Origin of the sequence: Sphaerotilus hippei (assembly GCF_003201595.1) — a bacterium.
GTDB classification, from domain to species: Bacteria; Pseudomonadota; Gammaproteobacteria; order Burkholderiales; family Burkholderiaceae_C; genus Sphaerotilus; species Sphaerotilus hippei.
In genome coordinates, this window is record NZ_QJJS01000003.1 from 275,734 (window position 1) to 332,474 (window position 56,741).

At 69.8% G+C, this 56,741-nt stretch carries 49 protein-coding genes (2 of these 49 only partly in view); 29 read left to right on the forward strand and 20 right to left on the reverse strand.

The features are described 5' to 3' along the window. From C7444_RS04975 to C7444_RS04995, 5 genes are all read left to right on the forward strand, one after another. On the forward strand, window positions 1–765 hold the 3' portion of the coding sequence (locus tag C7444_RS04975) for an ABC transporter permease (RefSeq protein ID WP_110399722.1). The gene continues 195 nt to the left of window position 1, outside the view; 765 of the gene's 960 nt are visible here — the last part of the coding sequence; its start codon lies beyond the left edge, outside the window; it ends in the stop codon at window positions 763–765. Next, window positions 765–1,553, forward strand: coding sequence for an ATP-binding cassette domain-containing protein (locus C7444_RS04980; RefSeq protein ID WP_110399723.1), 789 nt, complete (start codon window positions 765–767; stop codon window positions 1,551–1,553). The genes C7444_RS04975 and C7444_RS04980 overlap by 1 nt, the downstream gene beginning before the upstream one ends. A 22-nt stretch (window positions 1,554–1,575) precedes the next feature. Next, the gene (locus C7444_RS04985; RefSeq protein ID WP_110399724.1) at window positions 1,576–2,046 is read left to right on the forward strand and encodes an RbsD/FucU family protein; all 471 of its coding nucleotides are present in this window, start codon (window positions 1,576–1,578) and stop codon (window positions 2,044–2,046) included. Between the two features lie 139 nt (window positions 2,047–2,185). Further along, complete coding sequence (locus tag C7444_RS04990; RefSeq protein WP_245909412.1) at window positions 2,186–3,361, forward strand: ROK family transcriptional regulator; 1,176 nt, start codon at window positions 2,186–2,188, stop codon at window positions 3,359–3,361. Window positions 3,362–3,467: 106 nt separating this feature from the next. Then, window positions 3,468–4,070, forward strand: a complete 603-nt coding sequence (locus C7444_RS04995) for a protein phosphatase CheZ (protein WP_110399726.1) — start codon at window positions 3,468–3,470, stop codon at window positions 4,068–4,070. Window positions 4,071–4,100: 30 nt separating this feature from the next. On the opposite strand, the gene C7444_RS05000 is transcribed toward C7444_RS04995, so the two are convergent. Continuing rightward, window positions 4,101–4,361, reverse strand: coding sequence for a GlsB/YeaQ/YmgE family stress response membrane protein (locus C7444_RS05000; protein WP_110399727.1), 261 nt, complete (start codon window positions 4,359–4,361; stop codon window positions 4,101–4,103). An 80-nt stretch (window positions 4,362–4,441) separates the two neighbouring features. Then, window positions 4,442–8,431 (reverse strand): ATP-dependent RNA helicase HrpA, encoded by a 3,990-nt coding sequence (gene hrpA, locus C7444_RS05005; RefSeq protein WP_375136903.1) that lies wholly within the window; start codon window positions 8,429–8,431, stop codon window positions 4,442–4,444. A 169-nt stretch (window positions 8,432–8,600) separates the two neighbouring features. Between hrpA and argA the strand changes: the two genes are divergently transcribed. The 7 genes from argA to moeA all read left to right on the forward strand — a co-directional run bounded on the left by argA (window position 8,601) and on the right by moeA (window position 14,770). Further along, window positions 8,601–9,941, forward strand: coding sequence for an amino-acid N-acetyltransferase (gene argA, locus C7444_RS05010; RefSeq protein ID WP_110399799.1), 1,341 nt, complete (start codon window positions 8,601–8,603; stop codon window positions 9,939–9,941). A 33-nt stretch (window positions 9,942–9,974) separates the two neighbouring features. Beyond that, the gene (locus tag C7444_RS05015) at window positions 9,975–10,247 is read left to right on the forward strand and encodes an oxidative damage protection protein (protein ID WP_110399729.1); all 273 of its coding nucleotides are present in this window, start codon (window positions 9,975–9,977) and stop codon (window positions 10,245–10,247) included. Window positions 10,248–10,388: 141 nt separating this feature from the next. Next, window positions 10,389–10,724 (forward strand): H-NS histone family protein, encoded by a 336-nt coding sequence (locus C7444_RS05020; protein ID WP_110399730.1) that lies wholly within the window; start codon window positions 10,389–10,391, stop codon window positions 10,722–10,724. Between the two features lie 281 nt (window positions 10,725–11,005). Further along, window positions 11,006–11,614, forward strand: coding sequence for a C40 family peptidase (locus C7444_RS05025; RefSeq protein WP_110399731.1), 609 nt, complete (start codon window positions 11,006–11,008; stop codon window positions 11,612–11,614). A gap of 60 nt (window positions 11,615–11,674) precedes the next feature. Further along, window positions 11,675–12,823 (forward strand): GTP 3',8-cyclase MoaA, encoded by a 1,149-nt coding sequence (gene moaA / locus C7444_RS05030; RefSeq protein WP_110399732.1) that lies wholly within the window; start codon window positions 11,675–11,677, stop codon window positions 12,821–12,823. After that, the gene (gene mobA / locus C7444_RS05035; protein WP_245909413.1) at window positions 12,816–13,436 is read left to right on the forward strand and encodes a molybdenum cofactor guanylyltransferase MobA; all 621 of its coding nucleotides are present in this window, start codon (window positions 12,816–12,818) and stop codon (window positions 13,434–13,436) included. The genes moaA and mobA overlap by 8 nt, the downstream gene beginning before the upstream one ends. A gap of 29 nt (window positions 13,437–13,465) precedes the next feature. After that, window positions 13,466–14,770, forward strand: a complete 1,305-nt coding sequence (gene moeA / locus C7444_RS05040) for a molybdopterin molybdotransferase MoeA (protein WP_110399801.1) — start codon at window positions 13,466–13,468, stop codon at window positions 14,768–14,770. A gap of 9 nt (window positions 14,771–14,779) precedes the next feature. On the opposite strand, the gene ispF is transcribed toward moeA, so the two are convergent. The 5 genes from ispF to C7444_RS05065 form a co-directional block, all read right to left on the reverse strand. Further along, a complete protein-coding gene (ispF, locus tag C7444_RS05045) occupies window positions 14,780–15,271 on the reverse strand; it encodes a 2-C-methyl-D-erythritol 2,4-cyclodiphosphate synthase (RefSeq protein ID WP_110399733.1) in 492 nt (163 codons plus the stop codon). After that, window positions 15,268–15,852, reverse strand: coding sequence for an NYN domain-containing protein (locus C7444_RS05050; protein ID WP_110399734.1), 585 nt, complete (start codon window positions 15,850–15,852; stop codon window positions 15,268–15,270). The genes ispF and C7444_RS05050 overlap by 4 nt, the downstream gene beginning before the upstream one ends. Before the next feature lie 157 nt (window positions 15,853–16,009). Then, complete coding sequence (ispD, locus tag C7444_RS05055; RefSeq protein WP_110399735.1) at window positions 16,010–16,717, reverse strand: 2-C-methyl-D-erythritol 4-phosphate cytidylyltransferase; 708 nt, start codon at window positions 16,715–16,717, stop codon at window positions 16,010–16,012. Window positions 16,718–16,764: 47 nt separating this feature from the next. Next, entirely contained in the window at window positions 16,765–17,625 is an 861-nt protein-coding gene (gene hisN / locus C7444_RS05060) for a histidinol-phosphatase (protein WP_110399736.1), read from the reverse strand. Window positions 17,626–17,702: 77 nt separating this feature from the next. Then, complete coding sequence (locus C7444_RS05065; protein WP_110399737.1) at window positions 17,703–18,743, reverse strand: helix-turn-helix domain-containing protein; 1,041 nt, start codon at window positions 18,741–18,743, stop codon at window positions 17,703–17,705. A gap of 454 nt (window positions 18,744–19,197) precedes the next feature. Here C7444_RS05065 and eat point away from each other — a divergent pair, with 454 nt between their 5' ends. From eat to eutC, 3 genes are read left to right on the forward strand one after another with little or no spacing between them, the layout of a single operon-like run. Further along, window positions 19,198–20,562 (forward strand): ethanolamine permease, encoded by a 1,365-nt coding sequence (gene eat, locus C7444_RS05070; protein WP_110399738.1) that lies wholly within the window; start codon window positions 19,198–19,200, stop codon window positions 20,560–20,562. 40 nt (window positions 20,563–20,602) lie between these two features. Then, window positions 20,603–21,997 carry an ethanolamine ammonia-lyase subunit EutB gene (locus C7444_RS05075; RefSeq protein WP_110399739.1) on the forward strand — a complete coding sequence of 465 codons (1,395 nt, stop codon included), beginning with the start codon at window positions 20,603–20,605 and terminating at the stop codon, window positions 21,995–21,997. 27 nt (window positions 21,998–22,024) lie between these two features. Further along, complete coding sequence (eutC, locus tag C7444_RS05080) at window positions 22,025–22,858, forward strand: ethanolamine ammonia-lyase subunit EutC (protein ID WP_110399740.1); 834 nt, start codon at window positions 22,025–22,027, stop codon at window positions 22,856–22,858. 88 nt (window positions 22,859–22,946) lie between these two features. On the opposite strand, the gene C7444_RS05085 is transcribed toward eutC, so the two are convergent. Then, window positions 22,947–25,043 carry an esterase-like activity of phytase family protein gene (locus tag C7444_RS05085; RefSeq protein WP_110399741.1) on the reverse strand — a complete coding sequence of 699 codons (2,097 nt, stop codon included), beginning with the start codon at window positions 25,041–25,043 and terminating at the stop codon, window positions 22,947–22,949. Between the two features lie 183 nt (window positions 25,044–25,226). Between C7444_RS05085 and C7444_RS20185 the strand changes: the two genes are divergently transcribed. The 9 genes from C7444_RS20185 (at window position 25,227) to serB (ending at window position 38,000) form a co-directional block, all read left to right on the forward strand. After that, the gene (locus C7444_RS20185) at window positions 25,227–25,403 is read left to right on the forward strand and encodes a hypothetical protein (protein ID WP_170130634.1); all 177 of its coding nucleotides are present in this window, start codon (window positions 25,227–25,229) and stop codon (window positions 25,401–25,403) included. Window positions 25,404–25,516: 113 nt separating this feature from the next. Continuing rightward, the gene (locus tag C7444_RS05090; RefSeq protein ID WP_110399742.1) at window positions 25,517–26,149 is read left to right on the forward strand and encodes an FABP family protein; all 633 of its coding nucleotides are present in this window, start codon (window positions 25,517–25,519) and stop codon (window positions 26,147–26,149) included. Between the two features lie 98 nt (window positions 26,150–26,247). Further along, window positions 26,248–29,730 carry a transcription-repair coupling factor gene (gene mfd / locus C7444_RS05095; protein ID WP_110399743.1) on the forward strand — a complete coding sequence of 1,161 codons (3,483 nt, stop codon included), beginning with the start codon at window positions 26,248–26,250 and terminating at the stop codon, window positions 29,728–29,730. A gap of 232 nt (window positions 29,731–29,962) precedes the next feature. Continuing rightward, a complete protein-coding gene (gene hsdR, locus C7444_RS05100) occupies window positions 29,963–32,449 on the forward strand; it encodes an EcoAI/FtnUII family type I restriction enzme subunit R (protein ID WP_110399744.1) in 2,487 nt (828 codons plus the stop codon). An 86-nt stretch (window positions 32,450–32,535) separates the two neighbouring features. After that, a complete protein-coding gene (locus C7444_RS05105; RefSeq protein WP_110399745.1) occupies window positions 32,536–34,011 on the forward strand; it encodes a type I restriction-modification system subunit M in 1,476 nt (491 codons plus the stop codon). Beyond that, complete coding sequence (locus tag C7444_RS05110) at window positions 34,008–34,820, forward strand: PDDEXK nuclease domain-containing protein (protein WP_110399802.1); 813 nt, start codon at window positions 34,008–34,010, stop codon at window positions 34,818–34,820. The genes C7444_RS05105 and C7444_RS05110 overlap by 4 nt, the downstream gene beginning before the upstream one ends. Then, window positions 34,817–36,505 (forward strand): restriction endonuclease subunit S, encoded by a 1,689-nt coding sequence (locus C7444_RS05115; protein ID WP_110399746.1) that lies wholly within the window; start codon window positions 34,817–34,819, stop codon window positions 36,503–36,505. The genes C7444_RS05110 and C7444_RS05115 overlap by 4 nt, the downstream gene beginning before the upstream one ends. Before the next feature lie 127 nt (window positions 36,506–36,632). Then, entirely contained in the window at window positions 36,633–37,127 is a 495-nt protein-coding gene (locus C7444_RS20855) for a DUF4405 domain-containing protein (RefSeq protein WP_211317480.1), read from the forward strand. Between the two features lie 159 nt (window positions 37,128–37,286). Further along, a complete protein-coding gene (serB, locus tag C7444_RS05125) occupies window positions 37,287–38,000 on the forward strand; it encodes a phosphoserine phosphatase SerB (RefSeq protein ID WP_375136904.1) in 714 nt (237 codons plus the stop codon). 24 nt (window positions 38,001–38,024) lie between these two features. On the opposite strand, the gene C7444_RS05130 is transcribed toward serB, so the two are convergent. Together C7444_RS05130 and rraA are read right to left on the reverse strand one after the other, a co-directional pair. Next, window positions 38,025–38,900 carry an HDOD domain-containing protein gene (locus C7444_RS05130; protein WP_170130635.1) on the reverse strand — a complete coding sequence of 292 codons (876 nt, stop codon included), beginning with the start codon at window positions 38,898–38,900 and terminating at the stop codon, window positions 38,025–38,027. Window positions 38,901–39,008: 108 nt separating this feature from the next. Beyond that, on the reverse strand, window positions 39,009–39,536 hold the full coding sequence (gene rraA, locus C7444_RS05135) for a ribonuclease E activity regulator RraA (protein ID WP_110399748.1): 528 nt from the start codon (window positions 39,534–39,536) through the stop codon (window positions 39,009–39,011). Window positions 39,537–39,674: 138 nt separating this feature from the next. On the opposite strand from rraA, the gene C7444_RS05140 reads away from it, so the two are divergent. The 4 genes from C7444_RS05140 to C7444_RS05155 all read left to right on the forward strand — a co-directional run bounded on the left by C7444_RS05140 (window position 39,675) and on the right by C7444_RS05155 (window position 43,899). Beyond that, a complete protein-coding gene (locus C7444_RS05140) occupies window positions 39,675–41,126 on the forward strand; it encodes a roadblock/LC7 domain-containing protein (protein ID WP_110399749.1) in 1,452 nt (483 codons plus the stop codon). 64 nt (window positions 41,127–41,190) lie between these two features. Beyond that, the gene (locus C7444_RS05145) at window positions 41,191–42,360 is read left to right on the forward strand and encodes a hypothetical protein (protein WP_146219352.1); all 1,170 of its coding nucleotides are present in this window, start codon (window positions 41,191–41,193) and stop codon (window positions 42,358–42,360) included. A 54-nt stretch (window positions 42,361–42,414) separates the two neighbouring features. Continuing rightward, entirely contained in the window at window positions 42,415–43,527 is a 1,113-nt protein-coding gene (nadA, locus tag C7444_RS05150; protein WP_110399751.1) for a quinolinate synthase NadA, read from the forward strand. A gap of 87 nt (window positions 43,528–43,614) precedes the next feature. Beyond that, window positions 43,615–43,899 (forward strand): late competence development ComFB family protein, encoded by a 285-nt coding sequence (locus C7444_RS05155; RefSeq protein WP_110399752.1) that lies wholly within the window; start codon window positions 43,615–43,617, stop codon window positions 43,897–43,899. Between the two features lie 25 nt (window positions 43,900–43,924). On the opposite strand, the gene nadB is transcribed toward C7444_RS05155, so the two are convergent. Further along, window positions 43,925–45,592 carry an L-aspartate oxidase gene (nadB, locus tag C7444_RS05160; RefSeq protein ID WP_110399753.1) on the reverse strand — a complete coding sequence of 556 codons (1,668 nt, stop codon included), beginning with the start codon at window positions 45,590–45,592 and terminating at the stop codon, window positions 43,925–43,927. Between the two features lie 149 nt (window positions 45,593–45,741). Here nadB and C7444_RS05165 point away from each other — a divergent pair, with 149 nt between their 5' ends. Then, the gene (locus C7444_RS05165; RefSeq protein WP_110399754.1) at window positions 45,742–47,025 is read left to right on the forward strand and encodes a hypothetical protein; all 1,284 of its coding nucleotides are present in this window, start codon (window positions 45,742–45,744) and stop codon (window positions 47,023–47,025) included. A 42-nt stretch (window positions 47,026–47,067) separates the two neighbouring features. Here C7444_RS05165 and clpB read toward each other — a convergent pair whose 3' ends face one another. The 9 genes from clpB to C7444_RS05210 form a co-directional block, all read right to left on the reverse strand. Then, the gene (clpB, locus tag C7444_RS05170; protein WP_110399755.1) at window positions 47,068–49,668 is read right to left on the reverse strand and encodes an ATP-dependent chaperone ClpB; all 2,601 of its coding nucleotides are present in this window, start codon (window positions 49,666–49,668) and stop codon (window positions 47,068–47,070) included. A gap of 116 nt (window positions 49,669–49,784) precedes the next feature. Then, complete coding sequence (gene crcB / locus C7444_RS05175; RefSeq protein ID WP_110399756.1) at window positions 49,785–50,174, reverse strand: fluoride efflux transporter CrcB; 390 nt, start codon at window positions 50,172–50,174, stop codon at window positions 49,785–49,787. Beyond that, window positions 50,171–50,659, reverse strand: coding sequence for a molybdenum cofactor biosynthesis protein MoaE (locus tag C7444_RS05180; protein ID WP_110399804.1), 489 nt, complete (start codon window positions 50,657–50,659; stop codon window positions 50,171–50,173). Before C7444_RS05180 ends, crcB begins: the two co-directional genes overlap by 4 nt. 12 nt (window positions 50,660–50,671) lie before the next feature. After that, the gene (locus C7444_RS05185; protein WP_211317485.1) at window positions 50,672–50,923 is read right to left on the reverse strand and encodes a MoaD/ThiS family protein; all 252 of its coding nucleotides are present in this window, start codon (window positions 50,921–50,923) and stop codon (window positions 50,672–50,674) included. A gap of 8 nt (window positions 50,924–50,931) precedes the next feature. Next, window positions 50,932–52,251, reverse strand: coding sequence for a molybdopterin molybdotransferase MoeA (locus tag C7444_RS05190; protein WP_245909414.1), 1,320 nt, complete (start codon window positions 52,249–52,251; stop codon window positions 50,932–50,934). Further along, window positions 52,223–52,783 (reverse strand): molybdopterin-guanine dinucleotide biosynthesis protein B, encoded by a 561-nt coding sequence (gene mobB / locus C7444_RS05195; protein WP_110399758.1) that lies wholly within the window; start codon window positions 52,781–52,783, stop codon window positions 52,223–52,225. The genes C7444_RS05190 and mobB overlap by 29 nt, the downstream gene beginning before the upstream one ends. 10 nt (window positions 52,784–52,793) lie before the next feature. Then, window positions 52,794–54,212, reverse strand: a complete 1,419-nt coding sequence (gene thrC / locus C7444_RS05200) for a threonine synthase (RefSeq protein WP_110399759.1) — start codon at window positions 54,210–54,212, stop codon at window positions 52,794–52,796. Continuing rightward, the gene (locus tag C7444_RS05205; RefSeq protein ID WP_110399760.1) at window positions 54,209–55,519 is read right to left on the reverse strand and encodes a homoserine dehydrogenase; all 1,311 of its coding nucleotides are present in this window, start codon (window positions 55,517–55,519) and stop codon (window positions 54,209–54,211) included. The genes thrC and C7444_RS05205 overlap by 4 nt, the downstream gene beginning before the upstream one ends. A 60-nt stretch (window positions 55,520–55,579) precedes the next feature. Continuing rightward, window positions 55,580–56,741: the 3' portion of a pyridoxal phosphate-dependent aminotransferase gene (locus tag C7444_RS05210; protein WP_110399761.1), read on the reverse strand. Its footprint extends 68 nt past the window's final position; the window shows 1,162 of its 1,230 coding nt (coding positions 69–1,230); its start codon lies off the right edge, out of view — the gene reads right to left on this strand; its stop codon occupies window positions 55,580–55,582.

The window sequence follows — 56,741 nt, forward strand, 5'->3', positions numbered from 1 at the left end:
ATCGACCTGTCCTGCGGCATGGTGATGGCGCTGGGCAGCATCGTGATGACCAAGGTCGCGGCCGACTTCGGCCTGCCGGCCCCGCTGGCCATCCTGCTGGGCATCGCCGTGACTGCCGCCTTCGGCCTGATCAACGGCCTGCTGGTCACGCGCATCAAGCTGCCGCCGTTCATCGTCACGCTGGGCACCTTCAACATCGCCTTCGCGATCACGCAGCTGTACTCCGGCGCCCAGACCGTCACCCAGGTGCCGGACCTGATGAGCTGGCTGGGCAACACCTTCCGCATCGGCAACACCGCCATCGCCTACGGCACCGTGCTGATGATCCTGCTCTACCTGGGCGTGTGGATCTGGCTGCGCGACACCGCCTCGGGCCGCCACGTCTACGCCGTGGGCAACAACCCCGAGGCGACCCGCCTGGTCGGCATCCCGACCGAACGTGTGCTGCTGGGCGTCTACGTGCTGGCCGGCGTGTTCTACGGCATCGCCTCGCTGCTGGCCGTGGCCCGCACCGGCGTGGGTGACCCGAACGCCGGACAGACCGAGAACCTCGACGCGATCACCGCGGTCGTGCTGGGTGGCACCAGCCTGTTCGGCGGCCGTGGCGTGATCCTGGGCTCGCTGGCCGGCGCGATCGTCGTGGGCGTGCTGCGCAACGGCCTGACGCTGATGGGCGTGTCGTCCGTCTACCAGGTGCTGATCACCGGCATCCTGGTGATCGTGGCAGTGACGGTTGATCAACTCTCGCGCAAGGGAGCCCGCTGATGGCTACGCAACAAATCGTGATGAAGGCCACCGGCCTGGTGAAACGCTACGGTCAGGTCACCGCGCTGGATGGCGCCGACTTCGAGCTGCGCGCCGGCGAGATCCTCGCCGTGATCGGTGACAACGGCGCGGGCAAGTCCAGCCTGATCAAGGCGCTGTCGGGCGCGACGATCCCCGACGAAGGCAGCATCGAGCTCGACGGCAAGCCGATCCGCTTCAAGAGCCCGATCGACGCCCGCCGCGTGGGCATCGAGACGGTCTACCAGGACCTGGCGGTGGCCCCGGCCATGTCGATCGCCGAGAACCTCTTCCTCGGCCGCGAACTGCGCCGCGAAGGTTTTGCCGGCAACGTGCTGCGCATGCTCGACAAGAAGAAGATGCTCGAGATCAGCATCGCCCGCATGAACGACCTGAAGGTGGGCATCCGCTCGATGACCCAAGCGGTCGAGACGCTGTCGGGCGGCCAGCGCCAGTGCGTGGCGGTGGCGCGTGCGGCGGCCTTCGCCGAACACGTGGTCATCCTCGACGAGCCGACCGCCGCGCTCGGCGTCAAGGAGGGCAACATGGTGCTCGAGCTGATCCGCCGGGTGCGCGACAAGGGCCTGCCGGTGATCCTGATCAGCCACAACATGCCGCACGTCTTCGAGATCGCCGACCGCATCCACGTCGCCCGCCTGGGCAAGCGGGCCGCGGTGCTGAACCCGAAGAAGATCTCGATGTCCGACACCGTCGCGGTGATGACCGGGGCGATGAGCCCCGACCAGATCCCGCGCGAGTGCCTCGCCTGAACGGCACACGGAAGGTACAGACATGCTCAAGGGCATCCCCCCCCTGCTGACGCCGGACCTGCTCAAGGTGCTGGCCGACATGGGCCACGGCGACGAGATCATCATCGCTGACGCCAACTTCACCGCCGCCAGCCTGGCGGTCGGCCCGCACGGCGAGCGCAAGCCGCTGATCCACCTGCCGGGGGCCAGCGTGCAGCAGGCCAGCGCCGCCGTGCTCGCCCTGCTGCCGCTGGACCGCGCGGTGGAGCAGCCGGTGGCCTACATGAAGGTCTGCGACACCCCCGACGGCTACCGCAGCCGCCAGCAGCGTGAGGTCATGGCCATGCTGGAACAGGACGGCCACGCCACGCCGGCCCAGTGCCTGGCGACCGAGCGCTTCGCGTTCTACGAACGGGTGCGCCACGCGTTCGCGATCGTGCTGACCGGGGAGCTGCAGCCCTATGGTAATTTCCTGTACAAGAAGGGTGTGATCGGGGAGCCCCTGGTCGCCTGAGGCCGGCCGGACCGGAGCTCGAACGCGCCCGGTCCCTCCCCCGTCCCTTTCCTGCCAGCGCCTTCACCACACCATGAGCACACGAGCCTCGGCCCCGGCCCAGCCCCAGCTGCGACCGAGAGGATCCAACCATGTGGGGATGCGCCAGTACAACGAGCGGGTCGTGCTGCAGGCGATCCGCCTGCACGGCGAATTGCCCAAGGCCGACCTCGCGCGGCTGACCCACCTGAGCACGCAGACGGTCTCGCTGATCGTCAACCGCCTGATCGAGGACGGGCTGCTGCTCAAGCTCGATCCGCTGCGCGGGCGCATCGGCCAGCCGTCGGTGCCCATCGCGCTCAATCCCGATGGAGCCTACTCGCTGGGCGTCAAGATCGGCCGGCGCGGCATGGACGTGCTGCTGATCGACTTCATCGGCACGGTGCGCGAGCGCTGGGCGATGGACTACGAGTTCCCCGATCCGGACACGCTGTTCGACGCGCTGCAGCAGATCCTGCGGGCCGCCGAGGCCCGCCTGGGTGACGGCGCCGGCCGGCTCAGCGGCATCGGCGTGGCCGCTCCGCTGTCGATCGGCGGCTGGCAGAGCCTGCTCGGCGTGCCGCCCGCGCAGGCCCGCGCCTGGCAGGAGGTCGACCTGTCGGCCCGCATCGCGCTGATGACCGACCTGCCGGTGCACCTGATCAAGGACACCGCGGCGGCCTGCGTGGCCGAACTGGTGGCCGGCCGCGGGCGCAGCATGAAGAGCTTCCTCTACCTCTTCGTCGACACCTTCATCGGCGGAGGCCTGGTGATCGACAGCCACCTCTATGCCGGCGCCCAGGGCAATGCCGGGGCCGTCGGCTCGATGCCCTTGAGCCTGGCCGGACCGGGCAACACGCCCGGACAGGTGCTCAGCGCCGCATCGCTGCTGGGTCTGCAGCGCCTCTACGAAGCCGCCGGCCTGGACGGCCTGGCCGCCACCGACGAGCGTGCCCTCGAGCCGCCATGGGCCGTCCACACCCGGGTCTGGCTGCGCCACGCCAGCCAGGCGATGGCGCTGTCGATCGTCAACGCCGCCTGCCTGCTCGACATCAGCGACGTGATCATCGACGGCGTGTTCACCCGGGACCTGCTGTCGCGCGTGATCGCCCACGTCGAGGAAGCGCTCGACTCGCACAGCTGGGAAGGCGTGCAGCGACCGAGCATCCGCGGGGGCACCATCGGCTCGGACGCCCGCGCGCTGGGCGGCGCGCTGCTGCCGCTCTACGCGAGCTTCGCGCCGGATCCGGAAGTCTTTCTCAAGACCGGCGCGGCGCCGACCCCCAACCCGGCCTGAATGGCGGCAATCGCCCTCAAGTTGTGGGCAGAAGCGCCGAAAGCACACGACAAGGACACCCGGATCCGAGACAGAATCCGCCTTCCAACCTTCATCTGATCGCCCCATGAACGCACGTGAGAATGGTCTGCAGCCCATCCATGACAAGCTGGAAGCCGTGGTGCATCAGTTGCACGACGCGCTGCAGAGCCTGGGCTACGACATCACCTTGCGCAAGATCGCGACCGAGATCCCCGATGCGAGGGACCGGCTGGCCTATGTGGGCCAGATGACCGACAAGGCCGCCAACCGGGTGCTGACCCTGGTCGATGCGGCCATGCCGTCGTGCGCGACCCTGGCCGAGGAAGGACAACAGCTGCAGCAGCGCATCGATGCGGCCCTCGCGGGCCCGGCACCGGACGCCGAGACGGCCGCGCTGCTGGCGGCCTGCAGCGGCCACCTCGAGCAGAGCTGCGGCTTCGCGCGCCAGCAGCGGGACACGCTGACCGACATCATGATGGCCCAGGACTTCCAGGACCTGTCGGGTCAGGTGATCGGCAAGGTCATCGGCATCATCAGCCGCACCGAAGAGCAGCTGGTGGAGCTGATGCGCGACACCGGCACCGACGTGCCGCAGGAGGCCAGCCAGGAACTGGCCGGCCCCCAGGTGCCCGACAAGGCGCTGCAGCAGGACGACGTGGACGACCTGCTGGCCTCCATGGGCTTCTGAGCCCGCGGCCGGCCGGCGGCCGCCGGGGGATCAGGTCGTGCCGGACGAGCCGCCCTTGAGCTTGCCCACCACGTAGAGCAGGATCGCCGCCCCGACCACGGAGGCGATGAAGCCCGCCGGCCGGCCCACGGCATACCAGCCCAGCTGCTGGCCGACCATGCCCGCCAGGAACGATCCGGCGATGCCGAGGACCGAGGTCAGGATGAAGCCCAGCGACTGCGTGCCCGGCAGGATCCAGCGGGCCACCAGCCCGACGACAAAACCCACCAGCACCATCCATACGAATTGCATTTCACATCCCTCCGTGATGACGCCGCCCCTGCGGCGATGTCACCATCCTAGGCGATCGATGTGAAATTTGTCACAAGCTGTCAACTGCTGAGCTGGCTCCAGACCTTGTCCAGCCGCTTGACGCTGACCGGCTGAGGCGTGCGCAGCTCCTGGGCGAACAGGCTGACCCGCAGCTCCTCGAGCAGCCAGCGGTACTCGTCGAGGCGGCTGTCGCCCGAGCCCTTCAGGTCCGCCAGCCGGCGGATGCAGCGCTGCTCCAGCGGGCGCAGTTCGGCCAGGCGCTGGCTGTCGCGGGCAGGATCGGCGCGCAGCTTGTCCAGCCGCAGCGTCACCGCCTTGAGGTAGCGCGGCAGGTGCTGCAGCTGCGCCCACGGCGTGAGCACCAGGAAGCGCCGGGGCATCAGGCGCTGCAGCTGGGCGCTGACGTCGTCGGCGACCTCCTTGGGCGGGCGGCTGTCCTTGAGCTTGCGCAGTGCCGCCGCATGCTCGGCCAGCACGATCGCCGCGGTCCGGGCCACCTCCTGGGCGATCAGGTTCAGGCGTGAGCGCCCCTGCTCGATGCGGGCCTTGAAGCCGGCCGCATCGACGGGCAGCGGATCCCCGAGGAAGGCCCGGTCCATCGCCACCTCGATGACCTGGTCACGCAGCTCGTCCTGCGTGCCCAGCGACATGTAGGAGACCGCCATCTTCTGCAGATCGGGGATGTTCTTCTCCAGGTACTTCAGCGGCTCGCGGATCTGCAGCGCGATCAGCCGCCGCAGGCCGGCACGATGCTTCGACGCGGCCGCCTCGGGCTCGTCGAAGACCTCGATCTCGACGTGGGCGCCCCGATCGATCAGTGCCGGAAAGCCGATCAGCGTCTGGCCGGCCTTGCGGATCTCCATCAGCTCGGGCAGCTCGCCGAAGGTCCAGTCGGTGTAGGCCAGCACGGCGACCGGCTCCACGGCCGGCGCCGGCGAGTCCTGTCGGGCCGGCCGGCCCGGCGTGCGGGCCGGCTCGCCGGCGGCCGGGGCGGGCGAGCCGGCCGCCGGCGGCGCCACCTTCAGCGCCGCCAGCGCCTGGAAGGCCGAACGGGCCTGCCCGCCCAGCTCCGCCTTCAGCGTGGCGAGGTTGCGCCCCATGCCCAGCTGGCGACCGTGCTCGTCGACGATGCGGAAATTCATGAACAGGTGCGCCGGCACCATGTCGAGCTTGAAGTCGTTGCGCTGCACCGCCAGCTGGGTGCGTTCGCGCACCGCCTTCAGCAGCGTCTCGAGCAGCGCGCCGCGGGCGAATTCGCTCAGCTCGGCGAACTCGGCCACGAACTCGGGCAGCGGCACCAGCCGCGAGCGCGGGCGCTGGTGCAGGCTCTTGACGAGGGCCAGCACCTTGGCCTCGAGCATGCCCGGCACCAGCCACTCGCAGCGCTCCTCGCTGACCTGGTTGAGCGCATAGATGGGCACCGTCACGGTGACGCCGTCCTTGGCATCGCCCGGATCGTGCAGATAGGTCGCGGCGCAGTCGATGCCCCCCAGGCGGATCGCCTTCGGAAAGGCCGCGCTGGTGATGCCGGCGGCCTCGTGGCGCATCAGCTCGTCGCGCGTGAGGTGCAGCAGCTTGGGCTGGGTGCGGCTTTCCTGCCGGTACCAGCGCTCGAAGCTGGCGCCGCTGACGACGTCGGCGGGCAGCTGCGCGTCGTAGTAGGCGTGGATCAGCTCGTCGTCGACCAGCACGTCCTGGCGGCGCGACTTGTGCTCCAGCTCCTCGACCTGGCGGATCATCTTCTGGTTGTGGGCGAGGAAAGGCAGCCTCGACTCCCACTCGCCGTTGACCAGCGCCTCGCGGATGAAGATCTCGCGCGCGGCCGGGGCGTCGACGTTGCCATAGTTCACGCGCCGGTTGCTGTAGATGACGATGCCGTAGAGCGTGGCGCGCTCCAGCGCGATGACCTCGGCGGCCTTCTTCTCCCAGTGCGGCTCGAGCAGCTGGACCTTCAGCAGGTGGCCGGCGATCGGCGGGATCCACTGCGGCTCGATCGCCGCCAGCCCGCGGCCGAACAGCCGGGTGGTGTCGACCAGCTCGGCCGCGACCAGCCAGCGCCCCGGCTTCTTGCTCAGGTGCGCACCCGGGTGGCGCCAGAACTTGATGCCGCGCGCCCCCAGGTACCACTCGTCGTCATCGGCCTTCAGGCCGATGTTGCCCAGCAGGCCGGCCAGCATCGACAGGTGGACCTGGTCGTAGGTGGCTGCCGAGCCGTTCAGGCGCCAGCCGTGCTCGGCCACCACGGTGTGCAGCTGGCTGTGGATGTCGCGCCACTCGCGCACGCGGCGCGGGCTGACGAAGCTCTCGCGCAGGCGCTGCTCCTGCTGGCGGTTGCTGAGCTTGTGGCTGTCGACCTTCTGGCCGGCCTGGGCCGCGGCGGCGTGGCCATGCTGGCCACGACCTTCCTCGATCCACTTCCACAGCTTCAGGTAGCCCATGAACTCCGAGCGCTCGTCGTCGAACTTCTTGTGCTTCTCGTCGGCGGCCTGCTGCGCCTCCATCGGCCGGTCGCGCACGTCCTGCACGCTCAGCGCGCTGGCGATGATCAGCACCTCGCTGAGCGCCTCGCGGTTGCGCGCCTCGAGGATCATGCGACCCACCCGCGGATCCAGCGGCAGCCGCGCCAGCTCCTGGCCGATCGGCGTGAGCTCGTTGAGCTCGTCGACCGCACCCAGCTCGCCCAGCAGCGCGTAACCGTCGGCGATCGCCTTGCGCGGCGGCGGCTCCAGGAAGGGGAAGTCCTCGACCAGCCCCAGGTGCAGCGACTTCATGCGCAGGATCACGCCGGCCAGCGACGAACGCAGGATTTCCGGGTCGGTGAAACGCGGACGGCCGAGGAAGTCCTTCTCGTCGTAGAGCCGGATGCAGATGCCGTTGGCGACCCGGCCGCAGCGCCCGGCGCGCTGGTTGGCAGCGGCCTGGCTGATCGGCTCGACCTGCAGCTGCTCGACCTTGTTGCGGTAGCTGTAGCGCTTGACGCGGGCGTGGCCGGTGTCGATGACGTAGCGGATGCCGGGCACCGTCAGCGAGGTTTCCGCGACGTTGGTGGCCAGCACGATGCGTTTGCCGCCACCGGTCTCGAAGACGCGGTCCTGCTCGGGCTGCGACAGCCGCGCGAACAGCGGCAGGATGTCGGCGTCGCGGTGCAGCGGCTGGTGGCTGAGGTGGCGGCGCAGGTGGTCGGCGGCCTCGCGGATCTCGCGCTCGCCGGGCAGGAAGACCAGGATGTCGCCCGAGCCGGCGCGCCACAGCTCGTCGACCGCATCGGCGATGGCGTCGTCCAGGCCGTATTCCCGGCTCTCCTCGAAGGGCTTCCAGCGCTGCTCGACCGGGAAGGTGCGACCGCTGACCAGGATCACCGGCGCGGGGCCCCGGGCCGAGGCGAAATGCTGGGCGAAACGGTCGGCATCGATGGTGGCCGAGGTGACGACGATCTTCAGGTCGGGGCGGCGCGGCAGGATCTGGCGCAGGTAGCCGAGCAGGAAATCGATGTTGAGGCTGCGCTCGTGGGCCTCGTCGATGATCAGCGTGTCGTAGGCCTTGAGCAGCGGATCGGACTGGGTTTCCGCCAGCAGGATGCCGTCGGTCATCAGCTTGACCGACGCCCCCGGCTGCAGCCGGTCCTGGAAGCGCACCTTGTAGCCGACCACCTCACCCAGTGGCGACTTCAGCTCCTCGGCGATGCGCTTGGCCACCGAACTGGCGGCGATGCGGCGCGGCTGCGTGTGGCCGATCAGGCCGCTGCCGCCCGCGCCCAGGCCACGCCCGAGCTCGAGCGCGATCTTGGGCAGCTGCGTGGTCTTGCCCGAGCCGGTCTCGCCGCAGACGATGACGACCTGGTGCTCGCGCAGCGCCTGCGCGATCTCCTCGCGCCGGGCGGACACCGGCAGGGACTCCGGATAGGTGATCGGCGGCACCGGCGTGGCCGGGCGGCACCGGGCCGGGCCGGGCCGCGGGCCGCGCTCGCGCGGGCGACGACGTGGTGCACCGGGGCCGTCGGTCGGGGCGTCCGCGGACGCAGGGATGGAGGTGGGGTCGGTCTGATTCACGGGAGGGGGATTATCTATGACGGTCGCACGATCGCCGCCCCCCGATCCGCCCGCGGTGGGGCACAATCGGCCGCGCCGTCAGCCGGTCACCGCCACCCGCGGGCATGCGTCTGATGTCACGAGTTCCCGTTTGATGACGGCACGCCGATCACCCGCCACCCGCATGTCGATGAACCTCGTATTTCCTCACACCTTCGTGCCGCTGTTCCGGGCCGTGGCGCCCCATATCCACGCCTACCACGGCAAGACTTTCGTGGTGGGCATGGCCGGCGAATTGATTGCCGCCGGCAAGCTCAATGCCTTCGCGCAGGACCTGGCGATCCTGCATGCCATGGGCATCAAACTGGTGCTGGTGCACGGGTTTCGCCCCCAGGTGAATGAACAGCTGCAGGCCAAGGGGCACCCCTCGCGGTTCAGCCACGGCAAGCGCATCACCGACGCGGTGGCGCTCGACTGCGCCCAGGAGGCCGCCGGGCAGTTGCGCTTCGAGATCGAGGCGGCATTTTCCCAGGGCCTGCCCAATACCCCGATGGCCAACGCCACCGTGCGGGTCGTGTCGGGCAATTTCCTGACCGCCCGCCCGGTCGGCATCGTCGACGGCGTCGATTTCATGCACAGCGGCGTGGTACGCAAGGTCGACGCGATCACGATACGGCGCGCGATCGACATCGGCGCCCTGGTGCTGCTGTCGCCCTTCGGTTTCTCGCCGACCGGCGAAGCCTTCAACCTGACGATGGAGGAGGTCGCGACCAGCACCGCCGTGGCCCTGCAGGCCGACAAGCTGCTGTTCATGACCGAGACCGCCGGCATCCGCGAGGACCTGCACGATCCGGAAAGCGCGATCGACACCGAACTCGCGCTGGCCGATGCCCGGCGCCTGCTCGCCGGCCTGCCCGATGCCACCCTGCCGACCGATCCGGCGTTTTATCTTCAATATTGCGTGAAGGCCTGTGAAGGCGGCGTCGAGCGTTCCCACATCCTGCCGTTCTCGGTCGACGGGGCGCTGCTGATGGAGGTATTCACCCACGACGGCATCGGCACGATGGTGGTGGACGAAAAACTCGAGAGCCTGCGCGAGGCCGGCCCGGACGACGTCGCCGGCATCGTGCAGCTGATCGAGCCCTTCGAGCGCGATGGCACGCTCGTCAAGCGCAGCCGCACCGAGATCGAGCGTGATGTCTCCTGCTACAGCATCATCGAGCACGACGGCGTGATCTTTGGCTGCGCCGCGCTCTATCCTTATCCCGAGGCGCGCACGGCCGAGATGGCCGCGCTCACCATCTCGCCGCAGGTGCAGAGCCAGGGCGACGGCGAACGCATCCTCAAGCACATCGAGCACCGGGCCAAGGGCATGGGCCTCGAGAGCATCTTCGTGCTCACGACCCGCACCATGCACTGGTTCATCAAGCGCGGTTTCCAGCAAGTCGACCCCAACTGGCTGCCGGACGCCCGCAAGCGCAAATACAACTGGGATCGCCGCTCGCTGGTGCTCGTCAAGCGCCTGAGCTGACCCCATACACCCACCCTGAAAACGGAGAGAAAGATGGCTCGTATCGTCCAATGTGTCCTGCTGAAGAAGGAAGCCGAAGGGCTCGACTTTTCGCCTTATCCCGGCGAACTGGGCAAGCGCATCTACGAAGGCGTCAGCAAGGAAGCCTGGCAGCAGTGGCTCAAGCACCAGACCATGCTGGTCAACGAAAACCGCCTGAATCTGGCCGATGCGCGCGCCCGCCAGTATCTGGCGCGCCAGATGGAACGTTTCTTCTTCGGCGAAGGGGTCGATCAGCCGGTCGGTTTCGTGCCCCCGGCCGCCTGACCGGCTGCCATTCGTGATTTGCTGCGCCGCCTCCTGGTGATCCGGCGCGGCAGACATGGATAACCCCATCGATGAGTGCTGGACAAATAGGACCACAGTTTCCTAGAATCCGTCCAACACAACACCGACGGAAAGAGCAGTATGGCAACGTATCAGGAACTGATGGCCCAGAAGGCCGCGCTGGATGAACAGACGGCGCAGCTGGAAAAGCAGATCGCGGAAACCCTGCGTGCCGAACGCACCGGCGTGATCAATCAGATCAAGACGCTGATGGCCGATCATGGCGTGACGCTGGCCGATCTGGGCGCCAAGGCCGGCAAGCCCGTCAAGGCACCGGCCGGCGATGTCACCCGCAAGGTCGCACCAAAATACCGTGACCCGAACACCGGCGAAACGTGGTCGGGCCGCGGCCTCAAGCCGAAGTGGCTGTCCGCCGCGCTGGAAACCGGCCGCACGCTCGACGAATTCGCAGTCTGATAACCGGACCGCACCGACCCGCAATGGACGTCGGAGTGACTTGATCTGCATCGAATCCCTCGCGAATCGACCGGATCACGGGTGTGGAATCATGGATTCCACACCCTTTTTTCTTGGACCGGCACTTTCTGTCATATGCCCAATACCGCAGCGCGGAGCAAGGTTGTCAACTTGACACATCAGCTCACGCCAGTAACCTCGCGGCCGTGATAGCCGTACCGCACCCCTCTTCGCTGTTCGCCTCGATCCGTCTGTTCCTGTCGCGAGCTTCCCTCATCGGCATGCTGGGCCTCACGCTCGGCGCTTGCGCCACCGCCGCCCCGGCCAACGACACGCTGGACCCGATCTCCCGCCTGCTGCAGGAGCGCAACCTCACCGCCGCCCCCACCGAAGAGTCCCGGACCACCAGCGACGCCTACCGGCGCATGCGGGACACGGCCTCCGACCTAGTGCTGTCGGCGATGAACTTCCTGGGCGTGCCCTACGTGCGCGGCGGCAACACCGAAGCCTCGGGCTTCGACTGCAGCGGCTTCACCCGGCATGTGTTCGAGAACAGCGTGGGCCTGCTGCTGCCGCGCCGCTCGGCCGAACAGGCCACCTCGGCCGGCCTGCTCGACGTCGGTCGCACCGAGCTGCGCCCCGGTGACCTGGTGTTCTTCAACACCATGCGCAGCGCCTTCTCGCACGTGGGCATCTACGTCGGCGACGACAAGTTCATCCACGCGCCGCGCACCGGCAGCAACGTGCGCATCGAGGACATGCGGCAGAGCTACTGGCAGCAGCGCTTCGACGGTGCGCGCCGCGTGCCGGGTCTGGCGCTGAAAGGCCAAGTCCGCCTGCCGGCCGACCTGCTGCCGTCGGCCGTGGCCTCGCCGCTACGCGCCGAATGAGTTGACGTGAGTTGATGTCACTGCGCGGACACGGTCCGCGCAGGCGCGACAATCGGTGCCATGTCCGAGCGCCACATCATCCCGATCCTTCCCCCGTCCGAGGGCATGCGGCCCGCGGGCCTGCCCATGCCAGCGGGCGCCGGCCCGGTCGACGGGCTCGGCGACGTCAGGGATCGCCTGCAGCGGCCGCTGCGTGACCTGCGCATCTCGGTGACCGACCGGTGCAACTTCCGCTGCAGCTACTGCATGCCGCGGGAGGTGTTCGGCCAGGACTACCCCTACCTGCCGCAGAGCGAGCTGCTGAGCTTCGAGGAGATCACCCGGGCGGCCCGGCTGTTCATCGGCCTGGGCGTGCGCAAGCTGCGCCTGACCGGCGGCGAGCCGCTGCTGCGGCGCCACCTGGACCGGCTGGTCTCGATGCTGGCGGACCTGCGCACGCCGGACGGCCAGCCGCTGGACCTGACGCTGACCACCAACGGCGCGCTGCTCGCGCGCACGGCCGCGCGCCTGAAGGCGGCCGGCCTGCAGCGCATCACGGTCAGCCTGGACGCGCTGGACGATGCCGTGTTCCGGCGCATGAACGACGCGGACTTCCCGGTCGCCGACGTGCTGGCCGGCATCCAGGCCGCGCTCGATGCCGGTCTGGAGCGGGTCAAGGTGAACATGGTGGTGCAGCGTGGCACCAACGACCACGAGGTGCTGCCGATGGCCCGCCACTTCCGTGAACGCTTCGGACCGCGGGTCTCGCTGCGCTTCATCGAATACATGGACGTGGGCGCGAGCAATGGCTGGCGCATGGACGAGGTCGTGCCGTCGGCCGAACTGCTGGCCCTGCTGCAGGGGCATTTCCCGATGGAGGCGGTGCGCGACGACGTGCCCGAGGGCGAGACCGCCCGGCGCTGGCGCTACCTCGACGGCCGGGGCGAGGTGGGTTTCATCTCCAGCGTCACCGAGGCCTTCTGCGGCGACTGCAACCGGGCCCGCCTGTCGACCGAAGGCCAGCTCTACCTCTGCCTGTTCGCCGGACAGGGCCACGACCTGCGCCAGCTGCTGCGCGCCGACCCGCCGCTGTCCGACGAGCACCTGCTCCAGGCCGTGGCCGCCGTCTGGCAGGGCCGCCAGGACCGTTATTCGCAGCGGCGCCATGAGCAGACCCCGGGCGGCTCGACCCCTCGCCGGCGGGTCGAGATGAGCTACATCGGTGGCTGATCCGGCGATCACCGGCCTGGTGCTGGCCGGCGGACTGGCCCGGCGCATGGGCGGCCTCGACAAGAGCCTGCAGCCGCTGCGGGGCCGCCCGCTGCTGGCCTGGGTGGTCGAGCGCCTGCAGCCCCAGGTGCACACCGTCGTGCTCAACAGCCACCGGCTGCCCGCCGGCGCCGGCGGCCTCGACCTGCCCGTGTGGCCCGACAGCCTGCCCGATCACCCCGGCCCGCTGGCGGGCCTGCTGACCGGCCTGCAGCGCATGGACACCGACTGGCTGCTCACCGTGCCCTGCGACGTGCCGCTGCTGCCGGCCGACCTGGCGTCACGGCTGATGCAGGCGGCCCGGCAGGCCGGGGCGGACGTGGCCATCGCCACGGCCCCGGACGCGCAGGGCTGGCGACGCCATCCGGTGTTCTGCCTGGCGCACCGGCGGGTGCTCGCCTCGCTGGCCGAGGCGCTGGAGCGCGGCGAGCGTCAGGTCGACCGCTGGGCCCTGCGGCAGCAGGCGGCCCAGGCGCGCTTTCCAGACGCGGGCGCCTTCCGCAACCTCAACACCCTGCAGGACCTGGCCACGCTGGAAGCAAGCCCGGACCTGAGCACCGGGACCCCATCGTGAGCGAGAACCGCCCCATCACCGACCCCGCCCTGCCCGACCTGGCCGCGCTGTTCGCCCGCCTGCCCGCCCACGACGAACAGGCCATGCCCGTCGAACGGGTGCAGGCTCTGCTGCACGAGGCGATCGCCCTGGCCGGCCCGGTGGCCGGTCCTTTCGAGACCGTGCCGCTGCACCAGGCACTGGACCGGGTGCTCGCCGTCACCGTGGACTCGCCGATCGACGTGCCGGCGCACGACAACGCCGCGATGGACGGACATGCGCTGGACGGCAGCGCCCTGCGCCCGGGCGAGCCGACCGAGCTGGACGTGGTCGGCCGGGCGCTGGCCGGCCAGCCCTTCCTCGGCAGCACGCCGGTGAGGGGCTGCGTGCGCATCATGACCGGCGCGGTGATGCCACCCGGCCTGGACACCGTCGTGCCGCAGGAGCTGTGCGAGACCCTGGCCGACGGCCGGGTGCGCATCCCGGCGGGGGCGGTGCGACGGGGCGACCATCGGCGTGCCCGCGGCGAGGACCTCGCCATCGGCCGCCCCGCCTTGCTGGCCGGGCGCCGGCTGAGGCCGGCCGACCTCGGCCTGCTGGCCTCGCTCGGCCTGACGAGCGTGGTGCTGCACCGGCGCCTGCGGGTCGCGTGCTTCTCCACCGGGGACGAGCTGCGGGCCGCGGGCGAGCCGCTGCCTCCGGGCTGCATCTACGACAGCAACCGCCAGAGCCTGCTGGCCAGCGTGCAGCGCCTGGGCATGGAGGCGATCGACCTGGGCATCGTGCCCGACCAGCCCGAGGCGCTGACCCGCGCCCTGCAGTCGGCCTGCCGGCAGGCCGACGTGGTGCTGACCAGCGGCGGCGTCAGCGCCGGGGATGCGGACCACACCCGCGACGTGATCGCCCGGCTGGGCCAGGCGGCCTACTGCAAGCTCGCGATGCGCCCGGGCCGCCCCTTCGCCTTCGGCGCCCTGGCCGGGGGCACGCCGGACCAGCCGCGCACGGTCTGGCTCTTCGGCCTGCCCGGCAATCCGGTGGCCAGCCTGGTGTCCTTCCACGTGCTGGTGCGTCAGGCGCTGGAGCGGCTCGCGGGCGCCGACGCACGCCCCCCGGTGGTGCTGACGGCCCGCAGCCTGGAGGCGATCCGTAAGCGAGCGGGCCGCAGCGAGTACCTGCGCGGGCGGCTCGAACGCGACCCGGACGGTGAACTGGCCGTGCGGCTGACCGGAGCGCAGGGCTCGGGCATCCTGCGCAGCCTCAGCGAGGCCGACGCGCTGGTCGTGCTGCCGCAGGCGCAGGGCCCGGTCGCGCCTGGCGACCGGGTCGAGGTCTGGCCCTTCGACGGCCTGATCTGAGCGCCCGGCTCAGTCGCGCATCAGCAGGCAGACCGCACGCGCCTCGATCGACTCGCCCCGGCCGACCGGGCCGAGCCGCTCGGCGGTCTTGGCCTTGACGTTGACCGCGTCGAGCGGCAGCTCCAGGGCCGCGGCGATGCGCTCGCACATGGCCGGGATGTGAGGGGCCATCTTCGGCGCCTGGGCGACGATGGTGGAGTCGATGTTGACGATGCTCCAGCCCGCCGCGCGCACCCGGCGGGCCGCCTCGGCCAGCAGCACCCGGGAGTCCGCGCCCTTGAACTCGACGGCGGTGTCGGGGAAATGGCGGCCGATGTCGCCCAGCCCCGCCGCACCGAACAGCGCGTCGGTGATGGCGTGCAGCAGCGCGTCGGCATCCGAGTGCCCCAGCAGCCCGTGGCTGTGGGCGATGGTCACGCCACCGAGCACCAGGGGCCGCCCGGTCACCAGGGCGTGGGTGTCCCAGCCTTCACCGATCCGCAGGGCCTTCATCGCCGTCATTGCGCACGCTCCCGTTCCTTGTCCTTGTCCTTTTCCTTGTCCTTGTCGATGGTCGGGTGCATGTCGTCCATCCACAGCACCTCGTCGGCATAACACTGCAGGTCGGTCGACAGGTTGGCCATCGCGCCGTGCAGCCAGAACTCCTTGTGCAGCTCGGACTTGATGTACTGGATCGCATCCTCGAAGTCACCGTCGCCGGCCGACAGGATCAGGCGGTCGTACACCCCCTGCGCCGCCAGCTTGATGATCAGCGTGGCGATGCCCACGTCCACGCCCTTCTGCATCGAGCGGGTGAACCCGTGGCCGCAGCTGGTGCAGCTGCAGTTCAGGTCCTTGAGCGCATAGAGCTGCACCCGCATCTTCGGGCCCCGCGGCGGGGCCGACTTCAGCCAGCTGTGGAAGGCGTTCTGGCTGTCGGTGGACAGGTCCGGTGCGGTGTTGAGGTAGTAGCTCTCGTAGATCGGGCCGCCGTTGGCACGCTCGATCTCCTCCTTGAGCTTCAGGTAGTCGAACGGGCGGTTGCGCCCGTAATTGAACAGGTACGCTCCGTCCACGATCCAGACGGTCTTGCGGGGTTCCATAAGCTCTTTCTATACGGAGAAGTCATATCGAAGCCCTCCGGCTTCAGGTGCGACAGCATACGCGTTGCCGCACGGTGCTTCAGGTCGAAGGAGAACGCGAAAAACCGGCCATCCACCACGGCGCCACGGCGTCCGGAGGTGGCGGGCCCGCAGGCGCTCAGGCCGGACCGTGCGCCAGCAGCCGGGCCGCCAGCGCGAAGTCCTCCGGCCAGGTGACCTTCAGGTTGCACAGGTCGCCGCGCACCAGAAGCGGAGCGTGGCCGAGCGCCTCGATCGCCGAGGACTCGTCGGTGACCGCCTCGCCGGCCTGCAGCAGCGCCGGGCGCAGCAGGCCCAGGCGGAACATCTGCGGCGTCTGCGCGGCCCACTTGCCGGCGCGGTCGACGGTGGCCCCGACCCGGCCCGACCGCTCCTGCTTGAGGGTGTCGGCCACCGGCAGCGCCAGCAGGCCGCCGACCTCGTCGGCCTCGCAGGCGTCGATCAGGCGATCGACCCATTCCGGGCGGATCAGGCAGCGGGCCGCGTCGTGCACCAGCACCCAGTCGTGCGGCTGCACCCCGCGGGCCAGCAGCTCGGCCAGGCCGCTGGCGACCGATTCGGCGCGGCTGGCGCCGCCGCAGCGCGCCACCCAGGTGCGCTCGCCGGGGGGCAGGCTCACGTCGGCCTCGAAGCGCGTGTCCTCGGGCGAGAGCACGACCAGCGTGGCCTCCAGCCGCCGCACCCGCGACAGCGCGTGCAGCGTGTGCTCGACCAGGGGCCGGCCGGCCACCGGGTGGTATTGCTTGGGCCCGCCGACGCCGGCGCGCTGGCCCACCCCGGCGCAGGGCACCAGGGCAAAACAACGGGGAATGCTGTTGATCTGCATGGGGCGCGATTGTGCCCGGCATGACCACCGGCCCCGCGCCGGGTCGATCAGGTACCTGCCAGCACCCCCAGCACCCCCAGCACCCCCAGCGCGAGCCGGTGCAGCTCGGGGCTGGCGGCCGCGACCACGTCCCCCTCGCTGTGCATCGTCAGCGGCTGGCCGGCCCAGTCGGTGATGACCCCGCCGGCGCCTTCGATGACGGTGACCATCGACAGGTAGTCGTAGGGCTGCAGGCCGGCCTCGACCACCAGGTCGACCTGGCCGCTGGCCAGCAGGCCGTAGGCATAGCAGTCACCGCCGTAGCGGCGCATCGCCACCTGGGCGGTCAGGCGCTGGAAGGCCTCGAACTGCGCGGCCGAGAAGATGTCGGGCGAGGTGGCGTAGAGCCGGGCCCGGCTCAGCTCGGTCAGGCCGCTGGTGCGGCACAGGTCCTGGCGACCGGGCGCGCGGTGGTCGTTGCGGTGCCGGGTCGGCCCGCCCAGCGCGCGGCTCCAGCGCTCGCCCAACGCGGGCACGTCGACCAGGCCGAGCACCGGGCGGCCGTGGTGCAGCAGCGCCAGCAGCGTGCCCCACAGCGGCAGGCCGCTGATGAAGCTGCGGGTGCCGTCGATCGGATCGATCACCCAGACGTATTCGGCGTCCAGCCGCTCGCGGCCGTGTTCCTCGCCGAGGATGCCGTGCCGCGGATGGCGCCCGGCCAGGTGTTCCCGCAGCGCCGCCTCGACGCCACGATCGGCCAGCGTGACCGGGCTGTCATCGGCCTTGATGTCCACCGTCAGCGGCTGGCCGAACCACTGCAGCGACAGGCCGCGGGCCAGGTCGGCCAGATCGTGGGCGCAGGACATCAGCGCCTGCAGTTCGGCCTCGCTGGGCAAGGGCGCGGAAACGGGAGAGGAAGCGGTGCTCATCGGGGCCATCCAGGCAGGTCGATCGGGGCGGGAAGGAACGCAAGTATCGCCCGGCAGCGCCCCGCCCCCGCGCCCGCTCAGTGCCCGGGCGGGCGGTCCTGGCGCATGCGTCGCCAGGCCTGCGACGGCAGCTCGCCGAACATGCGGCGAAAGTCCTGGGCGAAATGGCTGAAATGCCAGAAGCCCCACTGCGCGGCCGCTTCGGTCACGGTCGGTGCGGTGCGCAGCGCCCGGCGCGCACCCGCCAGCCGCACGGCCCGCAGGAAGGCCGCCGGCGGCATGCCCAGCACCTCCTGGAAGGCCGACTGCAGCGTGCGGCGGCTGACCTGCAGCGCCTGGCACAGCATCGCCACCGTCATCGGCGTCTCCGGATCCTGCTGGACCCGCTCGCGGGCCTGCGCCACCAGCTTCCACTGCCGCTGCGGACTGACGTCGACGCTGTCGGCCGCCGCGCTCACCAGCGCCTCCAGCGCATTGGACAGCGCGGCCTGGCGCAGCATGCCACGCACCGCGCTGTTGCCCAGCAGCGCGGGCTGCGCATGCAGCATCTCGAAGGCGCCCTGCATGAACGCCTTCAGACCCGCCACGCCGGCCGCCGGGGCGTGGTGCAGGCTGGCCCGCTGGCCGATCTGCTCGATCAGCGCCTGCTCCGAGGCGGTCGCCAGGCCGGCGAGCTCGTCACGATCGAGCTCCAGCCCGGCCATCACCAGCCCCTCGGGCGTGAAGAACTCGAAGCCGTCCGCCCCGGAGAAGGTGCAGTAGCGCCCCGCGCCGGTCGAGGGCTCACCGGCCTGCCAGTCGCTCGCGCCGCAGAACACCGCCTGGCCCTCGCCCAGCGCCAGCGGCAGGCCCAGCGCCAGCCGGCCCGGGGCGAGCTCGCCGCGCTGCATCAGGCGCCGGCTGGTGCTCTCGATGAACAGGTGCACGCCGTCGAGCCAGGCCTCCTCGATGCGGCCCTCGAACGGCCCGGCCGACAGCTGGGCGTACGACTGGTTCCAGCCCGACAGCAGCGCCGCCTGCTCGTCGACGTCTCGGGTCGCGGCCAGGTTCACGCCGCAGGACGAGGCGTCCGGCACGGCACGGCTGGCGGAGGGCGGGACATCGGGGCGGGCGAACATGGCGGCGTGGTCCAGAGGCGATCGGCGGGCCGGCCGGGGCCGGGATGCACCGCCTTGTGGCGGGATCGGCAGGAAACGGGCCTGCCCGGGGTCTGCACGCACACCCTGTTGCAAAAGTCACGCCTGTCCTCGCGCGGCCCACCGAAGCACGACCCGCCAGCAGCCAGCAGCCAGCAGCCAGCAGCCAGCACGAAGCACGAAGCACGAAGCACGAAGCCCGCGACGCTTGCCGATTCTGGATAGCGCCGCCCGCCCGGCCTGCGGCAGGCGCGGCGCACGGGCGCGGGCTGGAGCTGGCCCGGCCGCCCGGCGCACGGACCGGACCGGGTCGGCTCGCCCCCCGCGAGCCCGCCGAATCTGGATAGCCCCGACCGCGGGCCCGCCGCAAGATCGCCCCGCAAGGCGTCATCGCCTGTCGATTCCTTCTGCCAACCGATCCACGGAGCGCACGCACATGATTCAACACCTCAAGCCCACGCTGAACGCGTGGCACCTCTGGGGCCTGGCCGTCGGCCTGGTCATCTCGGGCGAGTACTTCGGCTGGAGCTTCGGCTGGGGCAGCGCGGGCACGCTGGGCTTCATGGTCGTCGCGCTCTTCGTCGCGCTGATGTACACCAGCTTCATCTTCAGCTTCACCGAGCTGACCACCGCCATTCCGCATGCGGGCGGCCCCTATGCCTACGCCCGGCGGGCCTTCGGTCCCACCGCCGGTTTCATCGCCGGCTTCGCCACGCTGGTGGAATTCGTCTTCGCGCCACCCGCCATCGCGATGGCCATCGGCGCCTACCTGCAGGTGCAGTTTCCCGACGTCAGCGCCAAGGCCATGGCGGTCGGGGCCTACGTGGTCTTCATGACACTCAACATCGTCGGCGTGCGCACCGCGGCCACCTTCGAGCTGGTCGTCACGGTGCTGGCGATCTTCGAGCTGCTGGTGTTCATGGGCGTGGTCGCCCCCGGCTTCTCCACCGCCAACTTCGTCGCCAAGGGCTGGGCCGGCCAGGACACGTTCTCGATGGCCGCGCTGGGCGGCATGTTCGCCGCCATCCCGTTCGCGATCTGGTTCTTCCTGGCCATCGAAGGCGTGGCCATGGCCGCCGAGGAGGCCAAGGACCCGCGGCGCACCATCCCGCGGGCCTACATCGCCGGCATCCTGACGCTGGTCGTGCTGGCCATCGGCGTGATGGTCTTCGCCGGTGGCGTGGGCGACTGGACGAAGCTGAGCAACGTCAACGACCCGCTGCCCCAGGCGATGAAGGCCGTCGTCGGCGAGAACAGCGGCTGGCTGCACATGCTGGTATGGATCGGCCTGTTCGGCCTGGTCGCCTCCTTCCACGGCATCATCCTGGGCTACTCGCGCCAGATCTTCGCGCTGGCCCGCGACGGCTACCTGCCGGGCTGGCTGGCGGCCATCCACCCGCGTTTCGGCACGCCCTACCGCGCCATCCTGGCCGGCGGCGTGGTGGGCATCGCCGCGATCTTCAGCGACGAGCTGATCAGCTTCGGCGGCCTGACGCTGACGGCCAGCATCGTGACGATGAGCGTGTTCGGCGCGATCGTGATGTACATCGTCTCGATGCTGTCGCTGTTCGGCCTGCGCCGCAGCGAGCCGACGCTCGAGCGCCCGTTCGCCGCCCTCGGCTATCCGGTGGTGCCGGCGATCGCGCTGGTGCTGGCCTGCGTCTGCCTGGTGGCCATGGTCTGGTACAACACGCTGCTGGCCGCGATCTTCGCCGGCCTGATGGCGCTGGCCTACCTGTACTTCCTGTCCACCCACCGCCAGCGCGCCGCGCTGCTGCCCGCCGCGGCCACCGCGGGCTGAGCGCCCCACGGACTGCCCGCACGCCAGGAACCCGCTGCCCATGCGCTACCAGCACACCATCGCCGGCCACACCTGGCAGTTCCGCGACCTGAAGGACGTGATGGCGCGGGCGACGCCGCACCGCTCGGGCGATGCGCTCGCCGGCGTGGCCGCGGGCTCGGCGGTCGAGCGCATGGCCGCCCGGCTCTGCCTGGCCGACCTGCCGCTGCAGCGTTTCCTCGAGGAGGCGCTGATCCCCTACGAGGAGGACGAGGTCACCCGCCTCATCCTCGACCGGCACGACCGGGCGGCCTTCGCGCCGATCGCCCACCTGAGCGTGGGCGGCCTGCGCGACTGGCTGCTCGGCGAGCAGGCCGACGAGGCCGCGCTCACCGCGCTGCGTCCGGGGCTGACGCCCGAGATGGTGGCCGCCGTCAGCAAGCTGATGCGCCACCAGGACCTGATCCTGGTGGCGCGCAAGTGCCGTGTCGTCACGCGCTTTCGCAACACCATCGGGCTGCCGGGTCACCTCGCGGTGCGCCTGCAGCCCAACCACCCGGCGGACTCGCTCAGCGGCATCGCCGCCTCGATGCTCGACGGCCTGCTCTACGGCGCCGGGGACGCGGTCATCGGCATCAACCCGGTCAGCGACAGCCTGCCGCTGCTGAGCGATCTGGTGCGGCTGCTCGACGAGGTGGTCCAGCGCTTCGAGGTGCCCACGCAGAGCTGCGTGCTGACCCACGTCACCAACACGATGCGCATGATCGACGCGGGCGTGCCGGTCGACCTGGTGTTCCAGTCGATCGCCGGCAGCCAGGCGGCCAACGCCAGCTTCGGCATCGACCTGGCGATGCTGCGCGAAGCCCGCGAGGCCGCGCTGTCGCTGGGCCGCGGCACGCTGGGCGATCACGTCATGTACTTCGAGACCGGCCAGGGCAGCGCCCTGTCGGCCAGCGCCCACCACGGCGTCGACCAGCAGACCTGCGAGGCGCGCGCCTACGCGGTGGCGCGCGAGTTCCAGCCGCTGCTGACCAACACCGTGGTCGGCTTCATCGGGCCGGAATACCTGCACGACGGCAAGCAGATCATCCGCGCCGGCCTGGAGGACCACTTCTGCGGCAAGCTGCTGGGCGTGCCGCTGGGCTGCGACGTCTGCTACACCAACCACGCCGAAGCCGACTCCGACGACATGGACACGCTGATGACGCTGCTGGGCACGGCCGGCCTGAGCTTCATCATGGGCATCCCGGGCGCCGACGACATCATGCTGAACTACCAGAGCACCTCCTTCCACGACGCGCTCTACCTGCGCCAGGTGCTGGGCCTGAAGCGCGCGCCCGAGTTCGAGGCCTGGCTGCAGCGCATGGGCATCACCGACGGCGCCGGCGAGCTGCGCCGCATCGGCAGCGGCCACACGCTGCTGCAGGGCTGGCCGCGCCTGGGCGCGGCGGCCTGACTCCCCCCTCGAACCGGCCCGCCGCCCATGTCCGCCCCCCTGCCTCCCGACCTGCCGGTGCCGCCCGGCCCGGCCACGCTCACGACCGACCCGTGGACCGACCTGCGCCGCCACACCCAGGCGCGCATCGCGCTGGGGCGCTGCGGGGTCAGCGTGCCCACCGCCGAGCTGCTGCGCTTCGGCCTGGCCCACGCCCAGGCGCGTGACGCCGTGCAGCTCGCGCTGGACGCCGACGCGCTGTGCGAGGCGCTGCACGCCGAAGGCTGGAGCAGCCTGCGCACCGCCAGCGCCGCGCCGGACCGCGCCACCTACCTGCTGCGCCCCGACCTGGGCCGGCGCCTGGCCGCGCCGCAGGTGCAGGCGCTGCGGACACGGCGCCCGGCCGCCGACCCGGAGCTGCTGATCGTCATCGGCGACGGCCTGTCGTCGCTGGCGATCGCCCGGCAGGCGCTGCCGCTGCTGCGGGCGATCCGGGCCTCGGCGCCCGAGGGCGAGGCGGCGATCGGACGGGCCGAGGCGCCGATCGTCGTGGCCACCCAGGCACGGGTGGCGCTGGGCGACATGATCGGCGAGGCCCTGGGCGCGCGGATGGTCGCCGTGCTGATCGGCGAGCGCCCGGGGCTGAGCTCACCCGACAGCCTGGGCCTCTACCTGACCCGCGAGCCCCGCACGGGCCGCACCGACGCCGAGCGCAACTGCATCAGCAACATCCGCCCCGAAGGCCTGAGCCACGAGCGGGCGGCCTACAAGTTCTGGTGGCATGTGCTGCAGGCGCGGGCGCAGCAGGCCACCGGCGTGGCGCTCAAGGACATGAGCGACACCCAGCCTCTGCCCGGCCTGGGTGCGCCTCGACCGGCCTGACGGCGGTCACGCGCCAGACGTCTCGCCACCGCGGCCCGCGCAGCGGCCAAAGCGGGCAAAGCGGCCACCAGGCCGCGGTGCCCCGCCGTCAGGGCAGCGTGTAGCTGGCCAGCGCCTTCGGGAACTTCAGCAGCCACAGCCGCGTGGCGCGCTCGGCGTCGCTGCCGCGCGTGACCCGCACGCCGACCGCGCCGGTGGCGCAGGCCCCGTCGGCGACGATGGCCCCGTTGACGTCGACCGTGCAGGCCGTCGGGTCGCCATCGACGAAGGCGCCGCTGGCATCGACCAGCACCGAACGCAGGCCGAAGTCGTTGTCGTTGATCAGCGCCAGCGTGCGGCCGTCGACCAGCGTCAGGCCCTCGGCCTTCTCGGCCGACCAGCCCGCGGCGTTCAGGTCGAGCAGCACGGTCTTGCGCAGGCGCACCACCCGGGCCCAGGTCGTCGCCGAAGCCGTCGTGCCGTCGATGCTGTTCTTCTCCAGCTCGATGCCCAGGCCGGCGATGTCGGTGACGTCGGCAGGCACCTCGACCAGCATCAGGAAGTTGCGCACCACGCCCGCCTTGTCGGCGCCCTGCTCGATGACGACAAAACGACCGTTGCCCAGCGAGACCACGTCGCCCAGCTTGGCGCTGCCCGTGCGGTTGCGGTCCCAGGCGCCGCCGCTGGCCGCCAGCGCGTGGCCGAGCGGATAGGCATAGAGCCTGGAGGTCTCGGTCGCGGGGTCGAACTCGATCCAGCGGGCGAACTGGGCGAAGTCGCGCAGCTTGACCTTGTCGGTGGTCTTGCCATCCTGGTCCATGTCGCTGGTGTCGGTGGTCTCGACCGACTTGCCGGTGCTGTCCAGCGGGTCGATCGGGCTCTGCAGGAAACCGTGCAGCCGGCCGCTGGCCGCATCCATCGTCAGGCCCTCCATGCCGCGGTTGGCGCGGCGATGGGCCAGCACCGCCGGCAGGTCGGTGGCGCCGGTGCCGGGGGCGTAGCGTTTCTGGATCACGCCGGTGGCCGCATCGATCCTGACGATGAACGGGCCGTACTCGTCGCTGGTCCAGAACGCCCCGCGGGCGGCGTCGTGCACCAGGCTCTCGCTGTCGAGGCCGTGGGCATCGAAGCCGACCTGGCTGGCCACGTGCTTCAGTTCGTCATTGAGTGCGGTCTCGCCCGAATTGCCGACCGCCCCGACGGGCAGCGGCCGGCCGGAGATCTTCGTCGTGGCGTCGGACTTCAGCGGCAGCAGCGACTGCAGCACCGCGCCGCCACGCCCCACCGAGATCACGCCGATCGATGGCGTGAAGCTCGGCGCGGGGAACATCTTGGTGATGCCGACCTTGCTGGTGTCGGCCGGCGTGGGCGCGTTCGGGCTGTCGCCGTTGGGGCCCCGGTCGGTGATGCCCCAGAACTCCAGGCTGCCATCGGCGGCCGTGCCCTTGAAGGCCAGGCCCGAGCCGACCGCCGGGAAGAAGCCCAGCGGGAAATCCAGCTTCGCGGCGGCGTTGCTGCCCTCGTAAGACACATGCTGGGCCGCGCTCGCCAGCAGCGTGTGCTTGGTGATCAGCACCTCGCCGGCAGCCGTCGCCTGCGAGGTCGCCGAGGTGCCGGTGCGCCCGAGCGCACCGGCCAGCGTGCCCTCGAAGTGCTCCAGCGCCGCCGCACGGCGCAGCGTCAGCGTGCGACGGCTGTAGGCCTGGCCGAAGTCGTCCCGGACCGTGCCCGGCAGCAGCGCGGCCAGCGCGGCGTCGAAGGCGCCGGCGTCGAGCGAGAAGTCGAGGCTGCTGCCGGCCAGCGCCGTGGCCACCGCCGCGTCGATGCGCAGGCCGTTGACGGCCTGGTCGTCGGTGTCGAGCACCTGCAGGAACAGCAGTCGATTGGCCACCGCCACCTCCGTCAGCGTGCTGCTGCCGGCCAGGTCGAGCGGCGTGAGGGTCGAGCCGCACGCCGCGGTGCCCAGCTGGACGCCACCCAGCGCGAAACTGACCCGATCGCCGGCCACGCACTGGAACTGCCCTTGTGCATCGGTGGTGCCGCTGCGGCCCGACGGCAGGGCGCGGTAGGACAGGCCCTGCACGGCCGAATCCAGGAAGCTGCCGGTCACCACGGCGGGTCCGTCGTCGTCGCTGCCCATGCAGCCCGACAGGCCGAGCAGGGTGGCCAGCGCGGCCAGGGCGATGCGGGAGCGTTGCTTGTTCATGTCGTGTCGGTCTCGAAGCGTGAAGCCCGAGACCGTAGTCCACCGCGGTGACAGGCCCGTGAAGCGGCGGACCGCGTCGATGGCTTTTCCATCTGATCGAGATGAGACTATTCAATTCGACCAATCAATAGTCATTGATTAAATTCTCTCCATGCCCGACCGGGTCAACTCCAGGAGCGACCGATGCAAACGACCCCCACCTCCCTCCCTCAGACCGCCGGCATGAATCCGGGCCACGCCCGGCCGGATCCGCGGTCGGCAGCGCCGGTGTCACCCCGCCGATGGCTCGGCCTGGCCCTGGTGGGCGCCGGCATGCTGATCGGCCTGGGTGACGTCGCCCGCCACGCGGGCGCTTCCTGAGGCACCGCCCGGACCACCGGCGGCGACCGGCGGCGACCGGCGCGGCCCGGACACCGGGTTGCGGCCATGTCCTGGACTAAAGTGGGGGCACCGCACAACCAACGCCCGCGACCATGAGCGACACCCCCAAGGACATCTACACCGAGCCCCGCGACATCGACGTCGACACCCTGGCCAACCTGGGCCCGCTGCGTGGCATGGCGGGCCTCTGGCAAGGCACCCGGGGCCTGGACGTCAAGCCCAAGGCCGAAGGCCCGAAGAAGCAGGCCTACGTCGAGCGCATCGAGCTGCAGCCCATCGACCCGCAGACCAACGGCCCGCAGCTGCTGTACGGGCTGCGCTACCACACCTTCGTCACCAAGCCCGACCAGATCAAGACCTACCACGACCAGGTCGGCTACTGGCTGTGGGAGCCGGCCACGGGCGCGATCATCCACACGCTGACCATCCCGCGTGGCCAGGTCGCGCTGGCGGGGGGCACGGCCGCGGCCGACGCCACCGAGTTCGAGCTGAACGCCACGCAGGGCCTGGACACCTTCGGCATCTGCTCGGCGCCGTTCCTGGACGAGGCGTTCAAGACCACCTCGTTCCGCATCAAGGTGACGATCCACGCCGACGGCACCTGGAGCTACGACGAGGACACGGTGCTGCAGATCCGCGGCCAGGCCGAGCCTTTCCACCACACCGACCGCAACACGCTGCACCGGATCGGCGAGCCCACGCCCAATCCGCTGGCACGCGGCTGAGCGCCCCTAGAATTCCCCGCTTCTGAACGCGCGGCCCGGCCACGGCGGACGACCCCGCCCCACGCAGGGCGGCGCTGTCGCCATTTCCGGTGCCCCGCATGCAGCTCCCCTCGATCGCCTCCGGCAAACGCTACACCGTTGCCCGCCCCGTCGGTTCGGCCGACGCCCTGCTGCTGGCGCAGTTCGCCCGCGGCCGCCAGGCCGCCGGACAGACGCTGGCGATCATCGCCGCCGAGCCGGCCGACGTGCAGCGCCTGCCCGACGAGCTGGCCTTCTTCGCCCCGGAGCTGCGGGTGGCCGTCTTCCCCGACTGGGAGACGCTGCCCTACGACAACTTCAGCCCGCACCAGGACCTGATCTCCGAGCGCCTGGCCACGCTGTGGCGCATCCGCAGCGGCGAGGTCGACGTGGTGCTGCTGCCGGCGACCACCGCGCTGACGCGCCTGGCGCCGCCGTCCTTCATGGCCGGCTACACCTTCCACTTCAAGACCCGGCAGAAGCTCGACGAGGCCGCGCTGAAGTCGCAGCTGACGCTGGCGGGCTACACCCATGTCGGCCAGGTGGTGTCGCCAGGGGAATACGCGGTGCGCGGCGGGCTGATCGACCTGTTCCCGATGGGCTCGCTGGTGCCCTTCCGGGTCGACCTGTTCGACAACGAGATCGACTCGATCCGCGTCTTCGACCCCGACACCCAGCGCAGCCTGTACCCGGTGCCCGAGGTGCGCCTGCTGCCCGGGCGCGAGTTCCCGATGGACGAGGCCGCCCGCACCGCCTTCCGCGCCCGCTGGCGCGAGCGCATGGACGGCGACCCGACCAAGGCCAGGCTCTACAAGGACATCGGCACGGGCATCGCCACCGCCGGCATCGAGTACTACCTGCCGATGTTCTTCGACGAGACGGCGACCTTCTTCGACTACCTGGGCAGCGATGCCGCGCTGGTGCTGCACGGCGAGGTCAACGAGGCGCTGGACCACTTCTGGACCGACACGCGCGAGCGCCACAAATTCCTGCAGCACGATCCGGAGCGGCCCATCCTGCCGCCCGAGGCGCTCTACCTGCGGCCCGAGGAGTTCTTCACCGTCTGCAACCGCCACGCGCAGCTGGCGGTGCGGGGGAGCGAGCCGGTCGACTGGGCCCGCCCGCTGCCCGACCTGAGCGTGCAGCGCGGCGGCCAGGACCCGCTGCGGCGGCTGGAAGAACACCTCGAGCGCATCCGGCGCCCCGCACCGGCGGGCGAGCGTGCCACCCGGGTGCTGCTGCTGGCCGAGAGCGCCGGGCGGCGCGAGAGCCTGCTCGAGCTGCTGCGTGACCACCGGCTGGAGCCGCCGTCCATCGACACGCTGGCCGCCTTCCTGGCCTGCGACCAGCCCTACGCGATCACCACCGCGCCGATGGCCGCCGGCTTCTTCTGGACCGATGCGGCCGCGGCCTTCGGCGTGCAGCTGGTCACCGAGACCGAGCTGTTCGACGCCACGCCCACCGCACGGCGGCGCCGCAAGCAGGAGCAGACCAGCGACGTCGACACGCTGATCAAGGACCTGTCGGAGCTCAAGGTCGGTGACCCGGTGGTGCACGCCAACCACGGCATCGGGCGCTACCAGGGGCTGGTCAACCTCGACCTGGCCGGCAACGGCCAGCCCTCCGAGTTCCTGCACCTGACCTATGCCGACGACGCCACGCTCTACGTGCCGGTGTCGCAGCTGCAGCTGATCAGCCGCTACACCGGCGTCAGCGCCGACGAGGCGCCGCTGCACCGCCTGGGCTCGGGCCAGTGGGAGAAGGCGCGCCGCAAGGCCGCCGAGCAGGTGCGCGACGCCGCCGCCGAACTGCTCAACCTCTACGCCCGCCGGGCCGCGCGCGAGGGTTTTGCCTTCCGCTACTCGCCGCAGGACTACGAGGCCTTCGCCGCCAGCTTCGGCTTCGAGGAGACGGCCGACCAGGCCGCCGCCATCCATGCCGTCATCCAGGACATGATCAGCCCGCGCCCGATGGACCGGCTGGTCTGCGGCGACGTGGGCTTCGGCAAGACCGAGGTGGCGCTGCGGGCGGCCTTCGTCGCGGTCACCGGCGGCAAGCAGGTCGCGCTGCTGGCCCCCACCACGCTGCTGGCCGAGCAGCACTACCAGACGCTGACCGACCGTTTTGCCCAGTGGCCGGTCAAGATCGCCGAGATGAGCCGCTTCCGCTCGCCCAAGGAGGTCAAGGCGGCGATGGCCGGCCTCGCCGACGGCACGATCGACATCGTCGTGGGCACGCACAAGCTGCTCAGCCCGGAGACGAAGTTCAAGAACCTCGGCCTGCTGATCATCGACGAGGAGCACCGCTTCGGCGTGCGCCACAAGGAGCAGATGAAGGCCATGCGCGCCGAGGTCGACGTGCTGACGCTGACGGCCACGCCGATCCCGCGCACGCTGGGCATGGCGCTCGAAGGGCTGCGCGACCTCAGCGTCATCGCCACCGCGCCGCAGCGCCGCCTGGCCATCAAGACCTTCGTGCGCAACGAGACCGGCGGCACGATCCGCGAGGCGGTGCTGCGCGAGCTCAAGCGCGGCGGCCAGGTCTACTTCCTGCACAACGAGGTCGACACGATCGAGAACCGGCGCCAGAAGCTCGAGGAGATGCTGCCCGAGGCGCGCATCGCCGTGGCCCACGGCCAGATGCCCGAGCGCGAGCTGGAGCGTGTCATGCGCGACTTCGTCGCCCAGCGCCACAACATCCTGCTGTGCTCGACCATCATCGAGACCGGCATCGACGTGCCCAGTGCCAACACCATCGTCATCAGCCGGGCCGACAAGTTCGGCCTGGCGCAGCTGCACCAGCTGCGCGGGCGCGTGGGCCGCAGCCACCACCAGGCCTACGCCTACCTGCTGGTGCCCGACATCGAGGGCCTGACCAAGCAGGCGCAGCAGCGCCTCGACGCCATCCAGGCGATGGAGGAGCTGGGCAGCGGCTTCTACCTCGCGATGCACGACCTGGAGATCCGCGGTGCCGGCGAGGTGCTGGGCGACCACCAGAGCGGCAACATGATGGAGGTGGGCTTCCAGCTCTACAACGAGATGCTGTCGGAGGCCGTGCGGGCGATGAAGGCCGGCGAGGAGCCCGACCTGCTCTCGCCCACCGGCTTCTTCGGCGCCAGCACCGAGGTCAACCTGCACGCCCCGGCGCTGCTGCCCGACAGCTACTGCCCCGACGTGCACGTGCGGCTGAACCTCTACAAGCGCCTGGCCACCGCCGACCGCGGCGAGAAGATCGACACGCTGCTCGAGGAGGTCACCGACCGCTTCGGCAAGCTGCCCGCGCAGGGCCAGGCGCTGTTCGACCTGCACCGCCTGCGGGTGCAGGCGCGGCCCTACGGCATCACCAAGATCGACGCCGGCCCGGCGGTGATGAACATCCACTTCCGCCCCAACCCGCCGATCGACGCGATGCGCATCATCGACCTGGTGCAGAAGAACAAGAACGTCAAGCTCGCGGGCAACGACAAGCTGCGCATCGAGCGGGCCTACCCCGACCCGAAGGACCGGGCGCAGTACATCCGCGACGTGCTGCGGGCGCTGGGGCAGCCCATCGTCATGACCTGAAACCCGAAATGAACTGACCCCTTGAAGTTTGTCCAACTTCTTGGGGTCAGTTCAAACCCGGGGCGATTCAGGTTTCAGGAAGTGCCTTGAACAGGGGGGACGGTCTGCATCCAGCGCGCGCTCTGGATGTGTGATGATTCTCAAAAGTGCCGCGAAGCACTGACAAGAATCAATCACAGCCTTGGCCGAGACCACCAGAACACGTGCGTCGCCGGCTGGCCCAGGGAGTTTCATGGACAAACGCCGCCTCAGCGAGAGCGACATCTGCGACAAGTTCATCCGCCCGGCCATGGAGCGCGCGGGCTGGAACGGCATGGACCAGATTTACCGGGAGTACCCGCTGCGTGCCGGGCGCGTGGTGGTGCGGGGCCGCAAGGCCAAACGCGATATTTCCACCGTGCTGCGCGCCGACTACGCGCTGTTCCACAAGCTCAACATTCCGCTGGCGGTGGTGGAGGCCAAGGACAACAACCACGCGGTCGGCGCCGGCATGGCGCAGGCGATCAACTACGCGCAACTGCTCGACGTGCCGTTCAGCTTTGCCAGCAACGGCGACGGTTTCATCTTCCGCGACGCCACGCTGGCCGACGGCGTGCTGGAGCGCGTTCTCACGCTCGATCAGTTCCCGTCGCCGGCCGAACTGTGGGCCAAGTACTGCGCCTGGAAAGGCTGGACACCCGAGGTGCGCAAGGTCGCCGAGTTCGACTACGCACCCGCCAAGACGCCGCGCTACTACCAGCTCAACGCCATCAACCGCACGGTCGAGGCGATTGCCCAAGGGCGCCAGCGCGCGCTGCTGGTCATGGCCACCGGCACCGGCAAGACCTACACCGCCTTCCAGATCATCTGGCGCTTGTGGAAGAGCGGCGCCAAGAAACGCATCCTGTTCCTGGCAGACCGCAACATCCTGATCGACCAGACCATGGTCAACGATTTCCGCCCCTTCAAGGGCGCGATGGCCAAGCTGAGCGCCAATGCAAAAGGCGTCGAACGCGTCGACGCGCAGGGCCAGGTCACGGTCGAGGACGTCACGCTCGCCGTCAACAAGACCACCAAGCAGGTCGACAAGAGCTACGAGATCTACCTGTCGCTGTACCAGGCGGTCACCGGAACTAACGACGAGAGCAACATCTACAAGCAGTTCTCGCCCGACTTCTTCGACCTCATCATCGTCGACGAATGCCACCGCGGCAGCGCGGCCGAAGACTCGTCGTGGCGCGAGATCCTGAGCTATTTCAGCAGTGCCACCCAGGTCGGCCTGACCGCCACGCCCAAGGAAACCGAAGCCGTTTCCAACAGCGACTACTTCGGCGAACCGATCTACACCTACAGCCTCAGGCAGGGCATCGAAGACGGCTACCTCGCGCCCTACAAGGTGGTACGCATCGACCTCGACCGCGACACCTTCGGCTGGCGCCCGACCGAGGGCATGACCGACAAGCTCGGCAACGTCATCGAAGACCGCATCTACACCGGCGCCGACATGAACCGCCGCCTGGTGCTGGAGCGCCGCGACGAGGTGGTGGCGGCCAAGATCACCGAATACCTCAAGGCCACCGACCGCCACGCCAAGACCATCGTCTTCTGCGAGGACATCGACCACGCTGCCCGCATGCGCTCGGCCCTGAGTAATGCCAACGCCGACATCTGCCAGACCCAGCCACGTTACGTGGTGCAGATCACCGGCGACAACCCCGAAGGCAAGCGCGAACTCGACAACTTCATCGATCCTGACAAGCCTTACCCGGTCATCGCCACCACCTCCAAGCTGATGAGCACCGGCGTCGATGCGCAGACCTGCAAGCTCATCGTGCTGGACCAGAACATCAAGTCGATGACGCTGTTCAAGCAGATCATCGGCCGAGGCACCCGGCTGCGCGAGGACCTGGACAAGACCTGGTTCACCATCCTCGACTTCAAGCGGGCCACCGAGCTGTTCGCGGACAAGGACTTCGACGGCGAGCCGGTGCAGGTCTACGAACCGAAAGGGGATGAGCCGGTGGAGCCGCCCGAGCCGGTGGCGCCTGTCGGTCCGGACGGCCAGCCCGTCGAGGGCGAGACGCCGACCGGGGATGGCGCAGCGCCCGGCGATCTGCCGCAGCCCGGTCCGCTCGGCCCCTTCGGCGATGGCGACGGCGACGGCGGGCCGCGGAAGTACGTCATCGGCGGCACGGTGAACGTGTCCGTGGCGCGCGAGCGGGTGCAGTACCTGAACGCCGACGGCAAGCTCGTCACCGAGAGCCTGCGCGACTACACGCGCATCCACCTCGGCAAACGCTTCGACTCGCTCGACCAGTTCCTGCAGACGTGGAACAGCGCCGAGCGCAAGGCGGCGCTGCTGGCCGAACTCGAAGCGCAGGGCATCTTCTTCGACGCGCTGGCCGACGAGGTGGGCCGGGAGCTGGACCCCTTCGACCTGCTGCTGCACGTCGCCTACGGCCAGCCGCCATTGACGCGCCGGGAGCGGGCGCGGCGGGTGAAGCAGCGCAACGTCTTCACCGCGTACGGGCCAATGGCGCGCAAGGTGATGGACGCGCTGCTGGACAAGTACGCCGACGAGGGCATCGCCACCATCGAAGGCCAATCCGTGCTCAGCGTGCAGCCCTTCACCGCGCTCGGGCGGCCGGCCGAACTCATCAAGAGCTTCGGCGGTCGGCCGCAGTACCTGCAGGCGCTGAACACGCTGGAGCGCGAGCTGTACGCGCCCGCACAATCCTGACCCTGCGCGCCGCCGCGCCGCCGCTCTGCCGATCTCCCGAACCCGACCAGCTCCGACTGGTCCCGCCCTTCCCTACCGGCTTCTCCATGTCGAATCTCTCTGCAGTCATCAAATCCATCCAAGACGTCATGCGCCAGGACAGCGGCCTGGACGGCGACGCCCAGCGCATCTCGCAGCTCACCTGGCTGCTGTTCCTGAAGGTGTTCGACGCGCTCGAAGAAGAGCTGGAGCTGACCCGCGACGACTACCGCAGCCCGATCCCCGAGCGCATGCGCTGGCGGAACTGGGCGGCGGACGCCGAGGGGATCACGGGTGATGCGCTGTTGAGCTTCGTGGACAACGAGCTGTTCGTGACGCTGAAGAGCCTGAGCGCCGACCCGCAGCGCAACCCGCGTGGCTACGTGGTGCGCGGCGTGTTCGAGGATGCCTACAACTACATGAAGAGCGGGCAGTTGCTGCGGCAGGTGATCAACAAGCTCAACGCCATCGACTTCAACCGCCAGAGCGAGCGCCACCAGTTCAACGACCTGTACGAGAAGATCCTCAAGGACTTGCAGAGCGCGGGCAACGCGGGCGAGTTCTACACGCCGCGGGCGGTGACGCAGTTCATGGTGGACATGGTGGACCCGCGGCTGGGCGAGCGGGTGTTCGATCCGGCGACGGGCACGGGCGGCTTCCTCGTCTGCGCGATCGAGCACCTGCGGCGGCAGGTCCACAACACCGAGCAGGAGGCGGTGTTGCAGGCCAGCGTGCTGGGGGTGGAGAAGAAGCAGTTGCCGCACATGCTGTGCGTGACGAACCTGATGCTGCACGGGATCGAGGTGCCGAGTTCGGTCCGGCATGACAACACGCTGGCGCGTCCGCTGCGGGACTACGGGGCGGCGGACCGGGTGGATGTCGTGCTGACGAACCCGCCGTTCGGGGGCATCGAGGAGCCGGGGATCGAGCAGGGGTATCCGGCCGACGTGCGCACCAAGGAGACGGCGGACCTGTTCCTGGTGCTGATCCAGCATCTGCTGAAGCACAACGGGCGGGCGGCGCTGGTGCTGCCGGACGGGACGCTGTTCGGCGAGGGCGTGAAGTCGCGCATCAAGGAGCAACTGCTGACCGAGTGCAACCTGCACACCATCGTGCGGCTGCCGAACGGGGTGTTCGCGCCGTACACGGGGATCAAGACCAACCTGCTGTTCTTCACCAAGGGGGCGCCGACCCAGTCGATCTGGTACTACGAGCATCCCTATCCGGCGGGCGCGAAGAGCTACAACAAGACCAAGCCGATCCGGATCGAGGAGTTCGAGGCCGAGAAGGCGTGGTGGGGCAGCGAGGCGGACGGGTTCGCGGCGCGGGTGGAACACGAGCGGGCGTGGAAGGTGGACATCGCGGCGATCAAGGCGGCGGGCTGGAACCTCGACCAGAAGAACCCGCACGCGCCGGACGCGGTGAGCCATGACCCGGACCAGTTGCTGGCCGACTATGCGCGGCTGCAGGGCGAGGCGCAGGGGTTGCGGGATCGGCTCAAGGCGATCCTGGCGCAGTCGCTGGGAGGCGTGCAATGCGCATGAACAAAAAGAAAGCCACGGCGCCCGCGGACAAGACGGGCCTCGCCGCTGTCGAGGGCGATCCGGCGCAGGCACTCTACGCGCAAATCCAGGCGGTCCTGAGCCAGGCTCGGCAACAGGTGCGCCGCCAGATCAACCAGGCCATGGTTCAGGCTTACTGGCAGGTCGGGCGCCTGATCGTGGAGCATGAACAGGCGGGGCAGTCGCGGGCCGCGTATGGCGAGCAGGTGCTGGCCCAATTGGCTGAACGGCTCTCGGCCGAGTTCGGCCCTGGGTTTGCCGTGCAGAGTCTGCGCAACTACCGCCAGCTCTATCTGACGCTGCCGGATGACGAGATTCGCTCCACGCCGTGGAGCGAATTGGGCTGGTCGCACCTGCGGGCGCTGATGCGCGTGGCCGATCCTGCCGCCCGGCAGTGGTACGCCCGCGAATCGGTCAGCCAGACCTGGAGCGTGGCGGCACTGAGCCGGCAGATCAGCACGCTGTACTACCAGCGCCTGCTGTCCAGCCAGGACCGTGCGGGTGTGGAGGCGGAAGCACAGGCGCTCATCCGCCGCGATGTCGGGCAGCTCGACATGTACGTGCGGGTATTCGACGAACGGGTGCGCCAGCCGGATGACCACCCGACCATCGGCCTGATCCTGTGCTCGGAGCGCAACGAGGCCGTGGCGCGCTATTCGCTGCTGGCCGAGGGTCGCCAGCTTTTTGCCAGCCGCTACCAGCCGTGGCTGCCCACGGAGGCGGAATTGCAGGCCGAACTGACCCGTGACCGTGCACGGATCGAACTCGCTCAACCGGAGGACCGGGCATGACGCCGTTGATCCCGCATTTCGACCTGCTGGCCACCGCGCCCGGTGGCGTGGCGCGGCTGCGCGAGTTGATCCTGACGCTGGCGGTACAGGGCAAGCTGGTGCCGCAGGAGGCGGGGGATGAGCCGGCGAGTGTGTTGTTGCAGAGGATTCGGGCGGAGAAGGATCGGTTGATCGCTGCGGGGGAAATCAAGCGAGATAAGCCGATGGCTGAAATCTCTGATGAGGAGTTGCCATTTGAAATTCCGACTGGCTGGACTTGGGCGCGCATACCTGCGCTGACATACAGCCTTGGACAAGGCGAGCCGAGCACTCCCTTTACGTACATCGATGTAGCCGCGATCGAAAATATCAAGGGCGTGATCACGAATAATATTCAGGTCATACACCCTACGGACGCACCTTCTAGAGCCAGAAAGAATGTTGCTGTCGGCACAGTCTTGTACTCAACTATTCGCCCGTACCTCAAGAATATCGCCATCGTGGAGCAGGACTACCAACCCCGCCCGATTGCGAGCACTGCGTTCGCCACCATGCACCCGCATCAGGGCTTAATATCAAGGTATCTACTGACATATCTTAGAAGCAAGCCTTTCACAGATTTCGCAAATAGTAAATCTGTTGGCATTGCGTACCCCGCTATTAATGACGCAAATTTCTTTCAGGGTCTTATTGCACTTCCCCCAACTGCCGAACAATCCCGCATCGTCACCCGCGTCGAAGAACTGATGCGCCTGTGCGATGCCCTCGAACAGCAGCGCCAGCTCGAAACCGCGCAGCACGTCAAACTGCTGAACACCCTGCTCGGCACGCTGACCGACTGCACCTCGCCCGACGAACTCGCCGCGCACTGGCAGCGCGTCAGCGACCACTTCGACCTGCTGCTCGACCGCCCCGAAGCCGTGGACGCGCTGGAGCAAACCATCCTGCAACTCGCCGTGCGCGGGCTGCTGGTGCCGCAAGACCCGGCGGACGAGCAGGCGAGTGTGTTGTTGCAGAGGATTCGGGCGGAGAAGGATCGGCTGATTGCGGCGGGGGAAATCAAGAGGGATAAGCCATTAACCGCAATTACGGATGAAGAAAAACCGTTTGCGCTGCAAGAGCCCTGGGCGTGGGTGCGGGTCGGTGACCTTGTAGAGATGTTGAATGGCTACGCATTCAAGAGCGAGTGGTTTAAAAATATCGGGACTCGGCTTTTACGAAATGTGAACATCAGTCATGGGCACATAGACTGGTCGCAACCCGCGTTTGTCGATTCATCGACGGCAGATGCTTTTTCATCGTTTGCCCTCAAAGCAGGCGACATCGTGCTATCTCTTGATCGCCCCATAATTTCAACTGGCCTGAAATATGCGATCGTGAAAGCAAGTGATTTGCCATGTCTTCTTCTACAACGAGTTGCCAGGCTGTCCCCTTATGCGGCCGGCATGTCTGCTGATTTCTTTGTGCTTTGGCTGCAGTCAGATTTATTCATGCGGACAATTGATCCCGGACGCAGCAACGGTGTGCCACATATTTCAACAAAGCAGGTGGCGAATTTGGTGATTGGCTTGCCGCCACTCGCCGAACAAGCCCGCATCGTCGCCCGCGTCACCCAACTCCGCAGCCTCTGCGCCGACCTGCGTCAGCGCCTGTCAGCTCGCCAGAGCACGCAAAGTCGTCTGGGCGAGGCTCTGGTAGAGGTTTGAATCCGCCCTCCATCAACGCGGCGACTGACCTTCGTCATGCCGACACAAAAAGACATGCACGCGCCATGGCCGCGCAGCAGGTCCGGCGCCAGAATCAGGGTAAACACCAACTGAACTGGAGCTCGCCATGAACCTGCAACGCCAATGGGTGACCCCGCTGACCATCGGTGCCTTCGTGCTGATGGCGGTGACCGGCGTCCTGATGTTCTTCCACCTCGACCGCGGCCTGAACAAGCTGGCGCACGAGTGGCTGGGCTGGGTCATGGTGGTCGGGGTGGTGCTGCACTCGGTGGTGAACTGGGGCGCCCTCGTGCGCCACTTCCGGCAGACCACCGGCCGGGTGCTGATCGGCGTGTTCGTGCTGGTGCTGGGGCTGTCGTTCTTCGCCGGTGCGGGCCAGGGCGGCGAGCCGCCGTTTGCCGCGCCGGTGCATGCGCTGGCCCGCGTGCCGCTGTCGACGCTGGCGCAGGTGGGCGGGCTGACCAGCGAGCAGCTGCGCGCCCGGCTGCAGGCCGCCGGCGTCACCGCGGCCACCGAGCAGCAAAGCCTGGAGGCGCTGATCGGTGCGGACCTGCGCCGGCAGGTGCAGGTGCTGGGGGCGGTGCTGAAGAAGGCGCCCTGAACGGACCTCGGGCGAAGACACGGACACAGGCACGAACACGGGCAGGCGCAGGGGCACAGCGGTTACGATCACGCGCCTGAACGGCGCCGCAGCCTGCGGCGATGGCGCCGGCCTCACCCTGCTGACACCGGCGCCGCCGGTGCGCCTGACCTGCTACTGATGCACATGACCCGAGAAATTGCACCCGGCCTGGTGGTCCAGGGCTGGACCCCTCCCCTGGCACTCGCCGACTTCCGGCTGATCGCGTTCGACATGGACTCGACGCTGATCAACATCGAATGCATCGACGAGATCGCCGATGCCGCCGGCCGCAAGGCGGAGGTCGCCGCGATCACCGAGGCGGCGATGCGCGGCGAGATCACCGATTTCAAGGACAGCCTGCGCCGCCGCGTGGCGCTGCTGCGGGGCGTGCCGGCCAGCGCGCTCGAGGCGGTCTTCCGGGAGCGCCTGCAGCTCAACCCGGGTGCCGAGGCGCTGGTGCAGGCCTGCCGGGCGGCGGGCCTGAAGACGCTGCTGGTGTCGGGCGGCTTCACCTATTTCGCCGATCGGGTGCAGGGCCTGCTGCAGCTCGACCACACCCGCAGCAACATCCTGGAGATCGTCGACGGCGTGCTGACCGGCGGGCTGGTCGAGCAGGACTGGGGCGACATCTGCGACGGCGCCGAGAAGCGCCGCACGCTGCTGGCGACCTGCGAGGCGATCGGCTGCCGGCCCGAGCAGGCCATCGCGGTGGGCGACGGCGCCAACGACCTGCCGATGATGGAGGCCGCCGGCCTGTCGGTGGCCTACCACGCCAAGCCGCGGGTGCGTGAGCAGGCGATGGTGGCGATCAACGAGGGCGGCCTGGACCGCCTGCTCGAGCTGCTGCGCTGAGCCGGCGGCACGGCCGCCGCGGACTCAGAAGCTGAGCTCGAGCTGGCTGTAGACCTCGTCGGCCCAGGCGTCGAACTCGTCGGGCGTCAGGCCCAGCACCCGCAGGGCCTGGTCGCCTCCGCGCTGCCATTCGGCGTGGCGGTTCAGCCCGGTGTGGCACTGGATGATGCGGTCGGCCACCAGGCCGAGCGCCACCAGCAGCTTCAGGCGCGGGGCCACCGGCGCGACGAAGACGCGGTAGTCGTGGTGCACGCTGACCGCCTCGACCACCTCGCTGTCGATGCCCCAGCTGTGGGCCAGCGCGGCGCCGACGGCGGCATGGTCGGTGCCATGGCGCCCGCGCTCGACGTCGGTGAACGGGCGGCGGCCCAGGTTGGCCTCGGCCAGCGTGACCTGGTAGCTCGGCGTGGTGCAGTGCTGCATCAGCAGCGGGATGCCGACGTCGCAGAACAGGCCGAAGGTGTGGGCGACGTCGGGCTCGATCTCGCCATGGCGCTGCGCCAGCCAGCTGGTGACCATGCCACGCTTGCTCGCCACGTCCCAGAAGCGCTCGAAGGTGGGGCCGCGCCCGGACCAGACCTGGCGCATGACGTGATCGGTGAGGATGCTGATGCAGCGCTGGGCCCCCAGCCGCTCGAAGACCAGCCGCAGCGTGCCGGCCGGCCGCAGCAGGCCGGCCAGCGGGGTGTTGGCGGTGCGCATCAGCGCCGAGGCGATCGCCACGTCGCCCGCGGCCAGCTGCACCAGCACGTCGGTACGGGGTCGGGCGCGGGCCAGCTCTCCGCGCAACTGCACCAGCAGGCCCGGCTGAGGCGGCACGTCGTAGCCCTCGATCAGGGCTTCGAGGCGATGCACATCCTGCGTGCGTGCGAGCAGTTCGGTCACCAGAGGTGCATTCATGTGGGGCATTCCGTTCACGCGACAGCACGGAACAGCCGGTTGCTGTCGCGCCTGCATGGTTTTATCGACCGGAGCCTGCCCGGATGTACCCCTGTCGCGCGACTTTTTTCAGGCGCGGCGATCCATGACGACGATGCCGTCCTCGTCGGCGTAGAGCCAGTCGCCCGGGCGGACCCAGACGCCCTGGATCTGCACCGCCAGATCACGCTGGCCGGGCTGGCGGCGCTCGGTGGGCAGCGGCATCAGCGCCAGCGCCCGGATGCCGGTCTGGCTGACGGCCAGCTCGGCCGCGTCCCGCACGCAGCCGTCGACCACGACGCCGGCCCAGCCGTTGCGGGCCGCCGCGGCACCGAGGTTGCCGCCCAGCAGCGCCCGGCGCAGCGAGCCGCCGCCGTCGACCACCAGCACCTGGGCCACCGGCCCCTGCGGCGTCTGCAGGCGGCCATCGCTCTCGACCAGCTGCTTGACCACCGTGTTGTCCTCGTGGCATTTCACCGTGACCACCGGGCCGGCGAACTTGCGCACCGCGCCGTAGTCGCGGAACACCGGCGCCAGCACCCGGAAACTGCCGTCGGTGACGCCCTTGTGGAGGTCACAGAGGTCGCAGGTCGCAAAATCGGTCAGGGCCATGGTCATGTCGCTCCATCGTTTCGTCGTTCGGAAAAAAGGAGTATCGCGATCATTGCCGCATCCGTGCTGACAAGTCCGGCGCGCGTTATGCTCGGTCACCCCGATCGATCCACCCCCCGCGGCTCCACCTCGAGGGCACCCCCCATGCTCAAGAGCCTCTTCGGCGACCTCTACCCCTCCCGCTCGCAACCCATCCGGCGCTCCGGCGAGACGGACTTCGTGGCCACCGCCATCCTCGAGCACGTCAGCGGGGAGATGAACGAGGCCGGGCAGATCGTCGACCGGCACGAGCAGGACCTGTTCGTCATCGGCTCGGCCGCGCAGGCCATGCGGGCGCACTACACCAGCGTCCAGGAGAACGTCGATCCCACCCAGCGCAACATCACGCTGCTGGACCCGACCCGCATGTGGGCCGGTGCGGTGGTGCGGGCGCTGTCGGACGCCAGCGGCCAGCCGATCGAGCGCCTGCACCTGCGTGAACAGGCCTCGCTGGCCACGCTGGCGATGATCGAGCGCACGACGCTGTCGCGGCGCCAGGAAGAGACGCTGAAGGTCTACCACGCCGACGTGCGCACCCCGGGCAGCGACGGCCTGGCCATCCCGATGGCGCTGATGGAGCGCTCGGACCTGGCGGTCATCCTGATCGGGCCGCTGTCGCCCACCGCCATCGACCAGCTGCTGGCGTCGGTGCTGAACGCCTGCCGCTCGACGACCTGGCGCTGCCCGCACCTGCTGTTCATGCTGCCGGTGGGCGCACTGTGGATCGCCAGCAAGGTCAGCGCCCTGCCCTGGCCCGCGAGCATGCAGGTCGACAGCCTGTGCGAGCCGCTGACCAGCGCCAGCACGGTCTGGAACAAGCTGCTGGCGCACTGGGCCCGGCTCAAGACCCGCCCGACCGCCGAGCGGGGCCGGACCCTGGCCGGCACCGCCACGACCACCACGACCAACACCCCCGCGACCCCGACCGCCGCGGACGGCTTCTTCCGGCTGCCCCCGGCCCCGACACGCGGTCCGGGCGTGATGCAGGGTCTGGCGGCCGACACCGGCTTCGGGCCGATGCAGACGCTGCCGGCCACCACCGGCCACACCCAGTTCGGCACGCTGCCGGCCGAGACCGCGGGCAGCGCCATCACGCCGATGCGGCTGCACCTGCCCGCCGTGGCGCCGGAAGCCCCGGCCGACCCCGGCGTGTCGGCCAGCCGCTTCGACCTGCTCAGGACCCCGCCGGAGCGCCGCCAGGCCGAGGCGATCCTGAACTCGCTCGCCCACCTCGACGGCGTGATCTTCACCGCGCTGGTCGAGCTCGACACCGGCCTGGTGCTGGCGAGCAACACCCGGGGGCCGGACGTCGACCGGGCCGCCGCGGCCGCCTCGGACGTGCTGCGCGCGCACGCCAACTCGCTGCGCCTGATGGGCCACCCCCGACCGGGCGATCCGGTCGACGAGGTGCTGGTCACCGCCGGCAGCCGCTACCACATCATCCGCACGCTGCAGGCCCACCCCAGCCATTTCCTGCTGGCCGTGCTCGACAAGCTGCGCAGCAACCTGGCGATGACGCGCTTTCGCGTGATGGAAGCGCAGCAGCAGTTCAGCTGATCCGGACAGGATTGCGCTTATCCTAGGCGGATCACGTCAGCGTGTGCTGCCGCTCCACCCGCCCATGCTCAATCTCAAATCCAAGCGCCCCGCCTCGTCGTCCCGTGTCCCGTCCACGCCGCCGGCCACGCCCCCCGAGGCCCCGGCCGCGGCGGACGGCGCCGTCAGCGTGACCGTGCGGGAGCTGCTCACCCGCGAAGCCATCCCGAAGGCGCCGCCGCTCGAATACCTGTTCGCCCGCGAGGGCTCGATGCCCAGCAGTTGCATCGTCTTCTGGGAGCCCGCCCGCAACTGGCCGCTGTTCAGCATCAGCCAGGTGGCCACCGGCCCGCGGCCGAAGGTGACGGAGACCCGGCTGCGGCAGGAGCAGGCCAGCCAGGTGCTGGCGCAGATCCAGCACACGCGCCTGCCCACCCCGGACGGCCAGGACCTGGGCATCGTGCGCATCAAGGCGGCGCTGACCGATCCGATGGGCGCCGCCGTGGCGCTGACGCTGCTCGAGCAGGCCGACCGGGCCGTGGTGCTCGCCGGCGGCTCCGGCGACCGGGAACTGGTGCGGCGCATCCAGGAACATTTCGAGCGTTCGCCCTGGGACGGCCCGTCCATGCTGATGCTCACGCCGGCCGACAAGCCCCAGCGGGCCGAGCGGCTGCGCAAGGCCGCGTGGCCGAACGCGCTGCGGGTGCATGTGCTCGAGACCTTCGCCAGCCCGGCGCCGGACTGGCCGCTGCAGCTGGTGTCGATGGTCACCGGGGCCGACCTGTCGGGCACGAACACCCGCGACGAGCTGCGCGGCGTGCCGCCGGCCGCGGATCCCGATGCGGCGCCGGTCGAGGGCGGCGACAGCCTCTGGCCGCAGGACGTGGCCAGCGACGCCACGGCGCTGTCGGCCGAGATGCCGCTCGCGCTGGACCTGACCGCGGCCGCACCGGGCGTGCTGGCCTGCGCGATCGTCGATCGTCGCCGCCGCGCGGTGCTGGGCTCGCGCGGCGAGGACGGCCGCATCAAGCCCGTGCTGGGCGACCTGGTGGCGCTGTGGAAGCTGCATGACCGCCGCCGGGAGCAGGAGCCGCTGTCGGAGCTGTCCTTCGTGCGGGGCGAGCAGCACTGCATCGCGCTGCCGGTTCCCGGCCAGGCCGAGCTGCTGCTGATGGTGGTGGCCAGCACCTCTTTCGGCGACCCGGCCCTGGTGCGCTGGCAGATGAAGGTCGCGCTCAACCACTTCGACACCTGAGCCGGCAGCCCACCGATCGGCGCCCGGACGGCGGGTCGGCTAGGATAGCGGCCCATGAATGACGTTCAGTTCGACTACACCCGCCAGGACGCCAGCGGCGCCAGCTGCACCGCCCATGCCTGGGCGAAGGTGCCCGCTCCCCTGACCACCGCCCAGCGCGACGCGCTCAAGCAGCGTGCCGCCGAGCTGCTGCGCCAGCAGCAGGCCGTGCTGGTGGCCCACTACTACGTCGACGGCGACCTGCAGGACCTGGCGCTGGCCACCGGCGGCTGCGTGTCCGACTCGCTGGAGATGGCCCGCTTCGGCCGTGACCACGCCGCCGGCACGCTGGTCGTCGCCGGCGTGCGTTTCATGGGCGAAAGCGCCAAGATCCTGTCGCCCGCCAAGCGGGTGCTGATGCCCGACCTGGACGCGACCTGCTCGCTCGACCTGGGCTGCCCGGCCGACGAGTTCAACCGCTTCTGCGACGCCCACCCGGACCGCACGGTGGTGGTCTACGCCAACACCAGCGCGGCCGTGAAGGCCAGGGCCGACTGGATGGTCACCAGCTCCTGCGCACTGTCGATCGTGCAGCACCTGCACGACCAGGGCCGCAAGATCCTCTGGGCCCCCGACAAGCACCTGGGCAGCTACGTGCAGCGCCAGACCGGCGCGGACATGCTGATGTGGAACGGCGCCTGCATCGTGCACGACGAGTTCAAGGGCCTGGAGCTCGAGCTGCTGCGCCGCGAGCACCCGCAGGCCAAGGTGCTGGTGCACCCCGAATCGCCGCGCGAGGTGGTGGACCAGGCCGACGTGGTCGGCTCCACCGCGCAGATGCTGCGGGCGGTGATCGAGATGGACGCGCCGGAATTCATCGTCGCCACCGACAACGGCATGTTCCACCGCATGCGGCAGTCGGCCCCGGGCAAGCGCCTGATCGAGGCCCCGACCGCCGGCAACAGCGCCACCTGCAAGAGCTGCGCGCACTGCCCGTGGATGGCGATGAACGGCCTGCAGGGCGTGGTCGACTGCCTGGAGAAGGGCCTGGGCGAGATCCAGGTGGACGAGCCGATCCGCTCGCAGGCGCTGGGCTGCATCGACCGCATGCTCGACTTCGTCGCGGCCCGGCCGGCCACGACCGGCCGCCCCGCCCAGGGCCTGGTGCCCCACATCGGCGCGGCCTGACGTCCTGCCGACCTCTGGCGGTCAAGTTTGACCGCCAGAGGTCGATACAAGCGCTGAACCCGATCACTCTTCAAGGATCAGCGCAGCATGAACGTCGATTTCAGCTCGGTGCACAACCACTACGAACGCCCGGTGTTCGACGCCGTGGCCCGGCTGGCACCCAACTACCCCTACCTCGATGCGGACACGTTGCCCGACGTGTCCTGCGTGGCCCTGAACCGGCTGGGCGCCCGCTACATCCGCCACACCGTCGACCTCGCCTTCTACCTGACGGAGAAGGAGCGCCTGTCGATGGACCAGACCATCAACGACGCGGTGAACTACGCCTTCGAGTTCGTGCAGGCGCGCATCGCGATGCGCGCCCGCCGCTGAGCCACCGGGGCCCGGCGCCTGCCGCTCAGCGGCACAGCCCCACGGAATTGCGTTCGCGCGGCAGGCTGCGGTCGGCCGGCGAGCGGCTCGCCCGCGCATCGCGCACCAGGATGGTCGGGAAGCTCACCGGCAGCGCCTGCGGGTAGTCGCGGCTGTAGTGCAGGCCGCGGCTCTCGCGGCGCATCAGCGCCGAACGCACGATCAGCTCGGCGCAGTCGACCAGGTTGCGCAGCTCGAGCAGGTCGCGGTTGACCCGGAAGTTGGCGTAGTACTCGTCGATCTCGGTGCGCAGCAGCCGGATGCGGTGCAGCGCCCGCTCGAGGCGGCGGGTCGTGCGCACGATGCCGACGTAGTTCCACATCAGCAGGCGCAGCTCGTCCCAGTTGTGGGCGATCACGACCTGCTCGTCGGCGTTCTCGACCTGGCTCTCGTCCCAGCCCGGCAGGACCGGTCGATCGACCGCCGGCTGCGCCAGGATCGACTCGCCGCAGGTGCGGCCCAGCACCACGCACTCGAGCAGCGAGTTGCTGGCCAGCCGGTTGGCCCCGTGCAGGCCGGTGTAGGTGGTCTCGCCCACCGCGTACAGCCCCGGCAGGTCGGTGCGACCGGCCAGGTCGGTCACCACGCCACCGCAGGTGTAGTGCGCCGCCGGCACCACCGGGATGGGCTGGCGGGCGATGTCGATGCCCAGCGCCAGGCAGCGGGCATGCACCGTCGGGAAATGCTCCTTCAGGAACGGCTCGCCCAGGTGCGTCGCGTCGAGCAGCACGTAGTCGACCCCGTGGCGCTTCATCTCGAAGTCGATCGCGCGGGCCACCACATCGCGCGGGGCCAGCTCGCCGCGGGCATCGTGGGCCTGCATGAAACGGGTGCCGTCGGGCAGCTTCAGGTGCCCGCCCTCACCGCGCAGCGCCTCGGTGATCAGGAAGCTGCGGTCCTCGGGGTGGTAGAGGCAGGTCGGATGGAACTGGATGAACTCCATGTTGCCGATGCGGCAGCCGGCGCGCCAGGCCATCGCGATGCCGTCGCCGGTGGAGGTGTCCGGGTTGGTCGTGTAGCGGTAGACCTTGCCCGCACCGCCGCTGGCCAGCACCACCGCGCTCGCCTGCAGCGTCTCGATGCGGCCCGACTCGATGTCGAGCGCATAGACGCCGTAGCAGCGGGGCGCGCCGTCGCCGCGGGCGTGGCGGGTGGTGATCAGGTCCACCGCCATCCACGGATGGCGCACCTCGATGCGCGGGTGGCGCGCCACCTCCTCGAGCAGCGCCTCGTGGATGGCCCGGCCGGTCGCATCGGCCGCATGGGCGATGCGGCGCACGGCGTGGCCGCCCTCGCGCGTCAGGTGCAGGCCCAGCGGGCCGTCGGGGTCGGGCGAGAACGGCACGCCACGCTCGACCAGCCAGGCCACGGCCGCCGCGCTGCGCTCGGCGATGAACCGGGCGGTGTGCTCGTCGACCAGGCCGGCTCCGGCCTCCTGGGTGTCGCGCACATGGCTGTCGATGCTGTCGTCGGGGCCGAGCACGCCGACGATGCCGCCCTGGGCCCAGTTGGTCGCGGCCTCTTCGAGGCTGCGCTTGGCCAGCACGATGACGTCCCGGTTCTGGGCCAGATGGAGTGCCACCGTGAGGCCGGCCAGGCCCGCACCGATGATCACGACGGGGAGATGTTCTTCAGAGGTGTACTGGACGGACATGAATCAGACTCGATCGGCAACAACGGAAACACTGTCCGTCACCACAAAACTGCGAAAGGCGGATGATAGGATGACATCGGGCTTGGATGTGGAAGGCCGCACACACCAGCACTGCAAAGTCCGTCCCATCGTGCTCCCGAGGCAGTGACATGAACCGTTTCCGTGATCCCTCCACGCCGTCCAGCCCGGGCGGCCTGTCCGAGGGCAAGACCGGCATCGCCGAGCTTGCGGCACCCAGGCACGCCGCGTCGTCGATGGGTGATCTCGGCCGCCCGAGCGGCGAGCACACGCGCGAGCTCTTCGTCTCGTGCGACCCCGCCTCGGCGCTGATCCAGCACTTCGAGCTGCATCCGGCCACCTACGTGGCGCTGCACGACCTCGCCTGCAACGCCTCGCGGCGGCTGCTGCAGGCGCTGGCCGGCGCCACCGGCCAGCCGATCGAGCACCTGGTGATCCGCCGCCAGGGCTTCGGCACCCTGCTGGCCTCGATCGACTACCTCGACTGCCCGGCCGCGCATGGCCGGGTGCTGCGGCTGTACTGCTGCGACACCGACACCGATCCGGCCACCCGCCAGGCGGTCAGCCATGTGCTGCTGGGCCGCTCGACGCTGGGCGTGGTGATGGTGGGCGAGCTGTCGGCCCAGGCGCTCAACGACCTGCTGCAGCCGCTGCGCGACCACCTGTTCGATCCGCACTGGACCTGCCGCCAGCTGCAGTTCATGCCGCTGGCCTCGGCCACCTCGACCTCGCTGGCGACGCTGGCCGGCGGCCTGGGGGCCGGCTCGGGCGTGACCACGCGCATCGCCCCGCTGGTGGTGGGCTCCAGCGAGGCCTGGAGTTTCCTCGCCCGGGCCTGGAACCAGTGGCAGCTGCAGCAGTACCCGCTGGCGCAGGCGCTGCTGCTCGAGCCGTTCCGCCCGGCCCGCGAGAGCTCGCAGCCGATGCCCCTGCCGGTCGGCAGCGCCACGACGGGCGCGGCCCCGCTGGTCTCGGCCCCGGCCGCGCTGACGACCACCAGCGCGCCGCTGCCGGCCAGCCCGCCCGCCCCGGCCCTGCCCCGCAACGCCCCGATGAGCCGTTTCGTGCGCGAGCTGGCGGACCTGCCAGGCGTGCACGCGCTGTGCGTGTTCGAGCAGGCCAGCAGCAAGGTCGTCGCCACGACGCCGGACGAGCCGCGTGCCGTCGACCTCGCCCGCCGCGGCACGCTGCTGATGGCGGCGGCGGCCACCAGCCGCCGCTCGCTGCACATCAGCTCCGAGCCCAGCGAGCTGGTGATCGCGGGCGGCAGCCTGTCACAGGGCCTGAGGCTGATCACCAGCCAGCCGGGCCTGGCGGTGCACCTGCTGTTCGATCCGGCCGTGACCGACTGGCCGACCCTGAGGGCCCGCCTGGCGGCGATGGACGCAGCCCTGCCACGCTACACGCCGACCTGAGCACCGGCCCGGCGGCCCCGACCCGGGCCGCCGGGCCGCGCTTCAGTGCACCACGCGGCCGAACTGGAACTGGCCGGCCTCGTCCACGCTGACCGGAACCACGTCCTTCGGGCCGAAACGGCCTTCCAGGATGAGCCGGGCCACCGGGTTCTCGATGCGCTGCTGGATCGCGCGCTTCAGCGGGCGGGCACCGAACACCGGATCGAAGCCGACCTTGGCCAGCTCGGCCAGCGCCTCGGGCGTGACCTCCAGCGTCATCTCCATCTTGGCCAGCCGCGCGGCCAGCGCCTGCAGCTGGATCGACGCGATCGACTCGATGTGCTGGCGGTCCAGCGCATGGAAGACCACCGCCTCGTCGATGCGGTTGAGGAACTCCGGGCGGAAGTGCTGCTTGACCTCGCCCCACACCGCCTCACGGATCGTCTCCGAGTCCTGGCCGACCATCGACATGATCAGGTGCGAGCCCAGGTTGCTGGTCATCACGATCACCGTGTTCTTGAAGTCCACGGTGCGCCCCTGGCCATCGGTCAGGCGGCCATCGTCGAGCACCTGCAGCAGCACGTTGAACACGTCCGGATGGGCCTTCTCGACCTCGTCGAGCAGCACCACGCTGTAGGGCTTGCGGCGCACGGCCTCGGTCAGCGTGCCGCCTTCGTCGTAGCCCACGTAGCCCGGGGGCGCACCGATCAGGCGGCTGACCGAGTGCTTCTCCATGAACTCGCTCATGTCGACGCGGATCATGTGCTCCTCGCTGTCGAACAGGAAGCCCGCCAGCGACTTGCACAGCTCGGTCTTGCCCACGCCGGTGGGGCCGAGGAACAGGAAGCTGCCCAGCGGCCGGTTCGGATCGGACAGGCCCGCGCGCGAGCGCCGGATGGCGTCGGCCACCGCGACGATGGCCTCGTCCTGGCCGACCACACGCTCGTGCAGCTTCTTCTCCATCTGCAGCAGCTTGTCGCGCTCGCCTTGCATCAGCCGGGACACCGGGATGCCGGTCGCGCGCGAGACCACCTCGGCGATCTCCTCGGAACCCACCATCGTGCGCAGCAGCTGGGGCGCGGCCGTGCCGTCCTTGTTGGCGGACTTGCCCGCCTCCTTGGCCTGCGCCTCCTTCAGGCGCTTCTCCAGGTCGGGCAGCTTGCCGTACTGCAGCTCGGCCACGCGGTTGAAGTCGCCCTTGCGCTTCCACTCCTCGATCTGCGAGCGGATGCGGTCGATCTCCTCCTTGACCTGGGCCGAGCCCTGGGCGGTCGCCTTCTCGGCCTTCCAGATCTCCTCGAGGTCGGCGTACTCCCGCTCGAGCTTGACGATCTCGTCGGCGATCAGGCCCAGGCGCTTGATCGAGGCCTCGTCCTTCTCGCGCTTGACCGCCTCGCGCTCGATCTTGAGCTGGATGAGGCGGCGGTCGAGCCGGTCCATCACCTCGGGGCGGGAGTCGATCTCGATCTTGATCTTGGCTGCCGCCTCGTCGATCAGGTCGATCGCCTTGTCGGGCAGGAAACGGTCGGTGATGTAGCGGTGCGACAGCTCGGCCGCGGCGATGATGGCCGGGTCGGTGATCTCCACGCCGTGGTGCACCTCGTACTTGGGCTTGAGGCCGCGCAGGATCGCGATCGTCGCCTCCACCGTCGGCTCGTCGACCAGCACCTTCTGGAAGCGGCGCTCCAGCGCGGCGTCCTTCTCGACGTACTTGCGGTACTCGTCCAGCGTGGTCGCGCCGATGCAGTGCAGCTCGCCGCGCGCCAGCGCCGGCTTGAGCATGTTGCCCGCGTCCATCGCGCCTTCGGCCTTGCCCGCGCCGACCATGGTGTGCAACTCGTCGATGAACAGGATGATGCGGCCCTCGTCCTGCGCCACCTCCTTGAGCACCGACTTGAGCCTTTCCTCGAACTCGCCGCGGTACTTGGCCCCGGCCAGCAGGCCGGCCATGTCGAGCACCAGCACACGCTTGTTCTTCAGCGACTCGGGCACCTCGCCATTGACGATGCGCTGGGACAGGCCCTCGACGATGGCGGTCTTGCCCACGCCGGGCTCGCCGATCAGCACCGGGTTGTTCTTGGTGCGGCGCTGCAGCACCTGGATGGCGCGGCGGATCTCGTCGTCGCGGCCGATCACCGGGTCGAGCTTGCCCAGGCGGGCGCGCTCGGTCAGGTCGAGCGTGTACTTCTTGAGCGCCTCGCGCTGGCCTTCGGCCTCGGCGCTGTCGACCTTCTCGCCGCCACGCACCGCATCGACGGCGGACTCCAGCGCCTTGCGGGTCAGGCCGGCGGCACGCGCGGCCAGGCCGAGATCGGTCTTGGTGTCGCAGAAGGCCAGCAGGATCATCTCGCTGGCGATGAACTGGTCACCGCGTCTGGTGGCCTCCTTCTCGGCGGCCTGCAGCAGCGCGACCAGCTCGCGCCCGGGCTGCAGCTGCGCGCCCTGCACGGTGGCCACCCGCGAGAGCGCCGTCTCGATCGCGTCGTCGAGGGCGCGCAGGTTCACGCCGGCGCGCTGCAGCAGCGAGCGGGGCCCGTCCTCCTGCTGCAGCAGGGCCTTGATCAGGTGGGCAGGTTCGATGTAGGGGTGGTCGGCCGCCAGCGCGAGGCTCTGGGCGTCGCCGAGGGCCTGTTGGAGCAGCGTGGTGAGCTTGTCGAGTCGCATGGGATGAATCCTCCGGTTGCAGAGGATCTGAGGCGAGCGGACGCGATTTCAAGGCAGGGTCGGACGGCCTTTCGATCTGGATCAAGCAGGCCGGCCGCGACCCCGGATCGGCGGGCTCAGGCGTCCCAGAGCCAGCGCCCGGCCGCATGGCCCGCGGCCGCGGCCAGCAGCGCGCCCAGCAGGTGCAGGCCGGCGTGCAGCAGGGCCGTGCCGTGGCGCCCGCCCGCCAGCAGCGTCAGCGTCTCGCCGGAGAAGGTCGAGAACGTGGTCAGTCCGCCCAGGAAACCGGTCACCGCCAGCAGGCGCCAGACCTGCTGGTCCGGGTGCAGCCGGAACCACACCAGCGCCAGCCCGATCAGCAGGCCGCCGGCGACGTTGACCACCAGCGTGCCCAGCGGAATGCCCGACACCAGCACGCCGCAGCGCAGGCCGGCCTGCCAGCGCAGCAGCGCCCCCGCCGAGGCCCCCAGCGCGATGGCGCCGGCCTGCACCAGCACGGCGCTCACGCCACGCCGCCGTTGTCGGCCTCGAGCCCCCAGCGCCGCAGCGCCGCGTCGTCGCTGACACGGGCGTCGACCCAGCGCGCGCCCTCGGGCGTGGTCTCCTTCTTCCAGAACGGCGCCTGGATCTTCAGGTAGTCCATCAGGAACTCGCAGGCCAGGAAGGCCTGGCCGCGGTGGGCCGAGCTCACCAGCACCAGCACGATCTGGTCCTGCGGCTGCAGCGGCCCCACGCGGTGGATCACGCGCGCGGCGCGCAGGTCGAAGCGCTCGAAGGCCGCGTCGATCATCGACTCGATGCTGGCCTCGGTCATGCCCGGGTAGTGCTCAAGCTCCATCGCCTGCACGCTCGCGCCGTCGCTGCGCTCGCGCACCGTGCCCAGGAAGCTGACCACCGCCCCCACGCCCCCATCACCCGCCCTCAGGGCCGCCACCTCGGCCGACAGGTCGAAGTCCTGCGTCTGGATGGACACGCGGGCCGGTCGATTCATGGCCATCTCCGTTCAGCCGCCGGTCACCGGCGGGAAGAAGGCCAGCTCGGCCCCTTCGTCGACCAGGGTCGACTCCGGGCACAGCACCTGGTTGAGCGCGCTGCGCAGCGGCCGGCCGCGGGCGAGCACGCCGGCGTGCGGGTCGCCGCGGGCGATCAGCTGGTCACGCACGGCCGCCACGCTCGCGGGGCCGTCGATCTCCAGCGTCTCCTCGCTGCCCAGGGCCTCGCGCAGCGAAGCGAAATAACGCAGGCGGATCCGGATCTTGGTCGTCATGTGAGTTCGCTCAGGGGCAGGAAAGGCAGCAGGTCGCCGGGCTCGACGGTCTGCCCTGGTGCCAGGTCGACCAGGCCGTCGGCCCAGGCCATCGAGGTCAGCACGCCGGAGCCCTGGTTGTCATGCAGCACGAGCCGGCCGTCGGCATCGAGCCGGGCGCGCACGAAGTCGCGCCGGCGGTCACCGACCTCGCGGCGGAAGGCCGCCGGCAGCAGGAAGCGCCGCGGCGCCAGCGCCGTGGCGCCCTGCATCCTCAGGATGAAGGGCCGCACCAGCAGCAGGAAGGTCACGCAGCTGGCCACCGGATTGCCCGGCAGGCCGAGGAACCAGGCCTCGCCCTCGCCGCCCTCACCTTCGCCCTCACCCGGCGCGCGGCGCACGGCCCCGAAGGCCAGCGGCTTGCCCGGTTTCATCGCGATCTGCCAGAGGTCGAGCCGGCCTTCGGCCCGGACCGCCGGCTTGACATGGTCCTCGTCGCCGACGGACACCCCGCCGGAGGTCAGGATCAGGTCGCTGTGGCGGGCCGCCTCGCGCAGCGCGGCGCGGGTGGCATCGAGCCGGTCGGGCACGATGCCCAGGTCCTGCACCTCGCAGCCCAGGCCCTGCAGCAGGCCACGCAGCGTGTAGCGGTTGGAGTTGTAGATCGCGCCCGGGCGCAGCGGCTCGCCGGGCATCAGCAGCTCGTCGCCGGTCGAGAACAGCGCGACCCGCACCCGGCGGGCCACCTGCAGCTGCGCCGCGCCGACGGACGCGGCCAGCCCGAGCGATGCCGCATCGAGGCGATGACCGGCGGGCAGCACCACCGCCCCGGCGGCCACGTCCTCGCCGCGCCGCCGCACCCACTGGCCCGGGCGCACCTCGGCGCGCAGGCGCACCGCACCGAGCCCTGCCGCATCGGTACCGGCGGGATCGGCCAGGAACTCGCACTCCTCCTGCATCACCACCGCGTCGGCACCGGCGGGCAGGTGGGCGCCGGTGAACAGGCGCGCGGCCTCGCCCGGTGCCAGCGCGCGGCCCACCTGACCGGCGGCGATGCGCTGGCGCACCGGCAGCACCGTGCCGGCGGCCAGGCCCTCGGGCGCGACCACGGCGATGCCGTCCATCGCGCTGTTGTCGGCCGGCGGCACGTCGACCTGCGAGACCACCTCGGCGGCCAGCACCCGGCCGAGCGCATCGAAGGTCGACACGCTCTCGGCGGGCCGGCCGCGCGGCGACCCGGCGGCCGCCAGCAGCTGCTGCAGGGCCTCGTCGAAGGGGCGCATCGGGGCGCGGGTCGGCACGGCGGGCTCAGGCGGCATCGCCGGGGTCGGATTCATCGGGGGCGAGGTATTCATATCGCTGGGCATGCTGCCTCAGAAAGGCGGCCACCGTCGCGGGCTGGTCCAGATCCAGCACCGGCAGTCCGGTCGGCTCGGGCAGCGGCGTGGTGGTGGCCACCGCCACCACGTAGGGATCGACGGGATAGAGCAGGGCCGCGGGACGGGCCTCGCGCCAGACCTCGATCTTGGGCAGGTCGGCGTGCTTGAAGCCTTCGACCAGCACCCAGTGCTCGTGGCCCAGCACCGACAGGTCGGCCAGCTCGGCCAGCAGCTGGTGCACGTCGGGCTCGTGCTCGGTCTCGTGCTCGCGCATCAGCGCCAGCCGGCGGCTGTTGGCCACCAGGACCTCGAAGGCCCCGGCCTCGCGGTGACGCCAGCTGTCCTTGCCGGGGGTGTCGATGTCGAAGCGCTTGTGGGCGTGCTTGACCACCGACACCTTGCAGCCCGCGGCCTTCAAGGCCGTGATCACGCCTTCGGCCAGGGTCGTCTTGCCCGACCCCGAGGCGCCGCAGAGTCCGACGACTTTCATCGCCGCGGCATCACAGCGGCACGTGGTCGCGCACGTACTGCTGGATCACCGCCGTGTCGGCCGGCACGACCTGGAAACGCTTGGGCCGCGACTCCAGATCGGCCAGCGCGGCCGGGCGCGGGGCGTGCACGTCGGCGCCCAGCGCCTCGGCGATGGTCGCCTCGAACTTGGCCGGCAGCGCCGTCTCCAGCACGATCATCGGCACGCCGGGCTCGCGCAGCTCACGCGCCACCTTGACGCCGTCGGCGGTGTGGGTGTCGATCAGCACGCCCTGGCCCGCGTGGGTCGCGCGGATCGTCGCGAGGCGGTCGGCATGGGTCGAGCGGCCGGACTGGAAGCCGTAGGCGGGAATGCGGGCGAACTCGTCGGCGCTCAGCGTGAACACGCCGTCCCGGGCGATCGCCTCGCCGAACAGGGCCTTGGTGCGCGCGCCGTCGCGGCCGAGCAGGTCGAACACGAAACGCTCGAAGTTCGACGCCTTGCTGATGTCCATCGACGGGCTCGACGTTTCCCAGGTCTCGGCGCTGCCGCGCACGCGGTAGCTGCCGGTGCGGAAGAACTCCTCGAGCACGTTGTTCTCGTTGGTCGCGACCACGAGGTGCTTGACCGGCAGGCCCATCATGCGCGCCACGTGGCCGGCGCAGACGTTGCCGAAGTTGCCCGACGGCACGGTGAAGCTGACCTGCTCGTCGTTGGACTTCGTGGCCTGGAAATAACCGGCGAAGTAGTAGACGACCTGCGCCAGCAGCCGCGCCCAGTTGATCGAGTTGACGGTGCCGATGCGGTAGGCGCGCTTGAACTCGAGGTCGTTGGAGACGGCCTTGACGATGTCCTGGCAGTCGTCGAACACGCCCTCGACGGCGAGGTTGTGGATGTTCTCGTCCTGCAGCGAGAACATCTGCGCCTGCTGGAACGGGCTCATGCGGCCGTGCGGCGACAGCATGAACACGCGCACGCCGGCCTTGCCGCGCATCGCGTACTCGGCCGCGCTGCCGGTGTCGCCGGAGGTCGCGCCCAGGATGTTGAGCTGCTCGCCGCGGCGCCCCAGTTCGTACTCGAACAGGTTGCCCAGCAGCTGCATCGCCATGTCCTTGAAGGCCAGCGTCGGGCCGTTGGACAGCGACTCCAGGCACAGGCCCGGCTCCAGCGGCCGCAGCGGGACGATCGCTTCGGTGCCGAAGACTTCCGCGGTGTAGGTCTTCTCGGCCAGGCGCTTGAGGTCGAGCGGCGGGATGTCGTCGATGTAGAGCGACAGGATCTCGAAGGCCAGCTCGGCATAGCTCAGGCCGCGCCAGCGCGCCAGCGTGGCCGCGTCGACCTTCGGGTAGCTCACCGGCAGGTAGAGCCCGCCGTCGGGCGCCAGGCCCTCGAGCAGGATCTCGCAGAAACGGCGCTCGGTGCGATCGCCGCGGGTGCTGATGTACTTCATGCCAGCTCTTCCTTGCGCAGGCTGACGATGGGTGCGAGCACCGTGGGCAGCGACTGCATCTGGGTCAGGGCGTGACGCATCGCGCCTTCGACCGTCTCGTGGGTCAGGATGATCAGGTCGGTCTGGTTCTCGCCTTCGGCCGACTCGCGCTGCAGCACGGCGTCGATGGAGATGTCGCTGTCGGCCAGGATGCGCGTGATGTTGGCCAGCACGCCCTTCTGGTCGGCCACGCACAGGCGCAGGTAGAAGGCGGTGCGCACCTGGTCGATCGGCAGGATGGGCGTGGAGGCCAGCGAGTCGGGCTGGAAGGCCAGGTGCGGCACGCGGTGGTCCGGGTCGGCCGTGGCCAGGCGGGCGATGTCGACCAGGTCGGCCACGACGGCCGAGGCGGTCGGCTCCGAGCCGGCGCCCTTGCCGTAGTACAGCGTGGTGCCCACGGCGTCGCCCTGCACCATCACCGCGTTCATCGCGCCTTCGACGTTGGCGATCAGGCGCTTGCTCGGCACCAGCGTCGGGTGCACGCGCAGCTCGATGCCCTCGGCCTGGCGCTTGGCGATGCCCAGCAGCTTGATGCGGTAGCCCAGCTGCTCGGCGTAGCGGATGTCGGTGGCCGACAGCTTGGTGATGCCCTCGATGTGGGCACGGTCGAACTGCACCGGGATGCCGAAGGCCAGCGCGCTCATCAGCGTGGCCTTGTGGGCGGCGTCCACGCCCTCGATGTCGAAGGTCGGGTCGGCCTCGGCGTAGCCCAGGCGCTGCGCCTCCTTGAGCACCACGTCGAAGTCGAGGCCCTTGTCGCGCATCTCCGACAGGATGAAGTTGGTCGTGCCGTTGATGATGCCGGCGATCCACTCGATGCGGTTGGCGGTCAGGCCTTCACGCAGCGCCTTGATGATCGGGATGCCCCCGGCGACCGCTGCCTCGAACGCGACCATCACGCCCTGCGCGCGGGCGGCGGCGAAGATCTCGCTGCCATGCACGGCCAGCAGCGCCTTGTTGGCGGTGACCACGTGCTTGCCCGCGGCGATCGCCTCGAGCACCAGGTCGCGGGCGATGCCGTAGCCGCCGATCAGCTCGACCACGATGTCGATGTCGGGGTTGGCGATGATCTCGCGGGCATCGGCGACGATGCGCACCCGGTCGCCGACGATGTCGCGCGCGGCGTCGAGGTTGCGGCGCGAGACCATGGTCAGCTCGATGCCGCGGCCGGCACGACGCTGGATCTCTTCCTGGTTGCGGGACAGAACGTGGAACACGCCAGCGCCGACGGTACCAAGGCCCATGAGGCCGACCTGGATGGGTTTCATGCGATCAGAGCGCCTTCGACGGCGCGGATATGGAGAGGAAAAGGACGAACGACCACCGGCTCAGGCGCCGTGGCGCTTGCGGTAGTGGTCGAGGAAACGGGCGATGCGGCCGACCGCTTCGGTCAGGTCGTCGGTGTTGGGCAGGAACACCAGCCGGAAATGGTCCGGCTGGGCCCAGTTGAAGCCGGTGCCCTGCACGATCAGCACCTTCTCCTCGGCCAGCAGCTCGTAGGCGAACTGCTGGTCGTCGGCGATCGGGTACATCTTCGGGTCGAGCCGCGGGAACATGTAGAGCGCCGCCTTGGGCTTGACGCAGGTGACGCCGGGGATCTCGGTCAGCAGCTTGTGGGCGAGGTCGCGCTGGCGGCACAGCCGCCCGCCCGGCACGACCAGGTCCTTGATGCTCTGGTAGCCGCCCAGCGCGGTCTGGATCGCCAGCTGGCCGGGCGTGTTGGCACACAGCCGCATCGAGGCCAGCATGTTCAGGCCCTCGATGTAGTCGCGCGCCCGGCGCTTGTCGCCCGACACCACCATCCAGCCGGCGCGGTAGCCGCAGGAGCGGTAGTTCTTGCTCAGGCCGTTGAAGGTGACGAAGAAGACGTCGTCGGCCAGCGAGGCGATGCTGGTGTGGGTCTCGCCGTCGTAGAGAGTCTTGTCGTAGATCTCGTCGGCGAAGATGACCAACTGGTGCTCACGCGCCAGCTCGACGATCTCCTGCAGCACCGACTCCGGATAGAGCGCACCGGTCGGGTTGTTCGGGTTGATGACGACGATGGCCTTGGTGCGCGGCGTGATCTTGGCGCGCATGTCGGCGATGTCGGGCAGCCAGTCGCTCTGCTCGTCGCAGAGGTAGTGCACCGGCGTGCCGCTCGAGAGCGCGACCACCGCGGTGTAGAGCGGGTAGTCCGGCGACGGGATCAGCACCTCGTCGCCATCGTCGAGCAGCGCGTTCATGCTCATGGCGATCAGCTCGGAGGCGCCGTTGCCCAGGTAGACGTCGTCGACCGAGACCCCGCGGATGCCTTTTTCCTGCGTGTAGTGCACCACCGACTTGCGGGGCGCGAACAGGCCCTTGCTGTCGGTGTAGCCGGCCGCGTTCGAGAGGTTGCGGATCATGTCCTGCACGATCTCGTCGGGCGGCTCCAGCCCGAACACGGCCAGATTGCCGATGTTCAGCTTGATGATCTTGTGCCCTTCTTCTTCCATCTGGCGGGCTTTTTCC

What these genes read in the sequence shown, in the direction of transcription:
- eutC (WP_110399740.1), top strand. Translation starts at nt 22,025, where the DNA reads ATGTCCGCCCCCCTGCCTCCCGACCTGCCGGTGCCGCCCGGCCCGGCC.
- thrC (WP_110399759.1), bottom strand. Translation starts at nt 54,212, where the DNA reads ATGAAGTACATCAGCACCCGCGGCGATCGCACCGAGCGCCGTTTCTGC.
- C7444_RS05140 (WP_110399749.1), top strand. Translation starts at nt 39,675, where the DNA reads ATGCTCAAGAGCCTCTTCGGCGACCTCTACCCCTCCCGCTCGCAACCC.
- C7444_RS05165 (WP_110399754.1), top strand. Translation starts at nt 45,742, where the DNA reads ATGAACCGTTTCCGTGATCCCTCCACGCCGTCCAGCCCGGGCGGCCTG.
- C7444_RS05050 (WP_110399734.1), bottom strand. Translation starts at nt 15,852, where the DNA reads ATGGAACCCCGCAAGACCGTCTGGATCGTGGACGGAGCGTACCTGTTC.
- rraA (WP_110399748.1), bottom strand. Translation starts at nt 39,536, where the DNA reads ATGACCATGGCCCTGACCGATTTTGCGACCTGCGACCTCTGTGACCTC.
- C7444_RS05145 (WP_146219352.1), top strand. Translation starts at nt 41,191, where the DNA reads ATGCTCAATCTCAAATCCAAGCGCCCCGCCTCGTCGTCCCGTGTCCCG.
- C7444_RS05115 (WP_110399746.1), top strand. Translation starts at nt 34,817, where the DNA reads ATGACGCCGTTGATCCCGCATTTCGACCTGCTGGCCACCGCGCCCGGT.
- serB (WP_375136904.1), top strand. Translation starts at nt 37,287, where the DNA reads ATGCACATGACCCGAGAAATTGCACCCGGCCTGGTGGTCCAGGGCTGG.
- hsdR (WP_110399744.1), top strand. Translation starts at nt 29,963, where the DNA reads ATGGACAAACGCCGCCTCAGCGAGAGCGACATCTGCGACAAGTTCATC.
- C7444_RS05205 (WP_110399760.1), bottom strand. Translation starts at nt 55,519, where the DNA reads ATGAAACCCATCCAGGTCGGCCTCATGGGCCTTGGTACCGTCGGCGCT.
- C7444_RS04990 (WP_245909412.1), top strand. Translation starts at nt 2,186, where the DNA reads ATGCGCCAGTACAACGAGCGGGTCGTGCTGCAGGCGATCCGCCTGCAC.
- ispD (WP_110399735.1), bottom strand. Translation starts at nt 16,717, where the DNA reads ATGCAGATCAACAGCATTCCCCGTTGTTTTGCCCTGGTGCCCTGCGCC.
- C7444_RS20185 (WP_170130634.1), top strand. Translation starts at nt 25,227, where the DNA reads ATGCAAACGACCCCCACCTCCCTCCCTCAGACCGCCGGCATGAATCCG.
- clpB (WP_110399755.1), bottom strand. Translation starts at nt 49,668, where the DNA reads ATGCGACTCGACAAGCTCACCACGCTGCTCCAACAGGCCCTCGGCGAC.
- C7444_RS05110 (WP_110399802.1), top strand. Translation starts at nt 34,008, where the DNA reads ATGAACAAAAAGAAAGCCACGGCGCCCGCGGACAAGACGGGCCTCGCC.
- nadB (WP_110399753.1), bottom strand. Translation starts at nt 45,592, where the DNA reads ATGTCCGTCCAGTACACCTCTGAAGAACATCTCCCCGTCGTGATCATC.
- C7444_RS05015 (WP_110399729.1), top strand. Translation starts at nt 9,975, where the DNA reads ATGGCTCGTATCGTCCAATGTGTCCTGCTGAAGAAGGAAGCCGAAGGG.
- moaA (WP_110399732.1), top strand. Translation starts at nt 11,675, where the DNA reads ATGTCCGAGCGCCACATCATCCCGATCCTTCCCCCGTCCGAGGGCATG.
- C7444_RS04995 (WP_110399726.1), top strand. Translation starts at nt 3,468, where the DNA reads ATGAACGCACGTGAGAATGGTCTGCAGCCCATCCATGACAAGCTGGAA.
- C7444_RS05085 (WP_110399741.1), bottom strand. Translation starts at nt 25,043, where the DNA reads ATGAACAAGCAACGCTCCCGCATCGCCCTGGCCGCGCTGGCCACCCTG.
- C7444_RS05000 (WP_110399727.1), bottom strand. Translation starts at nt 4,361, where the DNA reads ATGCAATTCGTATGGATGGTGCTGGTGGGTTTTGTCGTCGGGCTGGTG.
- ispF (WP_110399733.1), bottom strand. Translation starts at nt 15,271, where the DNA reads ATGACGGCGATGAAGGCCCTGCGGATCGGTGAAGGCTGGGACACCCAC.
- C7444_RS05075 (WP_110399739.1), top strand. Translation starts at nt 20,603, where the DNA reads ATGCGCTACCAGCACACCATCGCCGGCCACACCTGGCAGTTCCGCGAC.
- C7444_RS20855 (WP_211317480.1), top strand. Translation starts at nt 36,633, where the DNA reads ATGAACCTGCAACGCCAATGGGTGACCCCGCTGACCATCGGTGCCTTC.
- C7444_RS04985 (WP_110399724.1), top strand. Translation starts at nt 1,576, where the DNA reads ATGCTCAAGGGCATCCCCCCCCTGCTGACGCCGGACCTGCTCAAGGTG.
- C7444_RS05130 (WP_170130635.1), bottom strand. Translation starts at nt 38,900, where the DNA reads ATGAATGCACCTCTGGTGACCGAACTGCTCGCACGCACGCAGGATGTG.
- hisN (WP_110399736.1), bottom strand. Translation starts at nt 17,625, where the DNA reads ATGAGCACCGCTTCCTCTCCCGTTTCCGCGCCCTTGCCCAGCGAGGCC.
- C7444_RS05065 (WP_110399737.1), bottom strand. Translation starts at nt 18,743, where the DNA reads ATGTTCGCCCGCCCCGATGTCCCGCCCTCCGCCAGCCGTGCCGTGCCG.
- mobB (WP_110399758.1), bottom strand. Translation starts at nt 52,783, where the DNA reads ATGAAAGTCGTCGGACTCTGCGGCGCCTCGGGGTCGGGCAAGACGACC.
- C7444_RS05105 (WP_110399745.1), top strand. Translation starts at nt 32,536, where the DNA reads ATGTCGAATCTCTCTGCAGTCATCAAATCCATCCAAGACGTCATGCGC.
- C7444_RS05090 (WP_110399742.1), top strand. Translation starts at nt 25,517, where the DNA reads ATGAGCGACACCCCCAAGGACATCTACACCGAGCCCCGCGACATCGAC.
- C7444_RS05190 (WP_245909414.1), bottom strand. Translation starts at nt 52,251, where the DNA reads ATGAATCCGACCCCGGCGATGCCGCCTGAGCCCGCCGTGCCGACCCGC.
- eat (WP_110399738.1), top strand. Translation starts at nt 19,198, where the DNA reads ATGATTCAACACCTCAAGCCCACGCTGAACGCGTGGCACCTCTGGGGC.
- C7444_RS04980 (WP_110399723.1), top strand. Translation starts at nt 765, where the DNA reads ATGGCTACGCAACAAATCGTGATGAAGGCCACCGGCCTGGTGAAACGC.
- argA (WP_110399799.1), top strand. Translation starts at nt 8,601, where the DNA reads ATGAACCTCGTATTTCCTCACACCTTCGTGCCGCTGTTCCGGGCCGTG.
- C7444_RS05025 (WP_110399731.1), top strand. Translation starts at nt 11,006, where the DNA reads ATGCTGGGCCTCACGCTCGGCGCTTGCGCCACCGCCGCCCCGGCCAAC.
- nadA (WP_110399751.1), top strand. Translation starts at nt 42,415, where the DNA reads ATGAATGACGTTCAGTTCGACTACACCCGCCAGGACGCCAGCGGCGCC.
- C7444_RS05020 (WP_110399730.1), top strand. Translation starts at nt 10,389, where the DNA reads ATGGCAACGTATCAGGAACTGATGGCCCAGAAGGCCGCGCTGGATGAA.
- C7444_RS05180 (WP_110399804.1), bottom strand. Translation starts at nt 50,659, where the DNA reads ATGAATCGACCGGCCCGCGTGTCCATCCAGACGCAGGACTTCGACCTG.
- mfd (WP_110399743.1), top strand. Translation starts at nt 26,248, where the DNA reads ATGCAGCTCCCCTCGATCGCCTCCGGCAAACGCTACACCGTTGCCCGC.
- C7444_RS05155 (WP_110399752.1), top strand. Translation starts at nt 43,615, where the DNA reads ATGAACGTCGATTTCAGCTCGGTGCACAACCACTACGAACGCCCGGTG.